At 67.5% G+C, this 42,299-nt stretch carries 33 protein-coding genes; 15 read left to right on the top strand and 18 right to left on the bottom strand.

Annotated elements, in window-relative coordinates:
- Nucleotides 1-706: 706 nt before the first annotated feature.
- Nucleotides 707-2,287 carry an alkaline phosphatase PhoX gene (locus tag ABD210_RS18135; protein WP_344112796.1) on the bottom strand — a complete coding sequence of 527 codons (1,581 nt, stop codon included), beginning with the start codon at nucleotides 2,285-2,287 and terminating at the stop codon, nucleotides 707-709.
- A gap of 531 nt (nucleotides 2,288-2,818) precedes the next feature.
- Between ABD210_RS18135 and ABD210_RS18130 the strand changes: the two genes are divergently transcribed.
- Nucleotides 2,819-3,121, top strand: coding sequence for a hypothetical protein (locus tag ABD210_RS18130; RefSeq protein ID WP_344112795.1), 303 nt, complete (start codon nucleotides 2,819-2,821; stop codon nucleotides 3,119-3,121).
- A gap of 72 nt (nucleotides 3,122-3,193) precedes the next feature.
- Here ABD210_RS18130 and ABD210_RS18125 read toward each other — a convergent pair whose 3' ends face one another.
- From ABD210_RS18125 to ABD210_RS18115, 3 genes are all read right to left on the bottom strand, one after another.
- Complete coding sequence (locus tag ABD210_RS18125) at nucleotides 3,194-4,117, bottom strand: phosphotransferase family protein (protein WP_344112794.1); 924 nt, start codon at nucleotides 4,115-4,117, stop codon at nucleotides 3,194-3,196.
- Nucleotides 4,118-4,396: 279 nt separating this feature from the next.
- Nucleotides 4,397-5,377 (bottom strand): serine hydrolase domain-containing protein, encoded by a 981-nt coding sequence (locus tag ABD210_RS18120; RefSeq protein ID WP_344112793.1) that lies wholly within the window; start codon nucleotides 5,375-5,377, stop codon nucleotides 4,397-4,399.
- 274 nt (nucleotides 5,378-5,651) lie between these two features.
- Nucleotides 5,652-6,770: a phosphotransferase enzyme family protein gene (locus ABD210_RS18115; RefSeq protein WP_344112792.1), complete on the bottom strand. Its 1,119-nt coding sequence runs from the start codon at nucleotides 6,768-6,770 to the stop codon at nucleotides 5,652-5,654.
- 423 nt (nucleotides 6,771-7,193) lie between these two features.
- On the opposite strand from ABD210_RS18115, the gene ABD210_RS18110 reads away from it, so the two are divergent.
- Nucleotides 7,194-7,706, top strand: coding sequence for a GNAT family N-acetyltransferase (locus ABD210_RS18110; RefSeq protein ID WP_344112790.1), 513 nt, complete (start codon nucleotides 7,194-7,196; stop codon nucleotides 7,704-7,706).
- 293 nt (nucleotides 7,707-7,999) lie between these two features.
- Here ABD210_RS18110 and ABD210_RS18105 read toward each other — a convergent pair whose 3' ends face one another.
- The 3 genes from ABD210_RS18105 to ABD210_RS18095 all read right to left on the bottom strand — a co-directional run bounded on the left by ABD210_RS18105 (nucleotide 8,000) and on the right by ABD210_RS18095 (nucleotide 11,881).
- The gene (locus ABD210_RS18105; RefSeq protein ID WP_344112789.1) at nucleotides 8,000-8,587 is read right to left on the bottom strand and encodes a GNAT family N-acetyltransferase; all 588 of its coding nucleotides are present in this window, start codon (nucleotides 8,585-8,587) and stop codon (nucleotides 8,000-8,002) included.
- A 512-nt stretch (nucleotides 8,588-9,099) separates the two neighbouring features.
- Nucleotides 9,100-10,155, bottom strand: coding sequence for an alpha/beta fold hydrolase (locus tag ABD210_RS18100; RefSeq protein ID WP_344112787.1), 1,056 nt, complete (start codon nucleotides 10,153-10,155; stop codon nucleotides 9,100-9,102).
- 262 nt (nucleotides 10,156-10,417) lie between these two features.
- On the bottom strand, nucleotides 10,418-11,881 hold the full coding sequence (locus ABD210_RS18095) for an MFS transporter (RefSeq protein ID WP_344112786.1): 1,464 nt from the start codon (nucleotides 11,879-11,881) through the stop codon (nucleotides 10,418-10,420).
- 86 nt (nucleotides 11,882-11,967) lie between these two features.
- Here ABD210_RS18095 and ABD210_RS18090 point away from each other — a divergent pair, with 86 nt between their 5' ends.
- Nucleotides 11,968-12,507, top strand: a complete 540-nt coding sequence (locus tag ABD210_RS18090) for a MarR family winged helix-turn-helix transcriptional regulator (RefSeq protein ID WP_344112784.1) — start codon at nucleotides 11,968-11,970, stop codon at nucleotides 12,505-12,507.
- 367 nt (nucleotides 12,508-12,874) lie between these two features.
- On the opposite strand, the gene ABD210_RS18085 is transcribed toward ABD210_RS18090, so the two are convergent.
- Together ABD210_RS18085 and ABD210_RS18080 are read right to left on the bottom strand one after the other, a co-directional pair.
- Entirely contained in the window at nucleotides 12,875-14,479 is a 1,605-nt protein-coding gene (locus tag ABD210_RS18085) for an FAD-dependent oxidoreductase (RefSeq protein WP_344112782.1), read from the bottom strand.
- A gap of 153 nt (nucleotides 14,480-14,632) precedes the next feature.
- The gene (locus ABD210_RS18080; protein WP_344112781.1) at nucleotides 14,633-15,478 is read right to left on the bottom strand and encodes an alpha/beta fold hydrolase; all 846 of its coding nucleotides are present in this window, start codon (nucleotides 15,476-15,478) and stop codon (nucleotides 14,633-14,635) included.
- Nucleotides 15,479-15,604: 126 nt separating this feature from the next.
- On the opposite strand from ABD210_RS18080, the gene ABD210_RS18075 reads away from it, so the two are divergent.
- Nucleotides 15,605-16,180, top strand: coding sequence for a TetR/AcrR family transcriptional regulator (locus tag ABD210_RS18075; RefSeq protein ID WP_344112779.1), 576 nt, complete (start codon nucleotides 15,605-15,607; stop codon nucleotides 16,178-16,180).
- A gap of 91 nt (nucleotides 16,181-16,271) precedes the next feature.
- Here ABD210_RS18075 and ABD210_RS18070 read toward each other — a convergent pair whose 3' ends face one another.
- The 3 genes from ABD210_RS18070 to ABD210_RS18060 form a co-directional block, all read right to left on the bottom strand.
- Nucleotides 16,272-17,819 (bottom strand): multicopper oxidase family protein, encoded by a 1,548-nt coding sequence (locus ABD210_RS18070; RefSeq protein ID WP_344112777.1) that lies wholly within the window; start codon nucleotides 17,817-17,819, stop codon nucleotides 16,272-16,274.
- A 240-nt stretch (nucleotides 17,820-18,059) separates the two neighbouring features.
- Nucleotides 18,060-19,100, bottom strand: a complete 1,041-nt coding sequence (locus tag ABD210_RS18065) for a LacI family DNA-binding transcriptional regulator (protein WP_344112775.1) — start codon at nucleotides 19,098-19,100, stop codon at nucleotides 18,060-18,062.
- A gap of 4 nt (nucleotides 19,101-19,104) precedes the next feature.
- On the bottom strand, nucleotides 19,105-21,522 hold the full coding sequence (locus ABD210_RS18060) for a glycoside hydrolase family 3 N-terminal domain-containing protein (RefSeq protein WP_344112774.1): 2,418 nt from the start codon (nucleotides 21,520-21,522) through the stop codon (nucleotides 19,105-19,107).
- 356 nt (nucleotides 21,523-21,878) lie between these two features.
- Here ABD210_RS18060 and ABD210_RS18055 point away from each other — a divergent pair, with 356 nt between their 5' ends.
- The 5 genes from ABD210_RS18055 to ABD210_RS18035 all read left to right on the top strand — a co-directional run bounded on the left by ABD210_RS18055 (nucleotide 21,879) and on the right by ABD210_RS18035 (nucleotide 26,691).
- On the top strand, nucleotides 21,879-23,225 hold the full coding sequence (locus ABD210_RS18055; RefSeq protein ID WP_344112773.1) for an extracellular solute-binding protein: 1,347 nt from the start codon (nucleotides 21,879-21,881) through the stop codon (nucleotides 23,223-23,225).
- A gap of 80 nt (nucleotides 23,226-23,305) precedes the next feature.
- On the top strand, nucleotides 23,306-24,148 hold the full coding sequence (locus ABD210_RS18050) for a carbohydrate ABC transporter permease (protein ID WP_344112772.1): 843 nt from the start codon (nucleotides 23,306-23,308) through the stop codon (nucleotides 24,146-24,148).
- A 1-nt stretch (nucleotide 24,149) separates the two neighbouring features.
- Entirely contained in the window at nucleotides 24,150-25,040 is an 891-nt protein-coding gene (locus tag ABD210_RS18045) for a carbohydrate ABC transporter permease (protein WP_344112771.1), read from the top strand.
- Between the two features lie 69 nt (nucleotides 25,041-25,109).
- On the top strand, nucleotides 25,110-26,276 hold the full coding sequence (xylA, locus tag ABD210_RS18040; protein ID WP_344112770.1) for a xylose isomerase: 1,167 nt from the start codon (nucleotides 25,110-25,112) through the stop codon (nucleotides 26,274-26,276).
- A gap of 124 nt (nucleotides 26,277-26,400) precedes the next feature.
- A complete protein-coding gene (locus tag ABD210_RS18035) occupies nucleotides 26,401-26,691 on the top strand; it encodes a hypothetical protein (protein WP_344112769.1) in 291 nt (96 codons plus the stop codon).
- Between the two features lie 336 nt (nucleotides 26,692-27,027).
- On the opposite strand, the gene ABD210_RS18030 is transcribed toward ABD210_RS18035, so the two are convergent.
- A complete protein-coding gene (locus ABD210_RS18030) occupies nucleotides 27,028-27,255 on the bottom strand; it encodes a hypothetical protein (protein WP_344112768.1) in 228 nt (75 codons plus the stop codon).
- A 481-nt stretch (nucleotides 27,256-27,736) separates the two neighbouring features.
- Nucleotides 27,737-29,014 (bottom strand): alpha/beta fold hydrolase, encoded by a 1,278-nt coding sequence (locus ABD210_RS18025; protein ID WP_344112767.1) that lies wholly within the window; start codon nucleotides 29,012-29,014, stop codon nucleotides 27,737-27,739.
- A gap of 88 nt (nucleotides 29,015-29,102) precedes the next feature.
- Here ABD210_RS18025 and ABD210_RS18020 point away from each other — a divergent pair, with 88 nt between their 5' ends.
- The gene (locus ABD210_RS18020; protein WP_344112765.1) at nucleotides 29,103-29,969 is read left to right on the top strand and encodes an exodeoxyribonuclease III; all 867 of its coding nucleotides are present in this window, start codon (nucleotides 29,103-29,105) and stop codon (nucleotides 29,967-29,969) included.
- 20 nt (nucleotides 29,970-29,989) lie between these two features.
- Here the strand turns inward: ABD210_RS18020 and ABD210_RS18015 are convergent, their stop codons facing one another.
- Nucleotides 29,990-30,490: a mycothiol transferase gene (locus tag ABD210_RS18015; RefSeq protein ID WP_344112764.1), complete on the bottom strand. Its 501-nt coding sequence runs from the start codon at nucleotides 30,488-30,490 to the stop codon at nucleotides 29,990-29,992.
- 135 nt (nucleotides 30,491-30,625) lie between these two features.
- Between ABD210_RS18015 and ABD210_RS18010 the strand changes: the two genes are divergently transcribed.
- From ABD210_RS18010 to ABD210_RS18000, 3 genes are all read left to right on the top strand, one after another.
- The gene (locus ABD210_RS18010) at nucleotides 30,626-31,657 is read left to right on the top strand and encodes an aldo/keto reductase (RefSeq protein WP_344112762.1); all 1,032 of its coding nucleotides are present in this window, start codon (nucleotides 30,626-30,628) and stop codon (nucleotides 31,655-31,657) included.
- A gap of 176 nt (nucleotides 31,658-31,833) precedes the next feature.
- The gene (locus ABD210_RS18005; protein ID WP_344112761.1) at nucleotides 31,834-33,363 is read left to right on the top strand and encodes a phospholipase C; all 1,530 of its coding nucleotides are present in this window, start codon (nucleotides 31,834-31,836) and stop codon (nucleotides 33,361-33,363) included.
- Between the two features lie 93 nt (nucleotides 33,364-33,456).
- Entirely contained in the window at nucleotides 33,457-34,239 is a 783-nt protein-coding gene (locus ABD210_RS18000; protein WP_344112760.1) for a DUF5995 family protein, read from the top strand.
- Here ABD210_RS18000 and ABD210_RS17995 read toward each other — a convergent pair.
- Together ABD210_RS17995 and ABD210_RS17990 are read right to left on the bottom strand one after the other, a co-directional pair.
- Nucleotides 34,236-34,820: a hypothetical protein gene (locus tag ABD210_RS17995; RefSeq protein WP_344112758.1), complete on the bottom strand. Its 585-nt coding sequence runs from the start codon at nucleotides 34,818-34,820 to the stop codon at nucleotides 34,236-34,238. The two genes, ABD210_RS18000 and ABD210_RS17995, sit on opposite strands and share 4 nt — an antisense overlap.
- Nucleotides 34,821-34,830: 10 nt before the next feature.
- Nucleotides 34,831-35,535: a M50 family metallopeptidase gene (locus ABD210_RS17990; RefSeq protein WP_344112757.1), complete on the bottom strand. Its 705-nt coding sequence runs from the start codon at nucleotides 35,533-35,535 to the stop codon at nucleotides 34,831-34,833.
- Between the two features lie 1,092 nt (nucleotides 35,536-36,627).
- On the opposite strand from ABD210_RS17990, the gene ABD210_RS17985 reads away from it, so the two are divergent.
- Together ABD210_RS17985 and ABD210_RS17980 are read left to right on the top strand one after the other, a co-directional pair.
- Entirely contained in the window at nucleotides 36,628-38,646 is a 2,019-nt protein-coding gene (locus ABD210_RS17985) for a S41 family peptidase (RefSeq protein WP_344112756.1), read from the top strand.
- A 57-nt stretch (nucleotides 38,647-38,703) separates the two neighbouring features.
- The gene (locus ABD210_RS17980; RefSeq protein ID WP_344112755.1) at nucleotides 38,704-39,630 is read left to right on the top strand and encodes a neutral zinc metallopeptidase; all 927 of its coding nucleotides are present in this window, start codon (nucleotides 38,704-38,706) and stop codon (nucleotides 39,628-39,630) included.
- 112 nt (nucleotides 39,631-39,742) lie between these two features.
- Here the strand turns inward: ABD210_RS17980 and ABD210_RS17975 are convergent, their stop codons facing one another.
- Nucleotides 39,743-41,902, bottom strand: coding sequence for a bifunctional SulP family inorganic anion transporter/carbonic anhydrase (locus tag ABD210_RS17975; RefSeq protein ID WP_344112754.1), 2,160 nt, complete (start codon nucleotides 41,900-41,902; stop codon nucleotides 39,743-39,745).
- Nucleotides 41,903-42,299: the final 397 nt, after the last annotated feature.

Below are 42,299 nucleotides of genomic sequence, written 5' to 3'. Positions count from 1 at the left end.
CTGTGTGAGTGAGGCCCCGGCCCGCAACCCCGTCACCACGACGGCGTCACGTCATACCGTCTAGCCGGTAGCTGGGTTTGCAGCCTGGCGGGCAGCCCTTGGCCGCGTCCATACCCAATCGCGCGTGATCTGCGTACAGGGTCCTGGGCCTTCATGCAGGCTAAGGAGGTAGCGATGCTCGCTATCGGACGCCCTGCGGCTGGGGTGACGTTCGCCGGTACCAACCTGAGGGCGTGGGCTGTCGGACCTCGGCGAGGATGCAGACGTCGATATGGCATCCGCCGTCAGTCATGAGCACACGCAGGCCCCAAGCCGCGGAGAGCCCCACGAGTACTTCGTTTACTTCGTTGCCGGTCAGGCAGCGCGTAACGGTGTGAGAATAGGCAGGCGCCGCTGCCGCATGACACCGAGCAGCGGATGGCAGGGTTCACTGACCTGGTCGCCACCGCGGTCGCGAACGTCGTGTGCGAGCAGTTCGGGTTCCTCGTGAGCGGCAAAGTGTAATGGTCGGCAGATTCTGCTGGTGGATCCGTCCGGCAACGTGGTGGAGCTCTTCCAACCCGCCGGCCGCTGAACCTAGTGCGGCAAGACGACTCGCCGGCCCCCTGAATTCCAGGCACAGGCAATTCGAGGCACAGACAAGGGAGAAGACGTGTGGTGCCGCCTTGCGGCAGACACCACACGTGGTGATCGCTGACTGGTTCGGTCAGTGCTGCGAGGCGCCCGACCAGTTGATTTCCCAGGTGATGTTGTCACCGTGCTGCTGGGTCCAGAAGGTACGCCAGGTCGAGCCGACGGGGTGGGGGATCTTGGCTCCGAGGATGCCGGCGGGCGTGGGGTCGCCGTCGGAAACGTGGATGCCGGTGATCTCGTTGTCGCCGTCGTTGTAGGAAGGGCCGCTCATCGAGTCGAAGGTGGCGGAGGCGTCACGACCCTCCGCGAGCCAGCGGACCGGTGTGGGCGCGCTGCTGCCCTTGCCGTTGCTGCGGTCGTCACGCCTGGCGAGCTCGTAGAGGTAGCCGGAATCCAGGGCGTTGCGCTGGGTGTGCAGGCCGTCGCCGGCGTCCTCGACGACCAGCATGGCGCGGTCCGTGGCGAACTGGATGTTGTCGAAGCCGGTGTGCTGCTTGTCGCCGACCACGGAGATCGAGAGCTTGCCGGTGTCGGCCTTGGCCGAGGACTGCGAGAGGCGGAACACGCCGCCGTAGGCACCGGGGAGGGTGCTCCCGGTGGTGGTGTCGCCGGTCTCGGTGAAGTAGAACTCACGGAAATCGGTGCCCGGGCGGAAGACGCCGTTCTCGGGTCGCTTCAGCGGGGTGGCTGCCGCTGCCTTGGCGGCACCGGTGGCGTCGAACGCCTCCGTCGTACCGGTGTGGATGGTCACCCACCGGGTGTCGAACGACGTCCCGTAGGTGTGCAGGCTCGCGATGAAGGGGTCTGACGGGTTCGCCTGGAGCTGGGCGGCCGTCGCCGGGCTGCCGTCCGAGCGCTTGATCTGGAGCGCCTGCAGGGACCCACCCTTGGCCAGGTCCGCCTTGTCGGTCGGAACGAAGCGGTAGACGTAGCTGTTCGGCACCTTGCCGCCGCCGGCCGCAGCGCCGCCGATGTCCTCGACGATCCAGATGTTGCCGAAGCTGTCGTTCTGAATACCCTCGTATCCCCCGGAGCCCAGGGCGTTCAGGCGGACAGCCTTACCGTCGACGGCGTCACCCTTCGCGTCGAGCGAGACCCCGAAGACGCCACCCTTGGGTGAGCCGGACTCGGCGGTGAGGAGGAGTTGCTTGGTGAAGGGGTCCCAGGTGATGCCGTCGATCGTGGGGTACGCGTTGCCCTGGGGGTCGACGTCGGAGATCAGGGTGACTCGCTTGGCCGCATCGGTCTCGTCGAGGTTGATCCGGGTGACGTAGCCGCGGGGACCGATCTCGTGACCCTGGTACAGGTAGTGCTTGCCGCCGAACGTGAGGTACACGTTCTTGTCCGGCTCGGTCTTGTGGGCCTCGTTCTTGGTCTGGGTGAGCGGGGCACCGTCGAGCGTGTTGTAACCGTAGTTGGTGACCCCGTTGGCGGTGTCGGGGTTGGTCAGCGGCAGATTGCCCCAAGCGACGGAGGTCTGGGTCGCCGAGGGGGTCAGAACGTTGTTCTGGACGCCGAACTTGGGGTTCGCTGTCGGAACCCCGTCGACGTGGAAGCCGTCGTCGGCCTGGACTGCGGCGCTCGACATACCCATCGCGACGCCGGCGACCAGCGTGCCGGCGAGACCGATCTTGATGATGTGTGAAGCTCTCACGGACGTGCCTTTCGTTCCTGTCTCATTCGGGCGGACGTGGCCTTTGGGCGTGGCCATCCACGGACACCCTGAGCCTCATGGCTAGGCGGGTGGCATAGGTGGCTGCCGGATGAACACCGGCTGACTGTTGTCCGCTATTCGGCCGAAAGCGTCGGGCAGCTCCGGGCAGCGTCACCGGCCGTTCATCGGCCGCGTCGGAGGGTGAGAGATCAGGCCTGGGCGGCATCGCGACCCATGCCCGAGCTGACCTGCAGACCTCGATCGGTGGGCTGCTGCTGCACTAGGCGTCCAATCCCAGGCATCCAATCCCGGGCGTCCAGTCCCGGGCCTTCCAAGCGGCGTCGCTGGGGCCGACGGTCCGGAAAGCGGTCGGATAGGCGAGCTACTACCGTCGGATGGGCGGGCCACTAGTACTGCAGCGGCGGCGGGGAACCTGGGCAGCGGCGCGCCGAGCTCTGACGGCCGGTGTCGCCTATAGCGAGTGGCCCACCAGAGATGGGACTGCCAGAGAACGAACTGATGGAGGTAGCAATGGCAGAGCGATCCAGCGACAGGTCGAACGACCCGCGGCGCGTGCATGGCGGTATGCCGATCCACCCCGACGATGACGAACTGGCCCGCCGTACCGAGCAGGAGCGGGTCGAGCTCGGGGTGGACGACTACGACCCGGACTCGGTGCCTCCGGCCACAGATGCACCGGTGCCCACGGACCTCACCGAAAGCGAGGAGTACCAGGAGGAGGTGGCTGAGATCGACCGCCAGACCAAGGAGGGCGAACTCCATCCGCTGACCGAACAGCACCCGTTCCCGCCGACTCGCTACGACCGGACCTGAGCCGGAGCAAACGGCGGCGTCCCGCCACCAACACTTCGGTGGCGGGACGCGACGCACAGAAGCGGGTCACCGTCACACGAGCAGCTTCTCGAGCTCTGGAAGTCGGCCGAACATGTCGGGGAGGCCGCGCACGCCGTTGTGCACGGACTCGTGCGACAGCGCGAGGTCAGGGCCGGTGCTCGCCTCGACACCGGCGAAGCAGCGGAGGATGTTCCACCTTGTGTGCTCCAGCCAGCCGCCGATCATGAACACGAACCAGCTTGGACCCGACGGGGGCAGCGCTCCGCCTCCTTCAACGTAGCCGTCGAGGACCGAGCGGAAGATGGTGGGCTCGATGTTGTCGAAGCCAGGTCCCTTCGCGAGGCTCAGCGCGGTCGAGCCGAGCTCACTGGCCAGGTCGAGCATCCCCGAGAGCTCCCAGTCGAGCACGACCGGCCGACCGTATCGAGCGAGCAGGTTCCACGGTTGGATGTCCCTGTGGGTCAGCACGACGGGGCCTGGCCGTTCGCAGGTGCCGACGAAGTGGGCAATCGCGAGGAGCGTCTCGACATGGGAGGCGAGCTCGTCGGCCCACGGCTGTCCGGTCGCCGCCGCCCGCTCGGCGAGGTCGGGCCAGTCCCGTGACGTCGGGTGCTCGATCGACACGTGGGTCCACTCGACGTCGAGCGCGTGGATGCGCGCGAGGATCTCACCGATCTCGAACGCGTACGCCGCCGACACCGCCGCTTCGGGCACCTTCTCTCCCTCGACCCAGCGGTGGACGAGCGTGTGGTGGCTGGCCGAGATCGGCTCTGGCATCGGAATGCCGGCAGCGAAGGCCGCCCGCTCGAACCTGAACACGTCCTCGACGCGGTAGGTCGAGCGGCGGTCGACGAGGTTCAACTCCTTCACCGCGAACGACCCCTGGTCGGTGTCGAGCCGGTACGTCCGGTTGGCGAACCCGCCGTGGACGCGGATCATCGGCCCGATCGGCGCACCGAGATGCGAAAGATTCACCCCACGCACTCTAGGACTCGGAGTTTATCGATGCACCGCGTTTCTGGGGCTCGTCCAGTACGACGCGGCCTGGCTCCCGGAGCAGATCACGACATCGCTGCCGCCTGCATGCCGGCGCGGGTCGGGCTGTTGCCCTGTTGTCACACGCCTGAGCGGGACGGAAAACTCAGCGCGCGGCGAACCTGTGGCCATGGGCAACTTGTCGCCCGAACTCTCAGTCCCGGTTGAACTCGAGCTCGCCAGGGCTGTCGAGCAGTTACCAGTACGACGTGTCGGTCCTCAAGGTGTGAAAGCGCGGGCGATAGGCCAGGCGCCGGGGGAGGTGTTTGAAAGCACGGTGCAGGTGGTGCCGGTGTGTGGGTCGTGCGTGGACTTGAACGACGCGCCGGCGTCGTACCCGACCAGGATCGCCGTGTCGGTGCTCTCGTGCAGCCAGAAGCCGAGACCGTAGCGCCTGGATTCCTCGGGTACGTCGCAGCGTGGCCGTACGACCTCTTCGACGGAATCCACTATGTCGCCGGCGAAAAGCGCGCGCCAGAAGGTGGAGATGTCGGCGGCGGTGGTGTGGATGCCGCCATCGCCGGTGGCCAGCACCGGCAGGTGGAAGATGTTGGAGCGGTCCGAACCGTTTAGTGGCAGGTAACCCACGGCCGCGTCAGCGGGTAGCTCGTCGGAGCGGAGGAAGTCGGTTCTGGTCATGCCGGCGGGGCGGAGCACCCGTTCCCGCACCAGGTCGTGGTATCCGACGCCTCCGGCCCGCTCCGCCAGCAGGGCGAGGACCACGAAACCACCATTGCAGTAGCCAAACCGCTCACCGGCCCGGAATTTAGTGGGATGCCCGTCCAGCAGGGGCAGGAAAGCCTCGGTAGTAGTCAGCTCGTGCGCCGCGCCGATGAAGTAGTCGGTGATCTCGGTGTCGGCCTCTTCGTCCAGGTAGTCACCGATGCCAGAGGTGTGCGTGAGTAGATGTTCGACGGTCACGTCGTCAGCGATCAGCGGTAGATCCTTGCCGAGCAGGGATCGGGCGGTAGTGCTCAGCTCCAGCACACCGTCATGCACCAGTGAGAGCACCGCCAGGGCGGTGAACCCCTTGCTGCCGCTGGCGATGCCGAATCTGGTGTCCAGGGCGTTGGGAACGTGGTACGTGCGGTTGGCCAGCCCGTAGGCCTTCGCGAACTCGATCTGGCCGGCCCGGTCGATCCAGACCACACCGGAGAATCCGGTTTCCTTAGCGATCTTGTCAATATGCCCCTGCGCCATTGCCGCAGATTAACCCAGGCCCGCGCCCATACCGTACCTATTTGTGAGGCGGGCGCTTCGCATACAACGCGCTCGGCGGCCGGTGCTACCTCTCCAGCGACCGCACCACGACGCCAATCGGCGCGCTGGAGAGTTCAGTCAACTGATCTGGAGTGCGTTCCTGTCAGGTGGGCGGGGTGAGGCGCCCGTCCTGGGTTGCTGGGCGGGCGCCTCGTGGTCTCGCCGGTTTGCCGTTGGGGAGCGTGTCGTGGGCAGCCTTGCGGTTGCCCGCGACTCAGCCTCGCAACGACGCGATCGCCCGGGCAGCTAGTCGTTCGGCGTGCTCGGGGTGCGCGAGCCAGCCGATCCACCCCTCGTCCATCGTCGGGTTGAGCCCGCTGCGCGCCGACTCCCGGTAGTCGAGGCACGCCAGCCACAGCGGTCGCATGGCCAGTACGCCGTGCAGCCGCTCGAGCTCCTCACCGGTGAGCTGAACGTGCTCGCGATACCCGCGCGCGGCAGCGTCGATACCCTCCCCATCGCCCTCCCCTGCGGTCGTCAGCAGCCAGGCGAGGGCGGGCAGGCGGGGTCCGCGCCCGGACCCTGCCCAGCCGACGATGGCGAGGTTGCCCGGCCTGCCGACGGCCGCCCATGCGTGGTAGTTCCCGTGGGTGAACGCCTCGGGCAGGCCTTCGGCGTCGTCGGCGTGCTCGACCTTGTCGCGGAGCCACTCGAACATCTCGCGACCCTCGGGAGCGACGGCGTCCTCGACGCTCACCAGAAAGCTCATCGCCGCCGCGAGATCCTGCTTCGGTCGTCCCGCGAAGAAGGCGCCGTCGTGCTCCTCCGACCCTCCGTCCCGCGCGACCGCACCACCGGCCGCGGGCAGTTTGTGCAGGCGGCCGAGCAGGCTCGCCAGCTCGTGGAGCACCGCCGGCGACTGGGTCGGGCGTCCGCCCTCGACGTACTCGGTCACGATCACTCCGTTTCCCTCGAGCACCGACACGGGACTGTCGTGCGCGGGCCGTTCGGCGGGGAAGTCGTGTAAGGCGAGGAACCGCAGGATCTCCGCATCGCCCTCGACGCGGCCGACCGTGTCCGCTGCCGACGAGAAGACTCGAGCGATCCAGGGCGAGCCGTCCTCTCGCTTGACGACCAGCGTCCAGGGATAGTGGCCGAGCCAGGACCCGCGTGGCCGCGTCTGGGGGTCGTCGTCGATGGGCGCGATCGAGGTGATGCTAATGCCGTATCGCGTCTCGAGGTGCGCTCTCAGTTCCGCGAACTCGACGGGGCGAGTCCGAGCAAACGGCGACGTGCGGCCCTTCTCCAGCGCGGCGCGGGCCTCGGTGTACCGCAATCCGGTCGCTTGTGCCCGCTGACGCACTGCGCGCTTGAAACTGCCCTCTTTGGTCATGACAAGCCTCCTCGACGTGCCCGATTCCCCCAGCGAAGCGGCACTCGAAACAGGCTTGGATGGCAGCAGCCTTGAGGGCAGGATCCCCTTCGCCTTCTCGAGGGCCCGGCTGGGGCAGGTCCTCAGGAGGCTGGGCGTCGGCGACGCCGCGCATCGATCGTGCCGGGGCTCGGCGGCCGTGTCAACGGCAACAGAGTTGCAATGGCGACCGACGGCGGCCCCCGCAACGCGGCACCTGGCTCCCGTCGCAAGCACGGGCTGCCCGCGCCCAGGGGGCAGGAGCCGTTGGGGTCAGCGGGGTCAAACTGGCTGACACCCTCGCCTGCTCGAAACGCGGCATGTGCGACGTCTCGGTGCACCGACACCGCCCCAGCGGACGCGAAACAGCTTGTGACAGGAGGGGCGCTCTGCTTGGCTGCGGCTGTGACCGAACTTCACACGCCACGACTTACCTTGCACGCGATCGACACAGCAGAGGGCGAACGCATAGTCGCGCGTCATGCCGGAGTGGGGGACGTCTGGGCAGATGACTTCCCTTTTGACGGCGACATCATCGGCGTCACAGCGTTCCTGAGGGCTGCCTCAGCCCATGGGAACCAACGGCCATTCGGGCACTATCGGATCACCCGGAAGGCCGACGGGCAGGCCATCGGCGGCATCGGCTTCAAAGGCCAACCGCAGAACGGATGCGCCGAGATCGGCTACGGCCTGGCACCGTCGGCTCGTGGTCAGGGCTACGCAGCAGAGGCGCTGACCGCGATCCTGACCGTCGCGGCCGCGCACGGCGTGTCCCGGGTTGTTGCCGATACCGACAAAGACAACGTCGCCTCCCAACGCACCCTTGAACGTGCGGGTTTTCGGCAATTGGTTGCCAACGGCGATCTGTGCCTCTACGAGGTGCTTCTCGACGACTCCTCGCGATCTAGTCAGCCCTAGAACTGGGCCGACGTTCCCCATCACCGGCGCTCGCACATCGGCATGACCACGCTTCCCTCTCGGCGGCATGAGCGGTCTATCGACCGCACCGACCCGTGCCGGTGAGGGATCCCCAATCGGTGATCGCCGGCGGCCGTCCACACTAGGGCGTCCGGCGTGCGGATCAGTCGCGAGAGCCCGCCAAGAGGTCCCACGAAAAGTGCACGTACGCGCGATCGTGGAGAAGCCGAGCGACTCGTAGAAACGGCGCGGTGCCGGGTAGCCGTCGTCTCCGCGTGGAGCGCTGGACCGATTCAGTCGCGCGTGCTCGGGGCCACCTCGCGCACCATCACGCAGTTGCCCTGGCCCTTGGGCCGGTCGTAGGTGAAACCCTCGCGCTCGTACATCGTGCGGGTGCCGTTGTAGAGGAACGACGAGTTCTTCTTCCGGACCCCGCCGGTGTCGTGCGGGTAGCCCTCGACCAGGCCGCCGCCAGCCTGCGCGATCAGCTCGACGGCTCCGCGCAGCGCGATCGCCGCCAGGCCCTGACCGCGAAGGCCACGCTCGACCAGGATGCAGGTGACCCGGTAGTCGGGCAGTCGTTCGGCAGTGGCCACGTACTCCTTGCGGTGATGGATGCTGGGCAGCTCCTCGGGTGATCCGTACTCCGCCCAGGCGACGGCCCGGTCGCCGTCGTAGACCAGCGCCGCGTGCGCGATCCCGTCGGCCACCAGACGTTGCTTGAGCGCCCGGTTCCCCTCGGCGCTCTGGCCCTTCTCCGCGCAGTCGGGATGGAACCACGTGCACCAGCAGCTGGCGAACATGCCCTTGTTCCGCTCGACGAGAGCGGCGAAGTCGTCGAACGTCTCCGGCGTCAGCGCCTGGATCGTGAAGTCGGACATGCCAGCAACGTACCCCCGATTGCGGACGTTCGGCGTCCGGTAGCTCGGCTGCCAGGGCAGCGAACGCGTCGACTGGTCGTCGGGCAGGTTGAGCGTCTCGGGTGTGGTTAGGCGGCGTCGGGGTCTGCGAGTAGGTGGTAGACGATCGTGAGCGCGGTATTGCCGGTGGCAACGATCGCCTTTTGTGCCGCGCCGTCGCGCGATTCGTCGGTAGCGAGCGCCGAGGAAGGTGTCGGTGCGTGCTGCGCCGGCGGCGATGGTGCCGAGGGTGCGGGCGAGCCAGGGGTCGCCGCCGCCGCGGGCTTGTTCTTGGTCTTGCCGGCCGATCCGTGGACCTGTGGGCAGAACTTCGCCGGTGCGCGAACGGGGCGATGGCGTCGGCGACCTGGGCGTCGAGGCCGGCGACCTGGCCGCTGAGGCGGTCGATGGTGCCCAGCATCGTGTGCAGGATGGCGGCGTGGTTCCCGACGGGCGGCTGCCGTTGGTCGCAGCGGCAGCCGCCCGAGCGCCGGTTATCCGAGGAACTGCAGGAGGATCCTGGTGAGCTCGGCGGGGTGCTCTTGGTAAAGCCAGTGCCCGGAGTTCGGGATGACCATCCCGGTCACGTTGGTGGCGTACTTGCTGACCCAGGTGGCCTCACGGGTGCCCAGGTTGCCCGAGGCACCGATGGCGAGGACCGGCATGCTGAGCTTGGTCTTCTGGTAGATGGCGTTGTCCTTGACGTCTTGCGGCAGCGTGGCGAACCACTCGATGCTTGCCCGCAAGTGTCCGGGTTGCGCGAGGAAGTGGGCGTAGATGTTCATGTCGCATGCGGTGACGGCGCCCTTGACCACCTCGCTCGTCGGCATGAAGTCGGTCACCCACTGCTGCTCCCGGCCGGTCATCAAGTCCTCGGCGAGGCCGTTCTTCTCGGCGAACAGGCCGAACCACCACAGCCCGGGGCCGTTCGGAGTCAGCGAGGGGAAGGTGTAGATGGTCGGGTCCGGGATGGGGGCCTCGCTGAGCACCAGTTTCACGACGTCATCGGGGTGGGCGGCGGCGTAGGGATAGGCGACCGTGGTGCCGATGTCGTGGGCGACGATCCTGATGTTGCGGCTGAGGCCGAGCTTGACCATGAGCGCGTGGATGTCGGCGGCCATGGCCTTCTTCGTGTAGGTCGCGGCGGGCGCGGGAGCGTCGCTTAGCCCGGCGCCGGGTAGGTCGGGCGCGACGACGGTGTAGTGCTGGGCGAGCGCGGGCAGGATGTGGTTCCACGTGTACCAGGTCTGCGGGTAGCCGTGCAGCAGGAGCAGGGTGGGCCCGTGACCGCCGCGCACGTAGTTGATGCCGATGCCGTTGACCTTGATTTTGCGCTCGGTGAAGCCGGCCGGGGGTGACGGGTTGAGTGTGCAGCCGGGCTGGGCCGTAGGGGCAGCGCCGCCCTGGGCGGATCGGGCGTGAGCGGATCCGGTGTGGGCGGATGCCCCCGGTCCGGCCGTGATGAGCAGCCCGGCGATACCGGCGACAGCCGCGATGCCGATGACGAGTGCGCGCACGCTTATCAGGTGCGCGGTGTGGGCGAGTTTCATTGACTTTGCCTTTCCGTGTTTGTGCCAGGTGACGACTGCATAGTTGGCTAGGGACATCTGCGACGTAATGAATGCGGGGCTTCCGCTCGCTTGGGGCAGATGACTGGCGTGGCGCCATCCGTCGGGTGGTCTGCTCTCGCCCATGCACCCTCATCGGAGGGTCAGGACGCTGCCTGTACAGCGCAGGAACCCTTCTCTTTGCCGTCTCCTGGGCAATTGACGAAAGGCAGGACTGCGAGCAGTGCCGTGAATGATTCGGTGCTCAGTTCGCGGTGTTGCGTCCCAGCCGCACCGTCATTGCGCAGACGATGGCGGCGACGACAAGGAGTGCGCCGTTGACCTTGAGCGCGGTGTGCAGGGCGGAGGACATGCTGGCGCCGCCCGCGATCCGGCTGGTGAGGATCACGCCGAGGACGGCGGGACCGAGGACGGCGCCGTACTGGCGCAGGGCGGTGTTGGCGGCTGCCGCCATGCCGGCGAGGTGGTGCGGGACGGCGTGGATCGCGGTGACCGCGACGGCGCTGAGCATGAATGCGTCGGCGACGCCGAGGATGGCGAGCCTCCACGCGGCGGCGCCGATCGAGGTGTCGACCTGAATCCCGGTCAGCAGGAACATCGCCACCGAGCCCAGCCCGAGCCCGACGGCCAGGAGCGCGACCGGTGGCCATCGGGTCAGCAGCCGGCCGACCAGCGGGTTCGCCACGGCAGTGACGCCGTTGATGAACAGCAGCCGCACACCGATCGCAAGCGGTGAGAGGTGCTGCCCGGCACCGAAGAACAGGCTGAGCAGGAAGATTGTTCCGACGAGCGCGAACAGAGCGATCAGTGCGGAGAAGCCGGCGGCGCTGAATGCGGGCGACCGGAACAAGGACAGGTTCAACAGCGGTGAGCTCGAGCGTGCCTCGACACGCAGGAACGCGGCGAACGCGACAGCGCCCACGGCCAACCCGATAACGGCCTGAGCCGAGCTCCAACCGGACTGGCCGCCCTCGATCACACCGAAGATGCTGGCGGCGATCGCAATCGTCGCGGTGATCTGGCCGGGCCAGTCCAGGCTGCGGCCGTGCGGCGCCTTTGATTCCGCTAGGCGCAGTGCGGCGAGGACGCCGGCGACGAGGGCGAGCCCCGCGTTGGGTACGAAGACCCAGCCCCATCCGGCATACCGAAGGATGGTCCCTGATATCAGCGGTCCGACGGCGATGCCAAGGACGAGTCCGGTCGCCCACAGCGCGACATAGCGCGCCCGGGCCCGCAGATCGGGTACCGCGTGGGCGATCAGCGCGAGCGTGGTCGGCAGCAGCAGACCGGCGCCGGCGCCAGTGACGGCCTGACCGGTCCACAGCAGATGAAGTGCGGACATGCCGCTCAGCGTGCCGGCGAGCGCGGCGATCACCGTGCCGAGCACGGTCAGCGCCATGCCGATGAGATAGACGCGGCGGCGGCCATGAAGATCCCCGAAGACACCAGCCGAGAGAATCATCGCCGCCATCGGAAGGATGTAGCTGTCACTGACCCACTGCAGGTCCGCGGTCGATGCGCCGGTCGAGGCGCCGATCGTGGTCAGCGAATCGCTGACCGCCGTGATCGGCACGTACGTCACGAACACCCCCAAAACGGCCAGCGTGATGGTCAACGCGACGGTCCGTTTGCTGGGAGCGCCGGCCTGTCCGCCTTGCCGCTGCGAGTGTGCGGGGGCGATCCGTCCCGCCCTACTTGCGTTCGCCATGATTAGTTCCCTTCACCTTCATTATCTGAACGTGAAGATAAATTTACCACGACGCTAAGATTCTTCAAGCTGCTATATTTGTGCGCATGGCCACAGCAAGCACTCGACGCGACCGAGTCGACTCGATGCTGGCGTTCCTCGCCACGCTCGAGCCCGAGCGTGATGCCTCCGCGAAGGCGATCGCCTGGCGACTGAGGCGGGCCGCCCGCAAGTTGGACACCGAGGTACGCCGGCGGCTAGCCCCACTCGGCATGGAGCTATGGGAGCTGGAGATCCTCAGCGGACTGCGCCGCGCGGGCGGCACGCTGACTGTCGGCGAACTGCTGGACGTGGCCCAGCTGACCTCCGGCGCGATCACCAACCGCGTCGGACGCCTTGAGCGCAACGGCTATGTCCGGCGCGACGTCGACCCCGATGACCGCCGCCAGGTTCTCGTGACGCTCACCGCCAGTGGCCTCGAGCGCCAGCTACAAGCGGTCGAGGCCAACGATGTCGCGGAACGGGAAGTCTTCGCCGCCATTGACCCGGCACTGCAGCAGCAGCTGGCCGGCGACCTGCGTGAACTGCTACTCGCCATCGAAGGACCAGACCCCACGGCTGAAGCCCACGGGAGCGTCGGGGCCTGACAACGGGGCTGGCGGCCGTCGTCTATCGCTTGGTCGCGACTGGCGCCCTCGAATGGGGCTCGCTTGTCCGTGGGTGGTGAGGCGACCACCGACGCGAAGCCGCCACGGGATGACGCCCGGCGTAACCGGGCACGGCTGCTCAGCAGCCTGGCGGAGGTCCAGGCGTTTGATCGCACCGAGCCGTTGCAACCGGTCGAGTTCGACGCAACCAAGCGACGTACCCACGACTACGACACCCGGGCGATGGAAGACGCTGGTCAGGTGGGTCCGTCACGGCGCCACCAACCTCTTCGCCGCTCTCAACGTCCTTGGTGACACTAAGGCGTCGTTCCGGTGCAGCCGTGGGGAGACGATGCCCGGAGTTGCTTCAACGGTTGGCCTGTTCCGTGGGGAGGAATTGGCTGAGGTACTGGAAGATCTCGGCTTCGTCCGGGTCGGCGGCACGCATGCCTACGTATCCGTCCGGTCGGATGATGAGCAGGGTGTCGCCGTTGATGCTGTAGTCCTGGTGGGTGTGACCCTCGTTGTCGGTGAAGTGGGTCAGGTTAGGTTCGGTAGTGGGTGATGCGGCCGGGAGGAGCGGGAACGACTTCAGGTGGTCGTGGAAGTGTTCGGCGATAGCATCCGCGACCTTGGAGCTGCGTGGCCCGAAGGCGAGTGCACTCGTGTGGGGTCCGCGGAGCAGGTCGAAGAGTCGAACTGCGCTCCCGTCCGGCCCTTGGAGCAGTGAGTCGGGCGCGCGGTCGCCTGCCTGCACCATCGTCTGCTCGCCTCGGCGGGAGCCGTTGAGCTCACTGACGGGGTAGTGCACCTCGAGCTGCAGGGTGTCGGAGCCCTGTCGGTCACCTGGTGCGACTCCCTCGATGCGTCCTGCGATGAGCTTGGAGGAGAGGTTCAGGACGTCGGCGGCGATCGGGAGTCGCTCCTGCTCGTAGGTGTCGAGCAAACCGGCGGGTGCGCCGCGAAGGACGTGCGCGATTTTCCAGCCGAGGTTGTAGGCATCCTGGATTCCGGTATTCATGCCCAGTCCACCGGCCGGCGAGTGGACATGGGCGGAATCGCCGGCCAGGAACACCCGTCCTGTGCGGTATCGGTCCACCATCCGCACGTTGAAGCGCCAGATGGACTGCCATTCGACGCGGCGTACGCGGATGTCGGTGCGCCCGCTGCGTTCCTGGACCAGGGCCTGGATCTGTGCGAGCGGCAGCTCTCCCACAGTGTCAGGTGCCACGCCGATCTGGAGCTGGAAGGTGTCGGTAGCCGCCAGCGGGCACAGTGCCAGCAGTTTTCCGTCGGCGCTGGGCCACCAGTGCCAGAAGTCACGGTCGAGGCCGCTCACCTCGACATCGGCGGTCAGCATCCGGACCGTCTCGTCGGTCTGCCCCAGAAACCCGATCTCCAGCAGCTTGCGTACGGTGCTGGACGCCCCGTCACAACCAATGGCATAGGAGAACGAGTCGCTCTCGGACCCGCTCGCGGTTTGCAGGGAGGCGTGCACGCCGTCGCTGTCCTGCTTCAGGCCGGCCAGTTCCGACCCGTACTCGACCCTCACACCTAGTTCGCCCAGCCTTTCGCGGAGAATCTCCTCCACGCGCCACTGGGGAATCAGTACGGTCCGCGGGTACGGGGTAGACGCTGTGGGTTCCGGCGCGTCGGGGACCACGTCACTCGTTCCCAGGACCGCCCGACCCCGGTACTTCCGGATGGCCAACCGAGAACGGCTCGTGGCCACAATGCGCCCAGCAACTCCCAGGTCGTCGAAAACCTCGATGCTGCGAGGTTGCAGCCCCTTTCCCCGAGAGCCCGAGGAAGGGCCCCCAGATTTGTCAACAAGACGGACGTCTACCCCTCGGCGCGCCAGCTCGACAGCGGCGACCAGCCCGACCGGGCCAGCCCCCACGACGAGCACCGGCCCTCCAGAACTCGTCCTGCGCGCGCCCGCCAAGCCACCATTGACCTCACGCAGAGTCATTGGCCAACCTTTCTGTAAAAGACAAATACGAAGAGGAGCCGCTTCTCAACTTCCTGCAGGGAAGCGTCTGACCTGCCACGAAGGCCAATCGCGGCGACCAATTCCGTACGACAGTGGGGTGCCGAGCCGGGTTGTCCGGCCCGGCTCGGGTGTTTAGTCGCGCAGGAACCCCAGCGTCTGCTGGACGAACAGGGTGTGGTGTTGAAAGATGCCGCCGTGCCCGGAATCGGGGTAGATGCTCAGTTGGGCGTTGGGAAGTAGCTGTGCCAGCTCAAAGGAGTTGATCGTCGGCAGTATGATGTCCTCGTCGCCGTTGACGACCAGCACGGGCTGGGCGACGGTCGCCAGGCCGGCCGGTGACGTGCCCTGCTCCCATTTCGCGAGTGCGGTGAGCTGGGCGCCGATCGTCTCGTTCGACACCGGCGTATCCCGGTCCAGTTGAGTGCGCCCGTCGAGGCGGCCGAGGAAGGCGTCGGCGGCCGCCTGGCTGGTGGGCGTCGGCGAGAAGAACAGGATGTGCTTGGGATGCCTCCCCTCGGCGGAGGCTTGCTGAATGGCACTCTGGAGCACCTCCGCGCCGCTCGCCCCTCCCTTGCCGCCGGCGGGGCCGGTGCCGGCCAGGATGAGGCGCCGGACGAGGTCGGGACGCTGCTGGGCGACCACTTGGGCGACCATGCCGCCCAAGGAGAAGCCCAGCAGGTCGACGGTGCCCAGCCCCAGAGCCTCGAGGAACGCCACGGCGTCGTCGGCCATGGCCTCGACGCTGTCTGGGGTCATGCCTCCGGATCCACCGACGCCGCGGTTGTCGAAGGTGATGACGTGCCGCTCGGAGGCGAGGCCGTCGACCACCGCCGGGTCCCAGTCGTCCAGGACCGCCGTCAGGTGGTGCAGGAGTACGAGCGGGACATCGCCTTCGGCGCCCACCACCTGCCGGTATGTGAACGGGACTCCGTCGACGTCCACGGTCTTGGTCGGCACGTCCTTGTAGCTCACTGTCATTTCTCTTCACTCTCCGAACTCGCGTCGCGCGGGCGGCTTGCCCAGCGGCATAGGATAACGATCACTATATAACGAACGTTATCCTATGCTAGGGGCTTGCACCAGCCCGAGCGCGGAAGGTCACACATGCGGTACACCAAGGAGCACAAGGTCAAGGCGAAGGAGGCGATCCTGCGTAGCGCGTCACGAGTCCTCAAGCGGGACGGCTTCAACGGGATCGGCGTCGACGGTCTTGCCGCGTCGGCGAATGTCACCTCCGGCGGCTTCTACTCGAACTTCGCCACCAAGGAGGCACTGCTGGAGGAAGTGATCAGCGCGGAACTGGGAGCGATGTTCGCCGGCATCGCCGACGCCGACTCGTCGCAGCGCGGTCAGCGTCTGCGGGAACTGATGGCGATCTACCTCAGCGACGACCACTGCCAGGGCGTCGCCGACGGCTGTGTGATGCCCTCACTGAGCGCGGACGTTTCGCGAGCAGGCGCCCACGTCCGCGACACCTACGAACGCCGCATGACCGAACTCGTCGCGATCCTGGCCCCCGCCATGACGGGCACCCCCCAAGAGCAGCAGCAGCGCGCCTGGACCGCAGTGGCCACCATCGTCGGAGCGGTCACGGTCGCCCGCGCGTTGCCCCCCGGGGACGCAGCGCGAGCCGTCCTCGACGCCGCTCTCACTGCCGTCACAGGGATGACGCGGAGGTGATCCGACCGGCTGCCTGCCGTGGCGGCCGACCCCGAGTTGACCGGCCGGCGCCTCACAGTCTCCTCGCCGGGACTGCCGGGCGCGGGTGTTGTCAGAGCGGTGGGGCTGGGAGCTGGGTCGGTGGCACGCTGGTGGGAGATGGGCCCCCTTTGCCGACCTCGAAGTTGGTCATCATGTGGGTGTCCTCGTGGACGAGGTTGTGGCAGTGCATCATGTAGCGGCCGCGGTGCGGGGTGAACCGGGCGATCACTCGGAGGGTTTCGTCCTCGCCGACGTAGGTGGTGTCCTTCGCGCCGAGTTCGTACGCCGCTGGCGGCCTTCCGTTGCGGTCCAGAATTTTGAAGTCGACCAGGTGTGTATGGATGGGATGGAACCAGCCGCCTGAAGTGTTCTGGAAGCGCCAGATCTCCACGGCGCCGAGCGCCGGGTCCGCGTCGATCCGGCCCGAGTCCCAGAACTCGCCGTTGATCGACCAAGCCTCGCGGCGCCGCTTGAACTGCCAGTCCCGGGTCCGAACAGCCTGGGACGGCTGTAGCAGCATGGGGTCGCCGGCCGAGTTTCCCGGAGTGAGCACTGGCGGCACGGTGTTGTTCGACAGGCTGGTCGCTTCGGCTGTGACGTCGAAGCGCATCACCTGCTTGGTCGTGGCGAAGTTCTCGTTGTTCTTCAGGTCGAGGTTTCGCAGCACCACCTGCTGCCCGATCGGATACCTGGCAAAGTCGATGACCACGCCGTACCGTTCCGCAGCTCCGATGCGGAACTCCGCAGCCGACTGCGGCACGGGCATGAGCCCGCCGTCGGTCTGCACGAAGGTGAACGGATCGCCGGTGCTGAGTGCGAGCCGGTAGGCGCGCGAAGCGGACGCGTTGAGGATCCGGAACAGGTACTTGCGGCGTTCGACCTTGAGGACGGGCCACGGCTTCCCGTTCACGAGGATGACGTCACCCATCAGCCCCTTGTCCTCCTCACCGGCGTCGAAGAGCAGTTGCCGATCGGGGGTGAAGAGCACGTCCTTGATCATGAGGGGAATGTCGAAGCGGCCCTTCGGCAGCGGCAGGTTCGGGCCCTCGTTGGTGATGTAGAACCCGGCCAGGCCCATGTAGACGTTCTCCGCGGTGTGATCCACCGCGTGGTCGTGGTACCACATCGTGCGCCCAGGCTGCTCGTTCGGATAGACGTAGTCCTTGAAGAATCCCGGCGGCGTCAGGTCCTCCGCCCATCCGTCGTACTGCGGGAGCGACGCGTTGCCGTGCAGGTGGACCGAGGTCGTGCAGCGGTACCCGAGGGTCGGGTGGACGTCCGGAAGTGCATTGATCTGCCGTACTACGACGATCCGGCCCCTGCGGGCGTACACCGTCGGACCCGGATGGATCCCGTTGTAGCCGAAGATCGTCGTGGCGAAGCCAGGAATGATCTGCGCCGGCGCGGACTGCATGGTCAGCTGGTAGTAGTCCGTCGTCGCGGTACTCCGCACCGGGGCGAGCGTCGGCGGCACCGTTAGCCCTACCTGGAACGGCTTCGGCAACTTGCTCTCCGCCAGGCGTGGCGGTCCGCCTCTCAGCCAGGACGGCAACGGCAGGAGTACTGAGGCGCTGCCGAATGTTCCGACCGCTAAGACCTCGCGTCGGGAAATGATCATGACGAACCCCCACCCCGGCGGGCACCCGAACTGTCGACTCGTCGTGACACGAGCCTCGGCCCCCCAGCCCCGTCGACCGCCTACCCCAACCCGCGGAAACCTGCCCCTTGGGTTCAGGTTGGCTGCGGTGTCAGCGGCCGGGAACCCCCCAGTTTCAGGGGGCTCGTCGATCCGGTGGCGGCGAGGCTGAAGCTGTAGCCCTCTTGGCACACGACGATGATTCGCCTCCCGGCGGCCCAGTCAGGACACCGCGATGGAGGGTTCGCGGGCGGGGGCGGCGGAGGATTCTCGGATGACCAGGTTGGTGGCTAGTTCGACGTGGTGAGAGTCGACTTTTTCGCCGGCTGCGAGACGGAGGGCGGTGCGGAGGGCTACCGCGCCCATCTCCTGCAGGGGTTGGCGGACGGTTGTCAGCGGTGGAGAGGCGAGCCGCGCCACCTGGGTGTCGTCGAAGCCGACGATGCTGAGGTCCTCGGGCACGCGCAGGCCTCGGGCGCGGGCCGCCTCCATCACCCCGAGCGCCACCTCATCACTGCCGGCAAAGATCGCGGTGGGTGGTTCGGCCAGGTCGAGGAGGGCGGTCCCGCCTGCCAGGCCGTCGCCGTAGAGGAAGTCGTGCAAGCGCACGTAGTCCACCGGCACAGGCGCCCCCGCCGCCTCCATCGCGCCACGGAATCCGTTCATCCGCGCCTGGTTGCAACCCGCGGCGGGCGGTCCGCCGAGGTAGGCGATCTTGCGATGTCCTAGCGACAGCAGGTGTTGTGTCGCTGCCAGGCCGCCCGCGAAGTTTGTGGAGCCGACGCTTGTCACGTCCGGCTGCGCGACGTTGAGCGGATCGACCACGACGAGAGGCAGCCGTGCCCGGGAAAGCGCGGCCAGGTCGGCAGCGGTCAGGTCGCTGGTGACGCCGATGGCGGCCCGACGCCCGGCTGCGGTCAACTCCCGAACCCACTGCGCCGTCCGGCTGGTGGGCGGAACGCGCGGGCGCGAGCTGAGTACGACGTCTACGCCGGCCGCCCGGGCTTCCTCGAGAACGCCCGTGATGACCTCCATCGAGTAGCTGGTCATCACGCCCTGGAAGAACAGTTCGACCGTGGCGCGCTCGGTCGGCTCGGGGCGCCGGCCGACATAGTCGTGCTGCCGGAGCACCTCCTGCACGCGCGCCCGGGTTGCCGCAGAGACATCACTCCGCCCGTTGAGCACCTTGGAGACTGTCGCAACCGAGACCCCGGCCGAGGATGCGACGGTGGCCAAGGTGACGCGGCCTCTCAACGGCGACACCTCCTCACGCTCCTCCGGTGGCTGTCGCGTCGCCGGCGATCGGCGTCAGGTCGACAGGGGTGATCATCGTACGATCGTGTCCGACCACGCGCACCTCTCCCGCGATCCGGACGATGCCGCGACAGGGCAGGTCCGCGCTCGAGGTGCCGACCAGTACTTCGAGGTCTCCCGGCTCGACGATTCGGCGCAGGTCCTTCGCCGTGTACGCCGTGCGGTCGGCGTGGACGTGGAAGGTGATATCCGTCGCCGCGCCCGGCTCCAGCGATACCCGCGCGAAGCCGGTCAGCAACTTCAACGGCCGGGCAACCTGTGCCAGTACGTCGTGCAGGTAGAGCTGGATCACCTCATCACCGGCCCGAGACCCGGTGTTGCGAACCCGCACAGCCACGGTGAACTCGCCATCGGTCGGGACTTCGGTGGCGCTGAGGCGCAGGTTATCGACCTCGAACTTGGTGTATGACCCGCCGAAGCCGAACGGGAACAACGGCGTTGCGTCCAGCGCGCTGATGCCAGCACTCTCGCCACTGCCCAGCGGCGGCTGCAGGTAGGTGTTGGGTTGCCCGCCGGCGTGGCGTGGGATCTGCACCGGCAGCTTGCCGCTGGGTACGAGTCGGCCGCTCAGCACGCCGGCAATAGCGGTGCCGCCCTCCTCACCGGGCATGAACGCCTGGACCAGCCCGGCCGCGCGGCCCGCGAAATCACCCAGGGCGTACGGGCGGCCGGAAACGACCACGATGACCACCGGCGTCCCCGTGTCCAGGAGTTGCGCAAGCAGTTCGCTCTGCACGCCGGGCAGCCGCAGGTCCTCGGCATCGCAGCCCTCCCCGGACGAACCATGCCCGAACAGCCCGGCCAGGTCCCCGACATACGCAACGCAGAGGTCCGCGCTGCGCGCTGCGTCCACGGCCGCGTCGAACCCGGACCGGTCGTCGCCCGTGACCGCGCAGCCCTGCTGGTACACGAGTTCAGCGCTCCCGAGCTCGTGCTGCAGTGCGTCGACCGCGTTCTGTACGTCGATTCCGAGGCCGCGGTCCGGATAGCGCGGCAATACGTGGTTGGGGAAGGCGTAGCAGCCCATGAACGTCTTGGGGTCTCCTGCGCACGGCCCGACCACAGCAACCCGCTGCAGGGCGGGCCTGTCCTGGCCGAGCAGCGGTAGCGCAGAACCGGCGTCGAGCAGGATCACCGAGCGCTCGGCAAGCTCCCGGGCAAGCGCGCGGTTCGCCGGGGAGTCGAGGTCCACCTCGCCCTGACTGACAGAGCTCTCCGGGGTCCAGTCCGGATCGAGCAAGCCGAGCTGCACCTTCTGCACGAGCAGGCGCCGGGCCGCGCGGTCGACCAGGTCCTCCGAGACTTCGCCCGACTTGACCCGTTCGAGCAGACCGGGGCCGAAGCCCAATGTGTCGGGGAGTTCGACATCAATGCCGGCAGCGAGTGCCAGGGCGCCCGCGTCGATGTGGTCTGCCGCGACGCGATGCATCGAGGCAAGGAACGGGACCGCCCAGTAGTCGGAGACGACCGTGCCGCTGAATCCCCAGTCGCCGCGCAGTACTTCAGTCAGAAGCCAGGGGTCCGCGCCGGCCGGAACGCCGTCGACATCGGAGTACGAGTTCATCACCGAGCCCGCGGAGGCTGTCGCGATGGCGGCCTCGAAGGTCGGCAGGATGACATCAAGCAGTTCGCGCCGGCCCATCGACACCGGACCGTGGTTGCGCCCTGCCCGCGATGCGGAGTAGCCCGCGAAATGCTTCAGGGTGGCGATGACGCCGGCGCTCTGGAGGCCGCGGACGTACGCCGAGCCGAGCATCGCGACGAGGTACGGGTCCTCGCCGATCGTCTCCTCCACCCGGCCCCAGCGGTAGTCGCGGACGACGTCGAGCACGGGGGAGAGGCCCTGGTGGACACCGACAGCGGCCATGTCGCGCCCGATCGCAGCGGCCATCCGCTCGACCAGCTCAGGGTCGAAGGTCGCGCCCCAGGCGATGGCTGCGGGGTAGACAGTCGCCCCGTACGTCGTGAAGCCGGTCAGGCATTCTTCGTGGACCAGCGCGGGGACTCCCAGCCGGGATCCCTCCAGGACTACGTGGTGCTGACGCATCAGTTCCGCCAGGCCCTCCTCAACCGTCAGCGGGACGCTGCCCCAGACCCGGGTGAGGTGGCCGAGCCCATGCCGGCTTGCCTCCTTCAGCGAGACGGCTCCGGACTCCGCGAAGACGTCCTGCAGCGGAGCCACGTTGAGCGACTCCTCGGCGGGCACTTCTGCGTCGGCCATGTCGTTACCTATCCAGCGGCTCCCGAGCTGGGCGAGCTTCTCCTCCAGCGTCATCGCCTGCAGGAGGAGTTCTGCCCGCTTCGCGGCCGGCAGCGAGGTGTTCTGCCACGGGCGGTCGTCCGGGCCTACAGTCGAGACAGAGGTGGTCACGAAAAATCTCCCTATTCTGCGACCATCTGGCTGAGGATTTTTCGAAACATTTCGACTCGCCGACGGCCGTCTTCAGAGCGCAGGAGCTCCGCCCGCAGCGCGGGCGTTTCTCCTGTTCGCTGGCGCATTCGTTGATCTACCTTGTCTCAGCAAAGGCTTAACTTCAAGACCTTGACAGTCACGTGCTCGAAATCTACGTTACGAAACATAGTTCGAAATCGAACAGGTGCTTCCGCTACCTCGCGGGGCAGTTGGCAGGGCGCAGCCTGGTGTCGCGCCGACGGCCGCTGCACCTGACAACCCACCCGCCGCGGAGTGGTCCGCGGCAATGGAGTACGGAGACAACCGTGGATCCCATGACGACCTCCCGGCGCAATTTCCTCCGCTTGACCGCCGGCGCCGCCGGCCTCGCCGGCCTCGCCGCCTGCGGCACCTCCGGCCCACAGAGTTCCGGCAGTTCCACCGGCGGTTCGAGCGGCGGTGGGACGACGACCTACTGGTTCCTCACCGGCCAGCCACAACAGGCCATCCGCGAGGCCCAGGTCAAGCGGTTCAACGACGCGAACTCGGGCACCCAGCTCAAGACCACCGAGTTCCAGAACGACGCGTTCAAGCAGAAGATCAAGACGGCCATCGGCGCCGGGCAGGGTCCGACGCTGATCTGGGGCTGGGGTGGCGGTGGCCTGAAGAGCTACGTCGACGCCGGCCAGGTCGAGGATCTCACTTCGTGGTTCGGACAGAACGCCGAGTTGAAGAAGCAGATCTTCCCGTCGGCCTTCGGCGCCGCGACCGTCAACGGCAAGATCTACGCGATGCCGGTCGAGACCACCACGCCGATCGTCCTTTACTGGAACAAGACGGTCTTCGACAAGGTGGGCGCCCAACCGCCGCAGTCGTGGGCCGACGTCATGAACCTCGTGCCCAAGTTCAACGACAAGGGCATCGCGCCGTTCTCGCTCGGCGGGCAGTCCCGCTGGACCAACATGATGTGGCTCGAGTTCCTCTTCGACCGCATCGGCGGCAGCGAGGTGTTCCAGAACATCTTCGACGGCCAGAAGAACGCCTGGTCCCAGCCGGCGTCGCTGCAGGCGCTGGACGAGATGCAGAAGCTTGTCAAGGCGAACGGCTTCATCAAGGGGTTCTCCTCGATCACCGCGGACTCCAACGCCGACCTGGCCCTGCTGTACACCGGAAAGGCCGCGATGATGCTTCATGGCGCGTGGACCTACGGCACCATGAAGAGCGCCGGTGGCAACTTCGTCACGGGCGGGAACCTCGGCTACATGAACTTCCCGCCGGTCGACGGTGGCAAGGGCGACCCGAGCGACACCGTCGGCAACCCCGGCCAGTACCTCTCGATCTCCTCGAAGGCCAGCCAGGCGGACAAGGACGTCGCCAAGAAGTTCCTGTCTACGTCGACCCTCGACGCCTCCTCGGTCGACGCCTGGGTGCAGTCCGGCAGCATCCCGGTGGTCACGAGCGCCAAGGACAAGCTCGCTTCCATCACGGACAAGAACGACGCCGCTTGGCTGAGTTTCGTCTACGACACGTCGAGCAAGGCGAAGAACTTCGCCCAGTCCTGGGACCAGGCGCTCAGCCCGACCGCCGCGGAGACGCTGCTCGACAACATCGCGAAGCTGTTCCAGCTCTCGATCTCGCCGCAACAGTTCGCGACCAGCATGAACGCGGTGATCGCAAAGTGACGATGGCCGCTCCGTCCGAGGCGCCGGCTGTGGTGCGAACCAGTTCCTCGCGCGTTGGGCGGAGCGGCCCGGTCGCGTGGATGGCACTCCCCGCCCTGGCGATGTTCCTGTTGTTCGGCGTCGTCCCGCTGGTCGGCGTACTGGCACTCAGCTTCGCCCAGTGGGACGGCCTCGGTGCCATCCATACAGCCGGTTTGTCCAACTGGCGTTCGGTTCTGAGCGATCCGAGTCTTCCGCACACGGTGCTGGTGACGTTCGAGATCATGATCCTGTCGTGGGCGGTACAGACACCGATGAGCCTTCTGCTCGGCGTGTTCCTCGCCGGTCGTCAGCGCTACCGCGCTCTGCTGGCCGTCCTCTACTTCATCCCCCTGCTGCTGAGTTCGGCAGCGATCGCGATCACCTACAAGGCCCTGCTCGACCCGAACTTCGGGCTCGGGGCCGGTCTGCACCTGAGCTTCCTGGCCCAGGACTGGCTCGGGAAGAGCAATCTCGCCGTCGGCGTGGTCATCTTCGTGGTCTCGTGGCAGTTCATCCCGTTCCATTCACTGATCTACCAAGGCGGCGTCCGGCAGATCCCGACCTCCATGTACGAGGCCGCCTCGATCGACGGCGCCGGGCGGATCCGGCAGTTCTTCAGCATCACCGTTCCGCAGTTGAAGTACACGATCATCACCTCGTCCACCCTGATGGTGGTCGGGTCGCTGACGTTCTTCGACTTGATCTTCGTGCTTACCGCCGGCGGTCCCGGCGATGCCACGAGGGTGCTCGCACTCGATATGTACAAGCGCGGATTCCAGGCCAACCTGATGGGGCCGGCCAGCGTGATCGCGGTCATGCTCGTGCTGCTCGGTCTGGTCCTGGCTCTTCTGCTGCGCCGGCTGGGCGGCAGCACGACGGCCAGCCAGCAGGAAGGAGCGTGACATGGCCGTGGTGACCAGTAGCACGAGCACAGCGACCCGGCAGGTGCGCGGCGGGATGCCCCTCGGCCGACGCCTGATCCACCTGAACTGGCTCGGCGGTATCGCGGGCTGGGTGTGGCTCGTGATCGTCCTGATCCCGCTGTACTGGATCGTCGTCACCAGCTTCAAGGACCAGAGCGCGTACTTCACCCAGAACCCGCTCGCGCTGCCCTCCGCCCCGACGTTCGCCAACTACAAACTGGTGATCGAGTCCGACTTCCCGCGGTACTTCCTCAACAGCGTGATCGTCACCGCCGGCACGATCCTTCCCGCGGTCGCGATCTCGTTCATGGCGTCCTACGCCATCGTGCGCGGTGTCGGCAGCCGGTTCCTGGCCGGCGTGAACGGACTTTTCCTGATGGGGCTGGCGATCCCGCTGCAGGCCACCATCATCCCGGTCTACCTGCTGATCATCCGGATGCAACTCTACGACAGCCTGCTGGCGATCATCCTGCCGTCGATCGCCTTCTCGATCCCGCTGTCCGTCCTGGTGTTGACGAACTTCATCCGGGACGTGCCCAAGGAGCTCTTCGAGTCCATGCGCGTCGACGGCGCGACCGAGTGGGGAATGCTGCGCACCCTCGCGTATCCGCTGACCAGGCCGGCGCTGGTGACGGTCAGCATCTACAACGGCCTGGCGGTCTGGAACGGCTTCCTGCTGCCGCTGATCCTGACCCAGAGTCCGGACAAGCGGACGCTTCCGCTGGCACTCTGGACGTTCCAAGGGCAGTACAGCGTCAACGTGCCCGCAGTGCTCGCATCGGTCGTACTCACGACGTTGCCCATCGTCATCCTGTACGCCGTCGGCCGCCGCCAGCTGCTCAGCGGTCTCACCGCCGGCTTCAGCAGGTAGTTCAGCTTCAACCCCCTTCAAGGCAGCCCGCGAAGGTGTTGCTCAGTACCACGAGAGATGAGGACCACAATGACCGACGCCGACATCACCCCCACCCCTGAGGACAAGTTCTCCTTCGGTTTGTGGACGGTCGGCTGGCAGGGCGTCGACGTCTTCGGCGGCGCGGTGCGACCGGTGCTCGACCCGGCCGAAGCCGTGCACAAGCTGAGCGAGCTCGGCGCCTACGGCATCACGTTCCACGACAACGATGTGTTCCCGTTCGGCAGCTCGGCCGCCGAGCGTGACGCCCACCTGAAGCCTTTCCGGGCTGCGCTGGAGGAGACCGGTCTCGCAGTACCGATGGTGACCACCAACCTGTTCTCCCACCCCGTGTTCCGCGACGGCGGTTTCACCAACAACGATCGCGACGTCCGCCGGTTCGCCATCCGCAAGGCCGCCGACCAGCTTGACCTCGCCGCCGAGCTCGGCGCGGAGACGTTCGTGGCGTGGGGCGGACGTGAGGGCGCGGAGTCGGGTGCGGCCAAGGATGTACGGGCTGCGCTGGCCCGCTACAAGGAGGCGTTCGACATCCTCGGGTCGTACGCGATCGAGCAGGGATACGACATCCGCTTCGCGATCGAGCCCAAGCCGAACGAGCCGCGGGGTGACATCCTGCTCCCGACGATCGGTCACGCACTGGCGTTCATCAACGAGTTGGAGCACTCCGACCGGGTCGGCCTCAACCCCGAGGTGGGCCACGAGGAGATGGCCGGCCTCAACTACGCACATGGCCTGGCCCAGGCGCTGTGGCACGGCAAGCTGTTCCACGCCGACCTCAACGGGCAGAACGGACCGCGCTTCGACCAGGACCTGCGGTTCGGCGCGGGCAATGCACGCGGGGCTTTCTGGACGGTCGACATCCTGGAGCACGGCGGCTACGAAGGCCCGCGGCACTTCGACTTCAAGCCCCCGCGCACCGAAGACATGGACGGCGTCTGGGCGTCAGCGGCAGGCTGCATGACCAACTACCTCGTACTGCGGAACAAGGTGCGCGCGTTCCGGGCCGACCCCGAGGTGCAGCAGGCGCTCGCGGACGCCCGCGTCGAGGAGCTCGCCCAGCCGACCCTCAGCAAGGACGAGACGATCGCGACGCTCCGTGCCGAGGACTTCGACCCCGACGAGGCCGGTCGCCGCGGCATGGCCTTCGAGCACCTCGACCAGCTCGCTCTGGAGCACCTGTACGGAGTGCGTGGGTAATCCCTCGGTGTGGCGCCGGGCTGTTCGTCGTACCAGAGGAGTCGTCGCCCACCGTGGTCAGCTGAAGACTGTCTGAAGGTGTCTGTCGACACTGGAAGCAGTCTTCAGCTGCTGGGGGATCATCGTGTTCACCATCGGCCGCTACTTGTGGCGGGGCGCCCGCAAACGAGGCATTCGGGACCGCTTCGGCCGCCTGTTGATCATCGGCGCCTATGTTCTGCTCGGCTTCGGGCTCGATACCGGCGTACACAACGCCGTAGGCCTGTGGACCAGTGGGTCGGCGGAATCGGTCCTCGTGCGCACGCTGGTCACCTTCCTCCTCTGGGGCGTCGCCGCCTCCATCATCGGCACGATCGGCATCAAACTCGCCGACGAGAAGATCCTCGCCAAAGCCTCCATGAAGGCAGAGTTCTAGCAGTCGTCAGAAACGGCAGCGTGCTCGCCCAGATGTTTGGGCGAGCACGCTCCGGCGATGCGCACCTCGGCCAGGAGACGATCTCTGACGCACGCCAGGAGACGATCGCGGGCGCAGGATGCGACGCCCTCCGGACCGGCGAGCGGGCAAGCCCGCACGCCCGTCGGAGACCCACCTCGGCCGAAAGCGGTCGCGGACAGCCGTCTAACGGCGGAGCTGGGTGTGGGGCAGAGCACGATGTGAGCTGGCGCCGGCGTGGGGGACCAGGGCCGGTGCGTGGGGGACTGGGCGGGTTGTGGTGTCGGGGAGGGCGGGGGCGGGGTGTGACTGGGAGGGTCAGAGCGTGTGGAGCTTGGCGAAGGGGGCTACGACCCGGAGCAGGTTTCCGCCACCGAAGTCGACGACCACCGCGGTCTCGCCCTCTACTGAATGGATCCGCCCCAGACCTTCCTTGTCGTGGGAGACCCGCTCGCCGACCTCGAAGACCTTGATCGGGTCGGGCACGCGGGCCTTGAAGGGACTCGTGGACAGGTGACGACGCGTCGTCGCGCGATAAGACTCCATCAGAACTCAAGTATGCGTCCTGCCTGGTCGCTCCGGCACGTCAGGACATGTCGATAGCGACCTGTGACCTGACGGACCCGCTCAGCAAGAAGGTTCCGGCGTGGATCTGCACCCTAGAAGCGCGCTTGTGCCGTGCCCGGACTGCCAGCACTCACCAACCTGCGGGTCCTGGTCGCGAGCAGGCCTACGCACGCTCGGCTGGAGGCAATCAGTCGCGGTTGATGAGCGTTGCCGATGCGGGGCTCACGATCCCGCCGAAACTGCGCTGCCCTTGATCAGCACCCGACTCGGTGGCGCGCAGCGGTCATGAAGTGGTGGCCTTGAACACCAACCAGGGCCCGCGGACACGAAATAACGTGTTCAAGGCCTCGACTACCTGTCCCAGGTCCCCACTCTTGGTCAGGGCCGCACACCACCCAGCCCTCCGCGGCGCCCCGCCGAAAGGCATCATCACGAACTACGGCTGTCGCACCCGGCGGCTTCAGGAGACGTCCGCCGGCTGAACGGGTGCAAGGTCGGCGCCCAGTTTGAGGAGGCGATCCAGGACGGAGCCACCCGAGGCGCTTCCGCCGTCGTGTTCCCATTCGTTCGTGATCCAGACGGCGCTGTTGCCGATCCGGTTGGCCGTGTCCAGGGACAGCCCGGCGTCGACGTACATGTCGTCGTGCCAGACAGCCGCGGCCACCGGCACCCGGTTGTCCCGCAGGCGCGCTACGTCGTACAAGGGAGTCCAGGTGTCGGAGGAGGCGAGTAGGGAGGCGGCTTCGGTGAAAGGCTCCAGGCCGCCGAACTCCAGCATCCACGGGTAGATCATCTCGCCGGTGAAAAGCAGCGGCGAGGCGTCCGCGGCGAATTCCACCGGCAGCAAGCGGGAGGCGGCCCAGTCGGTCGGTCGGTTGTCCTGCGCATAAATGCTCTCGTGCAGGACGACATAGAGCGGGGTATCGCCGAAGGCAGTGCGGTTCATCGCCTCGTAGAGGAAGGTCCGGGACAGCTCCTCGCCGTCCCAGGCCTCGTCGAGCATCCAGTGCAGCGTCTGCGCGTAGTCGCCCATGCCCAGTCCGAACCCGAACAGCTGGAACCTCCGCACGGTGAAGCGGTCGCCGTCAGGCAGTCGTACGTCGTCGTCCCGCAGGTGATCCGCGATCCGCCGGACCCGCTCGACGTCCTCGGGGTAGCGCCGGTAGTACGCCTCGTTCTTCGCCCGCACCCGCGGATACGTACGCCGGTACACCTCGTCCGCAGTCGCCTCGAGCCCAGGAAGTCCGCCCATGACGTAGCAGCCGCGCAGACCCTCGGGCGCTTGGGACAAGTACGCCAACGTGATGAAGCCGCCGTAGCTCTGCCCCAGGGTCGCCCACGGTTTGCCCGGACTGACCTGACCACGGATGAGTTCCAGGTCGGCGACGATCGAGTCGGCCCGGAAGTGCCGCAGGTACGACGCCAGTTCGGCCGCGTCGAGGCCGGATGCGGTTCGCGATGTCACCGGCGTACTGCGGCCCGTGCCGCGCTGGTCCACCAGCAGCACCCGGTAGTCCCGCGTGGCGCGCTCCAGCCAACCGTTCGCGCCCGTCGGCCGAGGTGATTTCATGCCGGGCCCGCCCTGCAGGAACACCAGCCAGGGCAGGTCCGAGTCGACCTTGGTCGCGGCGACGGCCTCGCGCGCCATCACCTCGAGGGTGGGCCCGTCCGGCCGCGAGTGATCCAGCGGAACAGTGAAGACGTGATCGGTGACGACGAGTCCTGGGAGTCTGGGCACGCCCGACATTCTGCGGGTCAGTCAGCTGAGCCGCTCCACCAGGGCGGATGGTTCTGCACCCACTGCGTCATCGCCTAACGTAGGTCGGGTGCGAGTAGCTACCTGGAATGTGAACTCGGTGAAGCAGCGGATGCCGCGGTTGCTGGAGTGGCTCGACGAGCGGCAGCCGGACGTCGTGTGCCTGCAGGAGACCAAGCTGGCCGACGACGCCTTCACGGCTCTGCTCGACAAGGAGTTGTCCGGCCGCGGCTACGAAACCGCCCTGTACGGCGAGGTGCAGTGGAACGGCGTCGCGATTCTGTCCAAGGTCGGCCTGGAAGACGTTGTGACGGGTATCGCGGGCGCGCCTGGTTTCCCGAACCCGGAGGCGCGGGCAGTCGCCGCGACCTGCGGCGGGATCCGCGTCCACTCGCTGTACGTGCCGAACGGCAGGACGCCGGACTCCGATCACTACCGCTACAAGCTCGCGTGGCTTGCCGCCTTGAAGGAGGTGGTCGCCGCGGGAGCCGACGAGGCGATCGTCTGTGGCGACATGAACATCGCGCCGACCGATGCGGACGTGTTCGATCCCGTCGCATACATCGGCCAGACGCACGTGACGCCGCCCGAGCGCCAGGCGCTGGCAGACCTGATGTCCACCGGACTGCATGACGTGGTCCGCGACCGCTGGCCGAACGAGCGCGTGTTCAGCTACTGGGACTATCGGGCCGGCATGTTCCACCAGGACCTCGGCATGCGCATCGACCTGATGCTCGCCTCAGAGCCGGTGGCGGAGCGGGTGAAGGCGGCCTGGGTCGATCGCAAAGCCCGCAAGGGAACCGGGCCCAGCGACCACGCGCCGGTGATCATCGACCTGGACGTCGCGCCCGACGGTGATATCGGTCCGGTCGTCCCGCCTCCCTCCGCGCCGCGCGGCGGCCGCAAGCGCACCACCAAGCTCCCGCAGAACCGCTGACCGCCGCGTCCGCGCCGGGCTCAGCTGAGCAGGCCGCGGACGTAAGCGGCCTGGCCCGCGTGCTGGAGGTCGTCGGACAGGACGCTGGTCAGGCGCACGCCGAGGGTCACCGGCGGTTTCCAGCGCTTGTCGACGATCCGGTCGAGGTCTTCGTCGGACAGACCCTTGAGGTACTCGACCGAGCGCGCGTGCACGGCGTCGTAGTACCCGGTGAGTTGCTCGGCCGGCACCAACACCGCGGCGACGTCCTGGGCGGTGTGCCCGTAGCCGGTGTCAGCGGGGTCGAACGGTAGCCCGAGCCGCTCGTGCCAGCCCTCGGCCGTGTAGACCTGCTCGTAGCCACCCGCGTCGGCCAGGTGGTCGTCCTGGATCCGGGTCAGGTGCCAGATCAACCAGGCGATCGAGTTGCCCTTGCCGTCCGGTCGGGTGCTGAGGGTCTTGTCGTCGAGCCCGTCGACGACGTCGTGCACCACCCCCTGGATCCGCCCGTACGCGTCGATGAGCAGTTCGCTGGTGTTCATCAATTTCCCTTCGTCACGTGGACTTCAGCCACCGTAGCGCGACCGCCGGACAGTTCTCGGACAGGCTCCGTCGACCGCGCCCGGGCGGACTAAGGTGGCAAGCGGCCCCCATTTGTCCTGACCAAGGAGCAAGCTGTGGAATACCGCACTCTGGGCAACAGCGGCACTGTCGTGTCGACGTACGCGCTGGGCACCATGACGTTCGGCAGTGAGACCGACGAGGCCGGCGCGCACGAGCAGCTCGACCGGTACGTCGAGGTCGGCGGCACCCTGATCGACACCGCGGACGTGTACTCGGCCGGCGTGTCCGAGGAGATCATCGGAAGCTGGCTGGCGAAGAGTTCCGCGCGCGACAACGTAGTACTGGCGACGAAGGGCAGATTCCCGACCGGGGAGGGCACGAACGACGTCGGCACGTCGCGCAGGCACCTGCGCCGCGCGCTCGACGCGTCGCTCAGCCGCCTCGGGGTGGACCAGGTCGACCTCTACCAGTTGCACGCGTGGGACCCGATCACGCCCTTGCAGGAGACGCTCAGCTTCCTGGAGGAGGCGGTCCGAGCGGGCAAGATCGTATACGGCGGCGTGTCCAACTTCACCGGGTGGCAACTGCAGAAGGCGTGCGACCTGATCGACAAGCTCGGCTGGTCGCCGCTCGTCACGCTGCAACCTCAGTACAACCTGCTGGTCCGCGAGATCGAGTGGGAGATCGTTCCGGCCGCGCTGGAGAACAGACTCGGCTTGTTGCCGTGGTCGCCGCTCGGCGGTGGCTGGCTGACCGGGAAGTATTCGTTCGAACAGGAGCCGACCGGCGCCACCCGGCTGGGGGAGAACCCCGACCGTGGCGTCGAGGCGTGGTCCCGGCGGAGTCAGAACCAGCGGGTCCGCGACGTGGTCGACGCGGTCCGCTCGATCGCCGAAGCCCGTGGGATCTCGATGGCTCAGGTCGCCCTCGCCTGGCTGGTGGATCGTCCGGCGGTCACCTCGGTGATCCTCGGCGCGCGGACGACGGAGCAGCTGAACGACAACCTCGGCGCGGCTGATCTCCACCTCACCGCGGAGGAGCAGGAGCAGCTCGACCGGGCCAGCGATCCCGGCGCTGCGGACTACCCGTACGGCGGTCCCGGGACAGCCCAGCGCGATCGTCCGATCGCAGGTGGTCGCGGCTGAGTTGCGGCCTTTCTGAGTTCTAGTTGCCCGGTTTCTGTGAAGCGGTTTAGTTGGGCAGCGTTTGCCAGCTGTTCTTTCGGGAACGCTTCGATCCGCCCTGATCGAAGCGGAAGCTGGACGGGCCGCGGCACCCTTCCCCGGGTGCCCGGCTCGTCAGATTCTCGAAGGAGCATGTCGTGTCTGTCCGCAACAAACGCAAGATCCCCCTCGTCGCGGCCCTTGGTGCGCTCGTCCTGGCCGCCGCCACCGTGCCGGCCGTCGCCCAGGGCCAAGGCGGGGCGTCGGCGACGACCACGCCGATCAAGCACCTGGTGGTGATCTTCCAGGAGAACGTGTCGTTCGACCACTACTTCGCGACGTACCCGAACGCGGCCAACCCCGGCGGCGAACCACGCTTCGCCGCCGCGGCCGGGACGCCGACGGTCAACGGGCTGAACACCCCGCTCGCGGCGCCGAACAACCCGAACTCGGCCCAGCCGTTCCGGCTCGGCCGCAACCAGGCCCAGACCTGCGACCAGGACCACAGCTACACCAACGAGCAGAAGGCGGTGAACTCCGGCCTGATGGACAAGGTCGTCGAGACCGTCGGCCGCGGTGCCGGCACCTGCGCGGACTACGGCCACGGGATGGGCCTGGTGATGGGCTATTACGACGGCAACACCGTCACCGGCCTGTGGAACTACGCGCAGCACTTCGCGATGAGCGACAACTCGTTCAACACCACCTTCGGTCCCTCGTCGCCAGGTGCGGTGAACCTGATCTCGGGTCAGACGCACGGCTTCAGCGCGGACGGGAACGCAGTACCGGCTGCCAGCGGAACCATGATCGGCGACCCGCAGCCGGCCGGCGACAAGTGCAACAGCCGGGACAGTTCGACGGTGACCGATCCCAAGAACAAGAACATCGGTGACCTGCTGAACGCCAAGGGTGTGAGCTGGGGCTGGTTCCAGGGCGGCTTCGCTGACTGCACGGCGACTCACAAGGACGTCGGCGGCGTGAGCAGCGTCGACTACATCCCGCACCACGAGCCCTTCCAGTTCTACAAGAGCACGCAGAACCTGCAGCACGTCCGCCCGGCCTCGGTCTCGGAGGTCGGCCACAACGGCCCGGCCAACCACCAGTACGACCTGACTGACTTCTGGTCGTCGGTTGACCACGGCAGCATGCCCGCGGTCAGCTACCTGAAGGCGGCCGCGTACCAGGACGGCCACGCCGGCTACTCGACCCCGCTCGACGAGCAGCAGTTCGTGGTCGACACCATCAACAAGCTGCAGAAGACCAAGGACTGGAAGGACACCGCTGTCGTCATCGCGTACGACGACAGCGACGGCTGGTACGACCACCAGGTCGGCCCGATCGTGAACCAGTCGAACGACCCCGCGCACGACGGCCTGACCGACGGCAAGACCTGCGGCACCAACCCGGCCCGGGTGGCCGGCGGCTACCAGGACCGCTGCGGGTACGGTCCGCGCCTGCCGCTGCTGGTCGTCTCGCCGTACGCCAAGTCGAACTTCGTCGACCACACCACGACTGACCAGGCCTCGGTGCTCAAGTTCGTCGAGGACAACTGGAAGACCGGACCGATCGGCAACTACTCGTTCGACGAGAAGGCCGGCAGCCTGAACAACCTGTTCGACTTCAGCAAGCACGGCAAGTCGAGCACGCTCTTCCTGGACCCGGCCTCGGGTCAGCCCACCAAGAACTGACAGCTCGGTCCGAACCCCTTGCCTACAAGGGGTTCGGGCCGTCCGCTGTCGACGCGCGGCCCCGCCCGGCAGATTCCGGAGTACGGTGCCGCTATGGGGTCAGAAGATGGCACCCCGCCGAGCGCGGGTGTCGCTCACGTCGTCCAGCGGATGCAGCGGCGTCTGGACGCGCTGCCAACTGAGCTGGCCCGTCGACGGGTCTTCCTCGGCACCTACCTGCGCACTACCCAGGCAGTCGGCGCTGCGATCGACCGCGCCGGATTCGAGGATCCGGGCTGGGTCGACGCCTGGGACGTGGCCTTCGCCGAGCTGTACCTGACTGCGCTCGACAACGATCTGGCAGGCGAGCCGGTGTCGAGGCCGTGGCGGTTGGCTTTCGACGCGCCCGCCGAGCTGCCGCCGCTGCGGCATGTGTTGCTGGGTATCAATGCGCACGTGAACTACGACTTGCCGCAGGCCCTGCTGGCGGTGATCAGCGACGATGACTTCGGCGATTCCACCTTGATGGACCGGCGTCGCCGCGACCACGAGCTGATCGACGGCGTACTGGCGTCACGCGTCGGCGCCGAGGACGACCAGCTGACCGCGTCCGGCGCCAAGAACCTGCTGGACCGGGTCCTCACCCCGCTGAACCGGCTCGCGTCCCAGCGTTTCCTCCGCGAGTCCCGCCAGAAGGTCTGGCACAACACCGCCGAACTGCAGCGCGCCCGCGCTGCCGGACCGCAGGCGTACGCCGTGCGGTTGGCTGAGCTCGAGCTGCTCACCGCAGCCAAGATCGTCGACCTGCTCCAACCGGGCCAGGTTCTCCTCCGGCTGGCGGTCGCCGGCTTCGGGGTGACGCTGCCTCCTCCCGCCTCGCCGCTGTCCGCGCACTAGCCACCAATTGCCTTGCGCAGGGCGGCGTACGACGACACGAGAGCGCGCCGCTCGTGGACAAGCAACGGATCGTCGAGGTTGCATCCCTCGGCAACCCACCGGTCGGAGAGGTCCATCGCCTCCACCCGGCTGCGCGCGGCCGGTCGTACTGCGTCCGAGTCGGCGCCGTAAACATAGGAATAGAGCTCGACCAAGGCGGCCTCGAGCTGAGTCTCGGTGACGCCGTCGTCGTGCTGATGGGCACGGTGGATCCGCCACCACTCGACCTCCAACCGAGCCGCCTCGGCTGGATCGATGAGGATCTCGCTGGTGTCGGAGACCAACTCGTAGAAGCGCCGCATGTACGCGCGCGCTCCGTCAGGCTGGTTGTCGGGGAAAGGCGCCCAGAGCTGGTTGGCCTTGAGCACGTACCAGGCTCCCGCGATCGTCCGGCGCGCCCCCATGCCGAAGCCGGCCGCGACCAGCCCGACCGACGCGACCAGGAACCTGCGCCAGTCCCGCCGGTAATAGGCGACCCAGGCATCCGTCTCGCGGTTCCCCATCACCACCGGGTCGAAGGACCGCGGTCCTCTCTTCCCCACCCTGCTGATGCTAGCCGGGTAAGACCCCGGACCACACCACTCCGAGGGCAAGGCAGGCCAGCGTGATCAGGCCGAAGAACGTCACCCACAGCAGAGCCGGTACGCCGGTCAGCCGGCGGAGCTGATCCGCATCGGAGCTCCGGCCGCCGCCTCCACGGCGGGAGCGCTGCAGCTCGAGAACCGCCCGCGGCGCGGACAGCAGCAGGAACCAGGTCAGCAGATGGGCGAAGGCCGACTGCACCTGGGGCGATCCCCACCACGACACCGCGAATACCACGGTGCCGAAGGCAACCACGGACCAGAGCCCGAAGAGGTTCCTGATCTGAAGCAGCAGGACCACCAGCGCGAGCAGCAGCCCCCAGAGCAGCCCGACGGCGTACCCACGACTCAGGACGAACGCCGCGGCGAGCCCGAACAACGCAGGCCCGGGATAACCGGCCAGCAACACCGCGATCATCCCCGGCCCGGTCGGATGCCCGCGCGACACCGTCACTCCGGAAGTATCCGAGTGAAGCCGGATCCCTGCCAGCTTCCTGCCCACCAACGCGGCGATCAGCCCGTGCGCCCCTTCATGCGCGATCGTCACGACTTGCCTCGTTTGCCGCCAGACGGGCCGCCATGCGATCAACAGCAACGCGACCACACCAGTCCCGATGATCACCCGCACCGACGGATCAGGCTGCGCGGTGGTGATGTTGTGCCAGACCTCACTCATCACCCCATCCTTACAGGCGATCGGTACTACGCCCCGCCCGCACCTCCTCCGTCGACGCTTCTTGCCGGGCTCGGCGCTCCTCCATCCCACCAGTCGAGGCGAGGCATCAACGCCTACGCGGGTGTGGTTCCGCGTTCTCGCTGCGTGATGGTGCTAGTCGAGGTGGCGCAGGTAAAGAGCGGCCTCGGCGTCCCCTTCGAACAAGTTCGACTCTTGACCCGCCCCACCCCGACGGAGTTCTGACACGCCGCACTTCCCGGTTCGACCAGCCGAGTTGGAGCGACTTCCCGGCCCGACCCGCCGGTTTGTTGGCGACTACCCGGGTCGACGCGCCGCGTTGGATTCACTCCCCGGCCCGACCCGCCGGTTTGTTGGCGACTACCCGGCGGGTCCGCCCGGGTAGTCGGGTCGCGGCTGGCGGGTCGACCCGGGAAGTGGAGGAAGTGGGTGACTCGGCCAGTGCCGGGAAGTCGCGGACGTGGGTGGCAGTCCCCGGGCTGCGGGACGGGACCGCGATGGGGCACCCCCGCTGGCGGCTTTTCGCCCGCCGGCGCCTTTGTGGGCCGCTAAGTGCCGGGCATCGGGTGAGGTTGGGGACTCGGCCGGGTGAGCGACTTCGGGCATTGGCCGGGTTTGCCGTACCGAGCGGCCACCGGGTCGCGTCTTCTGCACGGCACGCCCATTTCGCGGCCGGGGAAACGGTTGAGTGGTGCATAAGTCGCCGATTCCGCGCCAGAGGCGGGGGCGAACGGGTCGCCCGCAGCTGAGGCAGATCGGCCACCCGGCTGTGTCGTCACACATCTGGGCGACTCCGTGGACGCCAACCCCCGGCGCCTACAACCGCATCGAATCACGCGCGCCTACAACCCGGAACCGATCACCCGCGCCTGCAAATCCCCGTGCAGCCCCAACGCGCCCACAATCGCGACAACCGCCTGCGCCTTCACCGCGCGGAACGACCTGCACTCGATCCCAGCCGACGGAGGACGCCGAATCCGCGGGTGAGGAGCACCGACGGTTGACATCGTCGCGGGGGCGGCGGACGGTGGAGGAACCGCGGCCCGGGGGAGGGGCCGCCTCGTTGGGGGAGCCATGTCACAGCCTCGCAAGACCGCCAGCAACCAGACCACGACTAAGACCCGAACCAGCAAGAAGACCGTTGCCAGCAAGGCTTCGGCGGCGAAGAAGGCGGCATCGAGGAGCACGGCCGCGTCGGCAGAGCAAGCCGCAGCGATCCCGTTGCCGCAGTTCCTCGCCGCCGCTGGCACGCTGACGCTCGGACAGCGGAAGTTGCTCATCGATCAAGCATTGCTGTTGCTCGAGCAGAACTACGTGCACCTGCCGCTCAAGGTCGCCATGCACGCCGTGAACCCGCTGCAGCGGCTCCGCGTGATGCGTGCGCGGACGGAACGTCAGACCACCGACACGATGGAAGCCGAGTGGATGTTCCACCGGCAGATGTCGAGCATCTTCCACTCGGTCCGCGACCTGCACACCAACTACCTGCTGCCCGCGCCGTTCGCCGGCAAGATCGCGTTCCTCCCGTTCATGATCGAGAAGTGCACCGACACTGACGGCGAGCACTACCTGATCACTCGCGTGGTCACCGGGTACTCCGCGCCGCAGTTCGGTCCCGGCGCCGAGGTGACGCACTGGAACGGCACTCCGATCGCCCGAGCGGTCGCGCTGAACGGCGCCCAGTTCGCCGGCAGCAACGAGGCCGCGAACCTGGCCCGCGGACTGGAGTCCCTGACGCTGCGGCCGCTGGTGATCCAGTCGCCGCCGGACGAGGACTGGGTGAGCTTGAGCTACCTCGGGCTGGACGGGTCGGCCCAGGAGTTGCGCGAGCAGTGGAAGGTGACGGCCAACCTTCCGCCGATGACGGACCTCGATGCGCTCACCCCGGCCTCCGCCGCGATGGGCCTCGACCTGGACTCGGACGAGAAGGCCCGGGCCAAGAAGGCGCTCTACGTCCAGGAAGTGGTCTCGCTCGAAGGTGGCGAAACGTCCGCCGAGCTGGCAGAGCCGGTCGCTGTCAGCGGCGCCGACGTGGCGACCACGATGCCGGGCGTCTTCCGGGCCCGCCAGGTCGTCACCTCGCACGGCACCTTCGGCCAGCTGCGGATCTTCACCTTCAGCGTGAACGACCCGGTCGCCTTCCGGGACGAGTTCGTCCGGCTGGCCGCGGCGCTGCCGCAGAACGGCCTGATCGTGGACGTCCGCGACAACGGCGGCGGCCACATCTTCGCCAGCGAGTTCACCTTGCAGACGATGACGCCGCGCCGGATCTCACCGGAACCTGTCCAGTTCATCAGTACGCCGCTCAACCTCCGCCTCTGCCGGCGCCACAAGGACAACCCCTCGGGCATCGACCTCGGTCCCTGGCTCGACTCGCTCGACCTGGCCACCGAGACGGGCGCCGCGTACTCCGCGGCGAAGCCGATCACTCCGGAGGACGGTGCGAACGAGATCGGTCAGACGTACTACGGGCCCGTCGTGCTCATCACCGACGCCCGGGTCTACTCGGCGACGGACATCTTCGCCGCCGGGTTCGCGGACCACGAGATCGGGATGATCCTCGGCGTCGACGACAACACCGGCGCGGGTGGCGCGAACGTCTGGACCCACGGCCTGCTCGCCACCCTGCTGAACGAACCGCCGCCACCCGACCCGACCTCGCCGTACGTGGCACTCCCGAACGGGGCGAACATGCGGGTCGCGATCCGGCGTACGTTGCGGGTCGGCGAACTGTCCGGTACTCCGGTCGAGGACCTCGGCATCCGGCCGGATGCCGTCCACAAGATGACCCGGGCCGACCTCCTGTCGAGCAACGTGGACCTGCTCGACGCCGCTGGTGAGTTGCTCGCCTCGATGCCGAACCGGCGGTTGAGTGTCACCAGGACACTCGCCGGTACGACGCTGACGGTCGGGCTGGACGTGGACGGGATCGACCGGGTGGATCTGTACCTTGACGACCGGCCGATCAGCTCTGAAGACCTCGGCGACGACCCGGTCAGCATCGACATCCTCGACGTGAGCGCGGGGCAACTGCTCCGGGCGGACGGGTATGCCGAGGGAGTCCTGGTCGCATCCAGGCGGTTGCTCGTCTGATTGCAGGTTGATGTCAGCCGGCGATCGGCGCTCGCCCACTGGGTTAAGGTCTGCTCCGTGGATCGGACCCGGGGCAGCAGGCTGATCGCCGGCGGCATCGCCTTGGTTGCCTTCGGCATCCTCGCGACAGTCGCCATCGGCTGGGATCGTGGCAGCGTCGAGGCGACCGGAAAGGTCGACCCGGCGATGGTGGCCGCCTCGGAAGCCGCGAAGGCGAGAGCGGCGATCCCGACAGCGGCTCCCACGCCGACCGGCGATCCGACGGAACTGCCGTCCGCGCCGCCGCAGCCGCAGGTGGTCACCAAGAACCCGATCTACCGGGTAGGACGCCTGACGGCCTCGCGCTGCCAGGAGCCGGAGTACGAGCCGACCTCGGTCGCCAACGTTCGTGCCTACTACGCCGAGTTCGTCGCCTGCCTGGACAAGGCCTGGGCGCCGGCGATCCGCAAGGCCGGCTTCAACTTCGTCTCACCCAAGCTCGTGGTGTCGGCGGGGCAATCTCCGTCGTCGCCCTGCGACTCACTGGACAGCGTGGCGTACTACTGCGACGGCGCCATCTACATGAACGCCTCCGTCGACATCAAGGAATACCAGCGGTACGACCAGGCGCTGACGCTGGCCTATATGGCGTTCACGATCGGCCATGAATACGGGCATCACGTGCAGGAGCTGACCGGGATTGTCGCGGCGAGGTTCCAGCGGCGCAGCACCATCAACGGCGTCGCGGCGACGCTGGAGGAGAGCCGTCGGCTGGAGTTGCAGGCTTCGTGCCTGAGCGGCGTGTACTTCGGTGCCGACAGAGACTGGCTCCTGGCCGGGGCGGACTGGCTCAACAACTTCGAGTACGTGGTCGGGAACTCTGAGGACCGAGAGCGAGACCACGGCAGCCGTGCGAACCACACCTACTGGTCGAATGCCGGCTTCGACGCGGCCGACCCCGCAGCCTGCAACACCTACACCGCCGGATCAGCCCTCGTCTCCTGATTCCTCGGGCAGACGGACTGGTCGCGATCGCGCTCGCAGTACCGCTGCTGATCAGCTTCCGGAGTGGGCGGGTGCGCCGGGACAGCACACCCGCCCTGCTGGTCCCCGTGGATCAGCGGTCGGTCGCGGTGCCGGCTGTAGCCAGTTCCTCGTCGGCGCGGACCAGGTAGGGCTCGCGTTCGAGCACCAGCCGGGCCGCAGCCGCGCCGATGTCGAACCAGAGCCCGACCAGTTCGAGCCGGCCTTCCTCCTCGGCCTTGCGAACGCAGGCGAAGCTGCGCAGATTCTCCAGTTGCACTGCCACATTGGTGACGGACAACTTGTCGGCAGTCGACAGCTTCGCCCCGCTGACCGGGTCCACGATGTCCGGCCGCGCGAGGGAGCGGCGTACGGACGGTTCGAGGTGACGGAGCCAGCTCTGCAGAGCCGAACCCTCCGAAGGTGCGTTGTCGAGGGCCGCGTTGGCGGCACCGCAGTGCGAGTGACCGCAGACCACGATCGAGGCCACACCGAGCACCTCGACCGCATACTCGACCGTCGCAGCGACCGAATTGCTGTTCGACCCGTACGGCGGGACGAGGTTGCCCACGTTCCGGACGCAGAACTGGTCGCCCGGCCCGCTGGTGGTGATGAGGTTCGGCACGATCCGCGAGTCGGCGCAGGTGATGAACAACTGCGTCGGGCGCTGTCCGTCGGCCGCCAGCTTCGCCATCATCGGCCGGATCGGTTCGGCCGACGCCTCGAACTCGCGGATCCCGTCCAGCATCGAGACCCGCTGGTCCGGCTCGGGCACCAGTTGGTCCTGTTGCCACGGATGCAGCCAGCGCGCTCGGGCGGAATCATCGCGCAGGGCGGCCCGGAACGCGGCCCGGTTGAGCTCGACCGAACCACCGCGCGCGAGGTGACCGCGTCGCCAGTCCTCGATCGCCTCGTACGCCGCGTGGTCGAGGTGGTCGACCCGAAGATCCAGCCGGACCACGGTGCCGGACGGGATCGCGCGGAGCGTGCGGACCAGGGAGGCCACGCCCAGGAAGACGAGCGTGCCGCGGATCCGCACGGTCCAGATGCCGCCCTGCTCGGTTGCGGTGACGGTTGCCCGGGCCAGGCGGTAGAGCACCCGGCCGAGCGCGAGCGCCAGCCCTGCCAGAACCCCCTCGGCCAGACCGAGGACGGCGACGCCGGCGGCTGTCACGACGTACACGAGGAGCTCGTCGTGGCGTCTCAGCGTGCGGATGTGAGCCAGCTGAACCAGGCGAAGGCCGGTGACGAGCAGGACGCCGGCCAGTGCGGCCATCGGGATGAGCTCGAGCATCGCGCCGGCGGCCAGGACGAACAGCGCTATCCAGACGCCGTGCAGGATCGCCGAGGCCCGGGTGCGGGCGCCTGCGGCGACATTGGTGGAGCTACGGACGATGACTCCGGTGACAGGCATCCCGCCGAGGGCCCCCGAGATCGCGTTGGCCGCGCCCTGGCCGATCAGCTCGCGATCGAGATTGCTGCGCTTGCCCCGGTGAAGCTTGTCCACGGCAACGGCCGAGAGCAACGACTCCACGCTCGCGACCAGCGCGACGGTCAGCACAGCTGTGGCGATCTCCAGTGCGCCGCCTCGCGGCATGACGGGGAGAACCAACTCCTGCAGGGGCGAGTTCGGCAGGTCGACCCGGGTGACGTCCACCATGAACAGCGCGGCCAGTGCGGTGACGGCGACCACCGCGACCAGCGGCGCCGGAATGATATTTGCCTTCGGCAACCGTGGCCAGCTGAGCAGGATGATGACGGTCAGTACGCCGACCAGCACCGAGCCGGCATGATGCGCCAGCAGTTGCTCGGGGAGTCCGGCCAGGTTGGCGAGCAGAGAGCTCTGCGCGCGGCCGCCCAGCACCACCTGGAGCTGCTGGACCGCGATGGTGACGCCGATCCCAGCCAGCATGCCGTGCACGACAGCGGGGGACAGCGACAGGGCGAGCCTGCCGATCCGGGTGACGCCCAGCAGGATCTGCAGGAAGCCGGCCGCGCAGGTGATCGCGGCGGTGGCTGCCCAGCCGTACTGGCTGACCAGTCCGGCGACAACGACAGTGAGGCCTGCGGCTGGACCGCTGACCTGCAACGGGGATCCGCCGAGCGCACCGGCGACAATGCCGCCGACGACCGCGGCGACGAGCCCGGCGATGAGCGGGGCTCCGGATGCCGCGGCGATCCCCAAAGACAGCGGGACCGCGATCAGGAAGACCACCAGCGAGGCCGGCAGGTCATGGCGAAGAAGGACCCTCAACGAGACGTGCTCGGATGAGGGTGGGGAGTGGGAGGGTGACTGTGAGGGTGTCTGTGAGGTTGTCATGGTCGGCACGGGTCCTCCGGCGTCGGTGCTGACAGCAACTGAACGTCGAAACAAAGAGTGTCGATCTGATTACTCATCGTACCGGCCCGATCAAGGCCACGACGACCACTAATTCAAACTCGTTGCCCTGGGCGCCAACCGGGATGAGCGTCGGCGCTCCGGCGCTCACGAACCCGCCGAAACCCACACCGCCCTTGATCAGCACCCCGACTCGGTGGCCCGCAGCGGTCCGGAAGTGGGGACCTTGAACACCAAACAGGGTCCGCGGACACGAAATAACGTGTTCAGGGCCCCCACTACCTGTCCCAGGCCCCCACTCTTGGTCAGGGCC

It is taken from the genome of Kribbella alba (assembly GCF_039529635.1).
Taxonomy (GTDB): domain Bacteria; phylum Actinomycetota; class Actinomycetes; order Propionibacteriales; family Kribbellaceae; genus Kribbella; species Kribbella alba.
Note: the sequence above shows the minus strand (reverse complement) of the source record. Positions and strands in the feature narration are given on the sequence as shown.

Bases quoted from the DNA above. Each gene is read 5' to 3' on its own strand.
- ABD210_RS18130 (WP_344112795.1), top strand. From the start codon at position 2,819: ATGGCAGAGCGATCCAGCGACAGGTCGAACGACCCGCGGCGCGTGCAT.
- ABD210_RS18120 (WP_344112793.1), bottom strand. From the start codon at position 5,377: ATGGCGCAGGGGCATATTGACAAGATCGCTAAGGAAACCGGATTCTCC.
- ABD210_RS18115 (WP_344112792.1), bottom strand. From the start codon at position 6,770: ATGACCAAAGAGGGCAGTTTCAAGCGCGCAGTGCGTCAGCGGGCACAA.
- ABD210_RS18105 (WP_344112789.1), bottom strand. From the start codon at position 8,587: ATGTCCGACTTCACGATCCAGGCGCTGACGCCGGAGACGTTCGACGAC.
- ABD210_RS18100 (WP_344112787.1), bottom strand. From the start codon at position 10,155: ATGAAACTCGCCCACACCGCGCACCTGATAAGCGTGCGCGCACTCGTC.
- ABD210_RS18095 (WP_344112786.1), bottom strand. From the start codon at position 11,881: ATGGCGAACGCAAGTAGGGCGGGACGGATCGCCCCCGCACACTCGCAG.
- ABD210_RS18090 (WP_344112784.1), top strand. From the start codon at position 11,968: ATGGCCACAGCAAGCACTCGACGCGACCGAGTCGACTCGATGCTGGCG.
- ABD210_RS18085 (WP_344112782.1), bottom strand. From the start codon at position 14,479: ATGACTCTGCGTGAGGTCAATGGTGGCTTGGCGGGCGCGCGCAGGACG.
- ABD210_RS18080 (WP_344112781.1), bottom strand. From the start codon at position 15,478: ATGACAGTGAGCTACAAGGACGTGCCGACCAAGACCGTGGACGTCGAC.
- ABD210_RS18075 (WP_344112779.1), top strand. From the start codon at position 15,605: ATGCGGTACACCAAGGAGCACAAGGTCAAGGCGAAGGAGGCGATCCTG.
- ABD210_RS18070 (WP_344112777.1), bottom strand. From the start codon at position 17,819: ATGATCATTTCCCGACGCGAGGTCTTAGCGGTCGGAACATTCGGCAGC.
- ABD210_RS18055 (WP_344112773.1), top strand. From the start codon at position 21,879: ATGACGACCTCCCGGCGCAATTTCCTCCGCTTGACCGCCGGCGCCGCC.
- ABD210_RS18050 (WP_344112772.1), top strand. From the start codon at position 23,306: ATGGCACTCCCCGCCCTGGCGATGTTCCTGTTGTTCGGCGTCGTCCCG.
- ABD210_RS18045 (WP_344112771.1), top strand. From the start codon at position 24,150: ATGGCCGTGGTGACCAGTAGCACGAGCACAGCGACCCGGCAGGTGCGC.
- xylA (WP_344112770.1), top strand. From the start codon at position 25,110: ATGACCGACGCCGACATCACCCCCACCCCTGAGGACAAGTTCTCCTTC.
- ABD210_RS18030 (WP_344112768.1), bottom strand. From the start codon at position 27,255: ATGGAGTCTTATCGCGCGACGACGCGTCGTCACCTGTCCACGAGTCCC.
- ABD210_RS18015 (WP_344112764.1), bottom strand. From the start codon at position 30,490: ATGAACACCAGCGAACTGCTCATCGACGCGTACGGGCGGATCCAGGGG.
- ABD210_RS18000 (WP_344112760.1), top strand. From the start codon at position 33,457: ATGGGGTCAGAAGATGGCACCCCGCCGAGCGCGGGTGTCGCTCACGTC.
- ABD210_RS17990 (WP_344112757.1), bottom strand. From the start codon at position 35,535: ATGAGTGAGGTCTGGCACAACATCACCACCGCGCAGCCTGATCCGTCG.
- ABD210_RS17985 (WP_344112756.1), top strand. From the start codon at position 36,628: ATGTCACAGCCTCGCAAGACCGCCAGCAACCAGACCACGACTAAGACC.